Annotated in this window: 41 protein-coding genes and 5 pseudogenes (2 of these 46 cut by a window edge); 22 read left to right on the forward strand and 24 right to left on the reverse strand. The window is 60.5% G+C overall.

Annotated elements, in window-relative coordinates; all coding sequences use genetic code 11:
• Nucleotides 1-103: the beginning of a Rossmann-like and DUF2520 domain-containing protein gene (locus AC6JA3_RS22080; protein WP_497920706.1), read on the reverse strand. The gene continues 812 nt to the left of window position 1, outside the view; only the first 103 of its 915 coding nucleotides appear in the window; it begins with the start codon at nt 101-103; its stop codon lies off the left edge, out of view.
• A 641-nt stretch (nt 104-744) separates the two neighbouring features.
• On the opposite strand from AC6JA3_RS22080, the gene AC6JA3_RS22085 reads away from it, so the two are divergent.
• Entirely contained in the window at nt 745-1,401 is a 657-nt protein-coding gene (locus tag AC6JA3_RS22085; RefSeq protein WP_497920707.1) for a GntR family transcriptional regulator, read from the forward strand.
• A 127-nt stretch (nt 1,402-1,528) separates the two neighbouring features.
• Here AC6JA3_RS22085 and AC6JA3_RS22090 read toward each other — a convergent pair whose 3' ends face one another.
• Nucleotides 1,529-2,647 carry a 3-isopropylmalate dehydrogenase gene (locus tag AC6JA3_RS22090; protein ID WP_497920708.1) on the reverse strand — a complete coding sequence of 373 codons (1,119 nt, stop codon included), beginning with the start codon at nt 2,645-2,647 and terminating at the stop codon, nt 1,529-1,531.
• A 389-nt stretch (nt 2,648-3,036) separates the two neighbouring features.
• Here AC6JA3_RS22090 and AC6JA3_RS22095 point away from each other — a divergent pair, with 389 nt between their 5' ends.
• The 4 genes from AC6JA3_RS22095 (at nt 3,037) to panC (ending at nt 7,300) form a co-directional block, all read left to right on the forward strand.
• Nucleotides 3,037-4,506, forward strand: coding sequence for an aldehyde dehydrogenase family protein (locus tag AC6JA3_RS22095; RefSeq protein ID WP_497920709.1), 1,470 nt, complete (start codon nt 3,037-3,039; stop codon nt 4,504-4,506).
• On the forward strand, nt 4,503-5,285 hold the full coding sequence (locus tag AC6JA3_RS22100; RefSeq protein WP_497920710.1) for an SDR family NAD(P)-dependent oxidoreductase: 783 nt from the start codon (nt 4,503-4,505) through the stop codon (nt 5,283-5,285). Before AC6JA3_RS22095 ends, AC6JA3_RS22100 begins: the two co-directional genes overlap by 4 nt.
• A 62-nt stretch (nt 5,286-5,347) precedes the next feature.
• Nucleotides 5,348-6,121 carry a FadR/GntR family transcriptional regulator gene (locus AC6JA3_RS22105; RefSeq protein ID WP_497920711.1) on the forward strand — a complete coding sequence of 258 codons (774 nt, stop codon included), beginning with the start codon at nt 5,348-5,350 and terminating at the stop codon, nt 6,119-6,121.
• A 264-nt stretch (nt 6,122-6,385) separates the two neighbouring features.
• Nucleotides 6,386-7,300, forward strand: coding sequence for a pantoate--beta-alanine ligase (gene panC, locus AC6JA3_RS22110; protein ID WP_497920712.1), 915 nt, complete (start codon nt 6,386-6,388; stop codon nt 7,298-7,300).
• A gap of 342 nt (nt 7,301-7,642) precedes the next feature.
• On the opposite strand, the gene AC6JA3_RS22115 is transcribed toward panC, so the two are convergent.
• A complete protein-coding gene (locus AC6JA3_RS22115) occupies nt 7,643-7,801 on the reverse strand; it encodes a hypothetical protein (RefSeq protein WP_497920713.1) in 159 nt (52 codons plus the stop codon).
• Nucleotides 7,802-7,816: 15 nt separating this feature from the next.
• On the opposite strand from AC6JA3_RS22115, the gene panD reads away from it, so the two are divergent.
• The 6 genes and pseudogenes from panD to AC6JA3_RS22145 all read left to right on the forward strand — a co-directional run bounded on the left by panD (nt 7,817) and on the right by AC6JA3_RS22145 (nt 16,394).
• On the forward strand, nt 7,817-8,242 hold the full coding sequence (panD, locus tag AC6JA3_RS22120; protein WP_497920714.1) for an aspartate 1-decarboxylase: 426 nt from the start codon (nt 7,817-7,819) through the stop codon (nt 8,240-8,242).
• A gap of 170 nt (nt 8,243-8,412) precedes the next feature.
• Nucleotides 8,413-8,523, forward strand: a pseudogene (locus AC6JA3_RS22125) (proton-translocating transhydrogenase family protein); the annotation flags it as partial.
• 70 nt (nt 8,524-8,593) lie between these two features.
• A pseudogene (pntB, locus tag AC6JA3_RS22130) lies at nt 8,594-9,995 on the forward strand (Re/Si-specific NAD(P)(+) transhydrogenase subunit beta).
• A 558-nt stretch (nt 9,996-10,553) separates the two neighbouring features.
• Complete coding sequence (locus tag AC6JA3_RS22135) at nt 10,554-12,080, forward strand: glycoside hydrolase family 43 protein (RefSeq protein ID WP_497920715.1); 1,527 nt, start codon at nt 10,554-10,556, stop codon at nt 12,078-12,080.
• 319 nt (nt 12,081-12,399) lie between these two features.
• A complete protein-coding gene (locus AC6JA3_RS22140) occupies nt 12,400-13,740 on the forward strand; it encodes an MFS transporter (protein ID WP_497920716.1) in 1,341 nt (446 codons plus the stop codon).
• A 119-nt stretch (nt 13,741-13,859) separates the two neighbouring features.
• Nucleotides 13,860-16,394 carry a glycoside hydrolase family 78 protein gene (locus AC6JA3_RS22145; protein WP_497920717.1) on the forward strand — a complete coding sequence of 845 codons (2,535 nt, stop codon included), beginning with the start codon at nt 13,860-13,862 and terminating at the stop codon, nt 16,392-16,394.
• A gap of 853 nt (nt 16,395-17,247) precedes the next feature.
• Here the strand turns inward: AC6JA3_RS22145 and AC6JA3_RS22150 are convergent.
• From AC6JA3_RS22150 to AC6JA3_RS22170, 5 genes are all read right to left on the reverse strand, one after another.
• Nucleotides 17,248-17,520, reverse strand: coding sequence for a hypothetical protein (locus tag AC6JA3_RS22150; RefSeq protein ID WP_497920718.1), 273 nt, complete (start codon nt 17,518-17,520; stop codon nt 17,248-17,250).
• Between the two features lie 2 nt (nt 17,521-17,522).
• Nucleotides 17,523-18,311 (reverse strand): SDR family NAD(P)-dependent oxidoreductase, encoded by a 789-nt coding sequence (locus tag AC6JA3_RS22155; protein WP_497920719.1) that lies wholly within the window; start codon nt 18,309-18,311, stop codon nt 17,523-17,525.
• Nucleotides 18,312-18,467: 156 nt separating this feature from the next.
• Nucleotides 18,468-20,075, reverse strand: a complete 1,608-nt coding sequence (locus AC6JA3_RS22160; RefSeq protein ID WP_497920720.1) for a GH35 family beta-galactosidase — start codon at nt 20,073-20,075, stop codon at nt 18,468-18,470.
• Nucleotides 20,076-20,246: 171 nt separating this feature from the next.
• Nucleotides 20,247-22,508 carry a glycoside hydrolase family 3 C-terminal domain-containing protein gene (locus AC6JA3_RS22165; RefSeq protein ID WP_497920721.1) on the reverse strand — a complete coding sequence of 754 codons (2,262 nt, stop codon included), beginning with the start codon at nt 22,506-22,508 and terminating at the stop codon, nt 20,247-20,249.
• A gap of 31 nt (nt 22,509-22,539) precedes the next feature.
• Entirely contained in the window at nt 22,540-24,900 is a 2,361-nt protein-coding gene (locus tag AC6JA3_RS22170) for a glycoside hydrolase family 2 TIM barrel-domain containing protein (protein ID WP_497920722.1), read from the reverse strand.
• Between the two features lie 520 nt (nt 24,901-25,420).
• Here AC6JA3_RS22170 and AC6JA3_RS22175 point away from each other — a divergent pair.
• Both AC6JA3_RS22175 and AC6JA3_RS22180 read left to right on the forward strand, forming a co-directional pair.
• Nucleotides 25,421-26,596 (forward strand): family 1 glycosylhydrolase, encoded by a 1,176-nt coding sequence (locus tag AC6JA3_RS22175; protein ID WP_497920723.1) that lies wholly within the window; start codon nt 25,421-25,423, stop codon nt 26,594-26,596.
• Nucleotides 26,597-26,640: 44 nt separating this feature from the next.
• Nucleotides 26,641-29,280 carry a glycoside hydrolase family 3 N-terminal domain-containing protein gene (locus AC6JA3_RS22180; RefSeq protein ID WP_497920724.1) on the forward strand — a complete coding sequence of 880 codons (2,640 nt, stop codon included), beginning with the start codon at nt 26,641-26,643 and terminating at the stop codon, nt 29,278-29,280.
• A gap of 115 nt (nt 29,281-29,395) precedes the next feature.
• Here AC6JA3_RS22180 and AC6JA3_RS22185 read toward each other — a convergent pair whose 3' ends face one another.
• The 4 genes from AC6JA3_RS22185 to AC6JA3_RS22200 all read right to left on the reverse strand — a co-directional run bounded on the left by AC6JA3_RS22185 (nt 29,396) and on the right by AC6JA3_RS22200 (nt 34,530).
• Nucleotides 29,396-30,064, reverse strand: coding sequence for a response regulator (locus AC6JA3_RS22185; protein ID WP_497920725.1), 669 nt, complete (start codon nt 30,062-30,064; stop codon nt 29,396-29,398).
• On the reverse strand, nt 30,061-31,191 hold the full coding sequence (locus AC6JA3_RS22190; RefSeq protein WP_497920726.1) for a sensor histidine kinase: 1,131 nt from the start codon (nt 31,189-31,191) through the stop codon (nt 30,061-30,063). Before AC6JA3_RS22190 ends, AC6JA3_RS22185 begins: the two co-directional genes overlap by 4 nt.
• Nucleotide 31,192: 1 nt before the next feature.
• Complete coding sequence (locus AC6JA3_RS22195) at nt 31,193-33,436, reverse strand: MMPL family transporter (RefSeq protein WP_497920727.1); 2,244 nt, start codon at nt 33,434-33,436, stop codon at nt 31,193-31,195.
• Between the two features lie 131 nt (nt 33,437-33,567).
• Nucleotides 33,568-34,530, reverse strand: coding sequence for a LacI family DNA-binding transcriptional regulator (locus AC6JA3_RS22200; RefSeq protein WP_497920728.1), 963 nt, complete (start codon nt 34,528-34,530; stop codon nt 33,568-33,570).
• 809 nt (nt 34,531-35,339) lie between these two features.
• Between AC6JA3_RS22200 and AC6JA3_RS22205 the strand changes: the two genes are divergently transcribed.
• From AC6JA3_RS22205 to AC6JA3_RS22225, 5 genes are all read left to right on the forward strand, one after another.
• Nucleotides 35,340-36,563 (forward strand): cytochrome P450, encoded by a 1,224-nt coding sequence (locus tag AC6JA3_RS22205; protein ID WP_497920729.1) that lies wholly within the window; start codon nt 35,340-35,342, stop codon nt 36,561-36,563.
• Nucleotides 36,560-36,757: a ferredoxin gene (locus AC6JA3_RS22210; RefSeq protein WP_307090572.1), complete on the forward strand. Its 198-nt coding sequence runs from the start codon at nt 36,560-36,562 to the stop codon at nt 36,755-36,757. Before AC6JA3_RS22205 ends, AC6JA3_RS22210 begins: the two co-directional genes overlap by 4 nt.
• The gene (locus AC6JA3_RS22215; RefSeq protein ID WP_497920730.1) at nt 36,754-37,980 is read left to right on the forward strand and encodes an NAD(P)/FAD-dependent oxidoreductase; all 1,227 of its coding nucleotides are present in this window, start codon (nt 36,754-36,756) and stop codon (nt 37,978-37,980) included. The genes AC6JA3_RS22210 and AC6JA3_RS22215 overlap by 4 nt, the downstream gene beginning before the upstream one ends.
• Nucleotides 37,981-38,424: 444 nt before the next feature.
• Nucleotides 38,425-38,751, forward strand: a complete 327-nt coding sequence (locus tag AC6JA3_RS22220) for an ArsR/SmtB family transcription factor (protein ID WP_497920731.1) — start codon at nt 38,425-38,427, stop codon at nt 38,749-38,751.
• Nucleotides 38,748-39,575, forward strand: coding sequence for a cation diffusion facilitator family transporter (locus AC6JA3_RS22225; protein ID WP_497920732.1), 828 nt, complete (start codon nt 38,748-38,750; stop codon nt 39,573-39,575). Before AC6JA3_RS22220 ends, AC6JA3_RS22225 begins: the two co-directional genes overlap by 4 nt.
• 8 nt (nt 39,576-39,583) lie before the next feature.
• Here AC6JA3_RS22225 and istB read toward each other — a convergent pair.
• The 12 genes and pseudogenes from istB to AC6JA3_RS22285 all read right to left on the reverse strand — a co-directional run bounded on the left by istB (nt 39,584) and on the right by AC6JA3_RS22285 (nt 53,711).
• A pseudogene (gene istB / locus AC6JA3_RS22230) lies at nt 39,584-40,440 on the reverse strand (IS21-like element helper ATPase IstB).
• A pseudogene (locus AC6JA3_RS22235) lies at nt 40,440-41,275 on the reverse strand (Mu transposase domain-containing protein); the annotation flags it as partial. The pseudogenes AC6JA3_RS22235 and istB, both read right to left, overlap by 1 nt.
• A 369-nt stretch (nt 41,276-41,644) precedes the next feature.
• Nucleotides 41,645-42,646 carry a sugar phosphate isomerase/epimerase family protein gene (locus tag AC6JA3_RS22240; protein ID WP_497920733.1) on the reverse strand — a complete coding sequence of 334 codons (1,002 nt, stop codon included), beginning with the start codon at nt 42,644-42,646 and terminating at the stop codon, nt 41,645-41,647.
• Between the two features lies 1 nt (nt 42,647).
• Nucleotides 42,648-43,841 (reverse strand): Gfo/Idh/MocA family protein, encoded by a 1,194-nt coding sequence (locus AC6JA3_RS22245; RefSeq protein ID WP_497920734.1) that lies wholly within the window; start codon nt 43,839-43,841, stop codon nt 42,648-42,650.
• A gap of 30 nt (nt 43,842-43,871) precedes the next feature.
• Nucleotides 43,872-45,008 carry a Gfo/Idh/MocA family protein gene (locus tag AC6JA3_RS22250; protein ID WP_497920819.1) on the reverse strand — a complete coding sequence of 379 codons (1,137 nt, stop codon included), beginning with the start codon at nt 45,006-45,008 and terminating at the stop codon, nt 43,872-43,874.
• Between the two features lie 2 nt (nt 45,009-45,010).
• A complete protein-coding gene (locus AC6JA3_RS22255; RefSeq protein WP_497920735.1) occupies nt 45,011-45,781 on the reverse strand; it encodes a sugar phosphate isomerase/epimerase family protein in 771 nt (256 codons plus the stop codon).
• A 125-nt stretch (nt 45,782-45,906) separates the two neighbouring features.
• Nucleotides 45,907-46,062 (reverse strand): annotated as a pseudogene (locus tag AC6JA3_RS22260) (carbohydrate ABC transporter permease); the annotation flags it as partial.
• A 317-nt stretch (nt 46,063-46,379) separates the two neighbouring features.
• A complete protein-coding gene (locus AC6JA3_RS22265; RefSeq protein WP_497920820.1) occupies nt 46,380-47,894 on the reverse strand; it encodes a GH1 family beta-glucosidase in 1,515 nt (504 codons plus the stop codon).
• A gap of 56 nt (nt 47,895-47,950) precedes the next feature.
• Nucleotides 47,951-50,323, reverse strand: coding sequence for a glycoside hydrolase family 3 N-terminal domain-containing protein (locus tag AC6JA3_RS22270; RefSeq protein WP_497920736.1), 2,373 nt, complete (start codon nt 50,321-50,323; stop codon nt 47,951-47,953).
• A 210-nt stretch (nt 50,324-50,533) separates the two neighbouring features.
• Nucleotides 50,534-51,436: a carbohydrate ABC transporter permease gene (locus AC6JA3_RS22275; RefSeq protein WP_497920737.1), complete on the reverse strand. Its 903-nt coding sequence runs from the start codon at nt 51,434-51,436 to the stop codon at nt 50,534-50,536.
• Nucleotides 51,433-52,368: a carbohydrate ABC transporter permease gene (locus tag AC6JA3_RS22280; RefSeq protein ID WP_497920738.1), complete on the reverse strand. Its 936-nt coding sequence runs from the start codon at nt 52,366-52,368 to the stop codon at nt 51,433-51,435. The genes AC6JA3_RS22275 and AC6JA3_RS22280 overlap by 4 nt, the downstream gene beginning before the upstream one ends.
• Nucleotides 52,369-52,373: 5 nt before the next feature.
• On the reverse strand, nt 52,374-53,711 hold the full coding sequence (locus tag AC6JA3_RS22285; protein ID WP_497920739.1) for an ABC transporter substrate-binding protein: 1,338 nt from the start codon (nt 53,709-53,711) through the stop codon (nt 52,374-52,376).
• A gap of 160 nt (nt 53,712-53,871) precedes the next feature.
• Here AC6JA3_RS22285 and AC6JA3_RS22290 point away from each other — a divergent pair, with 160 nt between their 5' ends.
• The 4 genes from AC6JA3_RS22290 to AC6JA3_RS22305 form a co-directional block, all read left to right on the forward strand.
• Nucleotides 53,872-54,528, forward strand: coding sequence for a TetR/AcrR family transcriptional regulator (locus AC6JA3_RS22290; protein ID WP_497920740.1), 657 nt, complete (start codon nt 53,872-53,874; stop codon nt 54,526-54,528).
• Nucleotides 54,529-54,930: 402 nt separating this feature from the next.
• Nucleotides 54,931-56,775: a glycoside hydrolase family 3 protein gene (locus AC6JA3_RS22295; RefSeq protein ID WP_497920741.1), complete on the forward strand. Its 1,845-nt coding sequence runs from the start codon at nt 54,931-54,933 to the stop codon at nt 56,773-56,775.
• Between the two features lie 176 nt (nt 56,776-56,951).
• Entirely contained in the window at nt 56,952-57,188 is a 237-nt protein-coding gene (locus AC6JA3_RS22300; protein WP_223948826.1) for a hypothetical protein, read from the forward strand.
• Nucleotides 57,189-57,625: 437 nt separating this feature from the next.
• A protein-coding gene (locus tag AC6JA3_RS22305; protein ID WP_497920742.1) for an endo-1,4-beta-xylanase crosses the window boundary here: on the forward strand, nt 57,626-57,671 show its beginning. Its footprint extends 1,145 nt past the window's final position; the window shows 46 of its 1,191 coding nt (coding positions 1-46); the start codon lies at nt 57,626-57,628; the stop codon falls past the right edge of the window.

Below are 57,671 nucleotides of genomic sequence, written 5' to 3' on the forward strand. Positions count from 1 at the left end.
CTGAAACCACTGTGTGGCCACCGCGAACCAACGCCGTGGCGAGAACTATTCCGACTTTGCCAGCCCCAATCAGACCGATTGAATGCTGGTGACGACTACGCACTGGGGTTCACTTCGAACTTGCGCGAGCTTTTCTGGAGGCCCCGCGTTATGGGTCGCATGGTGCTTCGGTCGAGTGCCGGTGTCCAGTCGAGGACCCCGGCGGCAGTGATCGGTGCCACTGTTACCTTCTTTCGTTGCTGGCGGGCGTGGTTCAGCCCCTCAGCCAGCTCATGGCTGTGACAGGGAGCGGTGGGATCAGGGCTGCGGTTCTGCCGGGTATCAACGCTGCGATCCTCATTCTCAGCGGTGCAGCGTTTCGGGTTAGTGTCCTGAAGCTGTGAAGCTCATCAACTCTGGATCCCGAAAACTTTCAAGATGCACATTCTACTGTGCCGTGGTAAACAGGACATGTCAATAGGCGCCGATATCCCCTGCTTTTCATGTAATACTGCATGTGGGGACGTGAAATGCCGGAAATCCCAGAGGTAAGGCCAGTGGGGCGTGGCGTGCACGTTCTAGAAAAAACAGCCTGCCCGGCGGTCGCCGGGCTAGTGGTTGCCAAAGCATCGGTGGCTGGCTTTTCTTGGCTCGACTAAGGTTGTAATTGACGAAAGGTTGTGAGTTGTGGGTGGTTCACAGTCAATACAACGCGGTCATGCTGACGGCCCTGCTGATGCTCCTGCTCGGCGCAAGGTCCCTTTGGTGGACGAGATCACAGTGCTTTTGCGCGAGCGAATCTACTCGCAGCAGTATTCGACAGGGACCTGGTTAAAGCAGGAGGAGCTATCCGAGGAATTGGGCGTAAGCCGGACGCCTCTGCGGGAAGCTCTGCGGCGGCTGGAACAGGAAGGTCTGATTAGATCCGACGCGCGCCGGGGAGTCAGAGTAATTTCAGGAGATGTGCAGACTTTGCTCTCAGCCTACGAGCTGCGAGCTGTAATCGATGGCTTAGCAGCGCGATTAGCTGCAGCGAACGTCTCGGCTGCACGACTACGTGACCTCAGGCAAGTAATCGCTGCGCAGCGCAAGGCTGTCGAGCCATGGAACCCGCGGGGGTATTCAAAGCTCAATGTGGATTTACACGAAATGATCGCGCAAATGACCAACAACGAGTTTGTAATCGCTCAGACCTCCATTATTCGGATGACGGCTCAGGTATTTGCCCCCGTTTCGATGATCGAGCCCAGCAGTGCGCTCCGCGCCATTGATGAGCACACAGCAATTGTCGACGCTATCGAAATGGCGGATGGGGTCGCAGCCGAGCGCCTCGCCAGGGACCATATCGAGAAAACGATCCACCAGCTCCGCAGCGGAGCCCCCCGGGAGTCCGCAGCAGGATATTTACGAGCGCCCGCCTAGCTGACAACACCCTGGGTTGCGGAGTAGGAACCGGACTGACCTGATGGCTAATCCTTTGGATCGGTTCTTACGGATCTGTACAGCAGGCACGCAAAATTTTTTGATCGTGCCTGCTGTGCAGGGTGGGTCAGATCGCGGCCATCGCCGTCATGATGGACGTCTCTTCGATCTGGGAATTTATGTCCGTTTCGTCCGTGATGCGGTCAGCAATCCGATCGCCGATCTGGACGGTCGTGGCCCCCATGCCCGCTCCGGCCAAGGCCGGGAGTTCACCAAGTACCGAGGCTGCTGCGTTCTCCAGAGCCAGCGCTGCCTTGCCTTCGCCCAGAGAGGCCAGACACAGCGCGGCAGAGAGCACAGCAGCCGCGGGGTTCGCCCATCCCTTTCCGGCAATATCAGGGGCGGACCCATGGACGGGTTCAAACATGCTGGGTGCGGTGCCATCCAAATTAAGGTTGGCACTAGCCGCAACGCCGAGGCCTCCTTGGATGGTTGCGCCCAGATCCGAAATGATGTCGCCGAAAAGGTTATCGGTCACGATGACGTCGAATCGCTCGGGGTTCATCGGCATGTGTTGGCACATTGCATCAGCATGGACGTAATCAACTTCGACGTCACTGTATTGGGCAGCGTGCTCGTCGACGATGCTTTGCCACAGTTCGCCGGCGTGGACGAGGACATTCTTCTTGTGGCAGAGCGTCAGCTTACCGCGGCGTGCCTGTGCGAGCCGGAACGCGTAATCGACGACGTCAGAGATGGCCTGGGCCGTGTTAACTGATTCCTGCAATGCTACGGCGTTCCGGGTCCCCGCATGGACTGTTGAACCCCCGCCAACGTACATGCCCTCGGTGTTCTCACGGACGACGACGAAGTCGCAACGCCCCGGGTCGAGATCTTTGATTGGGGTAGGCACTCCGGGGTAGAGGCGAACCGGTCGAAGGTTGACCTGCTGGCGAAGCTCACGGCGCATCCGCAGGATCAAACCCCGTTCGAGGATCCCCGGGGTTACCCGAGGATCTCCCATGGCCCCGAACATTATGGCGTTGTGGGCGCGGAGACTGTCCATCGTCCCTGGGTCGATGAGCGTCCCCGACTCGAGATATGCCTGGGCACCCAGCGGATACTCAGTCGTCTGAAGACCAAAACCGAAGCGGCTGGCCGCTGCGTGGAGCGCTTTGACGGCCTCCTGGTTAACCTCCGGGCCGATGCCGTCGCCATGAATGATGGCCAAGTCATAAGTAGTCAAGAAAATCGCGTCCTAATTCGTGAGGTTGAGAGTCGAGCCAGAGTCTGCCCGCCCCGGGTCGGCATCTTTGTGTTGGAGATCCGCGGGTTGGCCGAGAACAAGAAGGGGTGCAGCAGTCAAGGAAGCAGCGGCTCGAATATTCATGTATCCGCGCACCTATCAACTCTGGATCCAGAGGCTCCAGTATCCCGAGATGCGCGACCTGCGTCAACAGTTCTTGCTATCCGAGCGAGCATTGAAGCGATTTTATGCCGATCGGTGGTGTTCTTTTCGGTACGTAGGCCCGGTTTCAGTCTGTTGCTTGACGTGAAGTGCCAACTAGCGCATTCTAGTAGAAGCCACTGGCCTTACCAGTGGTGGCTAATAAACCCAAAGGAGTGAACCGAACAGTGGGCCTTTTCAACCCCCCTTACCCCAATGGACTTCCTATTGCCGGAGAATGGGTTACCGACGGCGTCGGTACGTCCACCATTTCGTTTCCCTACGACGGTTCTGAGGTGGCGCAAGCTCCGGTCGGCACAACCGACCACGCGAGAAAGGCACTTGATGCCGGCCTCAATGCTCAGCCGGTGGTTGCAGCACTGCCTGCAGCTACCCGCCGTCAGTTGCTGCTGGATGTCGGTCATGCCCTTGAGGAGCGCCGCTCCGAATTCGAGCAGCTCTTGGTTACCGAGACGGGCAAGCCGCTTGTAGATTGCCGAACGGAAGTAAGCCGAACCCTTTTCACCTGGGCCGCGGCCGCCGAGGCCATTTCTGCCCTTCATGGGGAAACGGTCCCGCTCGACATCCAGGCCGGCGGCGAAGGAATGTTCGGATACTGGACACGCAAGCCCATTGGGCTGGTCATCGGTATTGCCGGATTCAACTATCCTCTGCTACTGGCTACCCACAAGATCGCACCTAGCATCGCCGCTGGATGCGCTGTGATCTGCAAGCCGGCACCCAATACACCCCTGTCGACCTTATGGTTGGTCCACCTGATTCGTCAGTCCGCCCAGGACCTGAATGTAACTGTGGACATTGTTCAGATGATCACCGGCGGCCCGGAAGTCGGCAGCATCCTTACCAGCGATCCCCGGATCGGTGCCGTCAGTTTTACCGGTTCTGCAGCTGTCGGACACCAGATTGCGCGGGATTGCGCCCCGCGCAAGGTACTACTCGAGCTGGGATCCAATGCAGCGCTGATTGTGGCACCGGATGCTGATCTGGACGCAGCAGCCGACGCCGTAATCCGGGGCGGCTTCTACGGCAACGGGCAGGCATGCATATCAATCCAACGAATCGTTGCCGATGAAAGTATCATCGCTGATTTTTCCAAACGGGTAGTGGATCGAATGGAAGAGCTTGTAGTTGGTGACCCCAGGAATGAACGAACTCGGGTAGCCAAACTCATCAATGAAGACTCAACCCGGCGGGTCACAGAATGGATTGATGAAGCCGTCAGCAACGGCGCCGAGATCGCCTTCGGAGGCGGTACCAAGGACGGGCTTCTCGAACCCACGGTTCTCGTCGACGTCCCCTCCGGCGTGAAGGCTTGGGATGAGGAAATCTTCGGGCCAGTTGTGTGCATTCGCTCCGCGCCCGACTTTGATGCAGCCATAGACCTCGTCAACAAATCCCGCTACGGGTTGCAAGCGAGCGTTTTCACAGCCTCACTTGCAAGGGCCCACCGGGCAATAGACGGGCTCGACGTGGGCGGGGTGATCGTCAATGAAGTCCCCGGCTACCGGAATGACACGATGCCCTATGGCGGAGTCAAGGACTCAGGAACAGGACGCGAAGGACCCCGCTTCGCGATGGAAGAACTGACCGTAACCCGCATGGCCGTTATTCGCCCTGACAGGAGAATCACAAAGTGAACTACAGCAAGATTTTTCGGCTTGACGGCCGCAAGTCCTTCGTCCTGGGAGCTGGAAGCGGCATCGGCCGTGAATCCTCCCTTGCTTTGGCCGCCCATGGCGCCCACGTTATCTGCGCCGATCGAGACCTAGAGGCGGCTAAGCACACAGCAAAGTTGATCGCGAACGAAGGGGGGCACGCCGAAGCGTACGAACTCGATGTGCTCGATACCGAGGCCGTTTTCGCTGCCGCAGCCGATCACTCGGATGTGGAAACACTGCTCTTCACAGCGGCAACAAACGTCCGCAAGAGGCTCCTCGACTACACCTCAGAGGAGTACGAACGCGTCGTAAACCTCAACGTCCGGTCCAGTTTTGATCTTATCCGCGCCTTTGGCGCCAACATGGTTCACCAGCAGAAGGGGAGTATCATCGGATTCTCTTCAGTGCGCCACTTGGTGGTCGAACCAGGACAGGGTGTATATGCCGCCACTAAGGCAGCAACGGTGCAGCTGCTACGAACAGCGGCTGCAGAGTTCGGCTCGGCCGGCGTACGGGCAAATGCTGTAGCGCCCGGATGTGTTGAAACGCCTCTGACCGATTCCATCAAGGCAAACCCTGAGTGGTACAACGCTTATGCCACGAAGGGGGCGCTGGGTCGTTGGTCTCGGCCGAGCGAACTAACGGGCGCAGTCGTTTACTTGGCTTCTGACGCGGCAAGCTACGTGACGGGAACGGTACTGTATGTTGACGGCGGGTGGACAGCAGTGGACGGCCGGTTTGATCCCCCAATTTCATAGGGCCGAAGCCCCCAGTCCGTGAGATCTGGAACCAAGATGGAAAGAATGGAAGGTGCGGAAGCGTGAACATCGAGCCATCGCAGCCCGGCCGCGCATATCAGGTGATCGCCGGCCGCGTAGAGAGCGCTATCCTGTCAGGCGAGTTGAAACCCGGAGACCGTCTCCCCAGCGAGCGGGAGCTAGTGGAGCAATACGGCGTCAGCCGCCCAACGGTCAGGGAAGCACTCCGGTTGCTTGAAAGCAACCACCTGGTCAAATCGCGGCTGGGCGACCGCCGCGGGCCCGTCGTTCTTCCGGCCAGTTCCCACTCCTTACAAAAATCATTGACGAGGCTAACTTCCGGAGACATTGTCCGGTTTGCTTCTTTGCTGCAATTCCGCATGATCATCGAGAGCGCTGCAGTTGTGCTCGCCGCCACTAATCGAAGCGAGTCGGAGATCCTTGAGCTCGAACGCGCCAACGCGCGCATGCGGGCGAGCATTGAGTTAGGTTATGAGGATTTCAGCGCGGCTGACTTCGATTTTCACCGCATCGTCGCGCGTGCAAGCGGCAACCCTTTGTTGGAGCTTTCCGGAGAGGCCGTCCGTGAATCCGTCCTTAGCCTCATCCAGCAACGCATCATCGATTCCGGGGATAGCCGGGGACAGATGTTGGCTTCTATCCGGCATCATGACGAATTACTGCACGCGATTCGGCAGCGTGATGGCCGCCTCGCATCGTGGCTCACCCGAGATGGCTTGTTTTGGTACTACTACGATTATGTGGAGGAAAAGGAGCGGCCCGGGCTTCGGGCTCTGGCCGATGAAGTTCGTCCGGCAGAGAACGCCGGCAACTAACACGCTGCCCTGTTTTCCCTTGCGTGACTCCTGTCAGGGGATATCGTGAGCCGCGGTATTCTCCTGTTCACTTGCTCAGTCCGCCCGTCAGGAATAGCGAGTGTCACCGTCAAAGACCCCTTCCTGCGGGCATGAGTTTGACGGGTACATCCCGCCCCTGAACCAGATAGTTGCCAGACCTGATTTCCACTGCTGCAGGGATCGCACCCACAGTGCTGAGGTGATGAAGGGAACAGGCGCGACCACTCTAAGGAAATTCCCGAAATGCAACAACACACATCACCTACTGAGGGGCACCTCACCGTTCACGAGAGTTCCTCTTCTCTCGCCGCCGCCGTAGCCCGACTTCGCGCTGCAGGTCGGTCGGTCGCGTTGGTTACGACCATGGGCGCCCTCCACAGCGGTCATCAGGAACTAATACGCCAGGCCGGCCGCGACGGCCAGACTTCCGTGGTGGTGTCGATCTTCGTCAATCCACTGCAGTTCGGACCTCAGGAAGACTTCGCCCGCTACCCCCGTGATCTGGAAGCTGACGTGGCAAAAAGCCGCGAGGCAGGCGCTGATCTCATTTTCGCACCCAGTGTTGACGAGATGTACCCGTCAGGTGGTGCAGGCGCCGTGACCATCGTCCCAGGGCCCCTCGGTGACGAGTTGGAAGGGAGAACCCGGCCGGGACATTTCGCAGGTGTTCTCACCGTTGTGGCCAAGTTCCTAAACATCGTAAGGCCAGACCGAATTTACTTCGGCGAGAAGGACTACCAGCAATTGGTCTTAGTCCGATCGATGTCTTCCGACCTTAATATGGGCGTAGAAGTGGTAGGCGTGCCCACTCGGCGTGACGCCGATGGGTTGGCCTTGTCCTCACGCAATCGCTACCTCACTACTGAGCAGCGCACCGCCGCCCTCACTCTTTCCCAAGCCCTCACAGCGGCAGCAGCAGCGTCAGGGAACGGACCCCGTGCTGCGCTGAAGGCCGCCGAGGAAGCATTGGCTGCGCAGCCAGAGGTAGTTCCTGACTACGTGGAACTACGAACGGCTGGTCTCGCTCTCTACAGCGGCGGTACGGATGCACGACTCCTTATCGCAGCAAGAGTCGGCACTACTCGCCTCATCGACAATGCTGATCTCAGATTCCCTGAGGCTTCACAGGCAGCGGGGGCTCTAAAAGGCCGAAGCTGAGTCGGAGGGCTTCTTAGCTCGTCCAACGTGAAGGACCTCCTTGCGTTGCTCAGAAGCGACTTTAAGTTCCTGCGGCAATGTGTCGATGAGCACCGCGACCATCAACTAATCGCAATGCACGACACCTCGCCGAGGCCTGCAGAACGACCCTGTACACCTATTGCAATTCTGATCCGCGCATTCAGGAGCAAATCCATGGACCTTCACCTGCAACCAGATTGGCACCGCGCTGTCGGGCAGCGTGTCGAAATTTGGAAGAGTGGGAAATTGGTTCGCAGAGGAACCGTCGAGGCGGTGACGCCAGACAATTCTCTTCTGTGGATGTCAGCGGAAGGCGTCTCCTCAAGGCAAATGGTTTTCCGTCATGACGGAAACCAGGTCTTCACGCACTTTCTTCCGTCGCTTTCGTCCGAAAACGACGACTAAAATTTTGAACAAGTCCTGCAAGGCAGCGTTCATGCCTGTTTCGGTGTTGTCCGGCAGCGCGAGCATAAGCCCCATTACTGGAGGTTTCCTATGAAGCGATTAATGTTCAAGTCCAAGATTCACCGGGCCACCGTCACGCACGCCGACCTGCACTATGTCGGCTCGGTCACCGTTGACCTGGATCTACTAGATGCTGCTGACATTCTCCCCGGTGAGCTGGTGGCTGTCGTGGACGTGACCAACGGCGCCCGCTTGGAGACTTACACCATCGCGGGTGAACGAGGCTCGGGCGTAATCGGCATTAACGGCGCGGCGGCGCACCTAATGCAGGAAGACGACATTGTCATCATAATTAGCTACGCCGAAATGACCACCAATGAGGCTAAAGCTTACGAGGCTCTGGTGGTTCACGTAGACCAAAGCAACCAGTTGATTCTGGTGGGCAGCGACCCTGCCGACGGACTCACACCAGGGCTTCTGCGTCCACCGCACGCGCTAAACAACGCCGCACTCTAAAAACAGGCCCTCGGAAGTTCGCATGGTTGTGAACAGCTTTGCCTGGAGCGGCTTTTTGTCAGGTTGGACGCCCCCAACCTGACAGTTGCGACGTGAAGGATGGAGCCTACGATTCCCCGGCCGGTTCGCGGTCGAACGGCTGTTGGCACTTGACATGCGGAGCAGCGCACCAGGTCCTCGCGGCCGTCGCTGTCCTGCTGGCCAGCATCAACATTTTCGGCGGTTTCGCCGTGACCCGTCGCATGCTCGCCATGTTCTCGGCCGGGAAGGCACGTTCATGAGCCGCGCCGCGCCGAAGCAGCAGAAATCATCTCGAGGAGCCTTACTTTGCCTGACGCCGTCTCTGGTCCGTTGACCGTGGAATCCATCGCGGGGGCGGCTTACGTCGTCGCGGCCCTGCTGTTCATCCTCAGCCTGGCCGGGTTGAGCAAGCACGAACGAGCCAAGGCCGGTGTCATCTACGGCATCACCGGCATGGTGATCGCGTTGGCTGCCACGGTCTGGCTGACCCTGCAAGGTTCCTGGGGAACAAACCACGGCCTGACCGGCCTGGCCCTGCTCGTCGCCGCGGTCCTGGTGGGCGGTGCTATCGGGCTCTGGCGCGCCCGGGTGGTAGAGATGACCGGCATGCCCGAGCTCATTGCGCTGCTGCACAGCTTCGTCGGCCTGGCCGCGGTGCTCGTTGGCTGGAACGGCCACCTTCATGCCCCGGACCTGACCGGAGCACTAAAGGACGTCCACCACGCCGAAGTGTTCATCGGCGTCTTCATCGGAGCGGTCACCTTCACCGGCTCCATCGTCGCGTTCCTGAAACTGTCGGCCCGGATGAAGTCCTCACCGCTGATGCTGCCCGGCAAAACGCCATCAACCTCGGCGCCCTCGCCGTGTTCGTTGCCTTGACCGTCTGGTACGTCAATGACTCCCAGCTCTGGCTCCTCGTCGTTGTTACGGTGCTTGCCCTCGGGCTGGGGTGGCACCTGGTGGCCTCAATCGGCGGCGGCGACATGCCCGTCGTCGTGTCCATGCTCAACAGCTACTCCGGCTGGGCCGCGGCCGCAGCAGGCTTCCTGCTGAACAATGACCTGCTCATCATCACCGGTGCACTGGTTGGTTCCTCCGGCGCTTACCTGTCCTACATCATGTGCAAGGCCATGAACCGGTCCTTTATCTCCGTGATCGCCGGCGGCTTCGGCATCGCCGCCCCGCCAGCAAAGGAGACACAGACCAGGACGAGCACCGTGAAATTACGGCCGAGGCAACAGCCGAAATGCTCGCCAACGCCTCGTCCGTAGTGATCACCCCCGGCTACGGCATGGCCGTCGCCCAGGCCCAATACCCCGTGGCCGAACTCGCACACCAATTGCGCGAACGGGGCGTGAACGTCAGGTTCGGAATCCACCCCGTCGCCGGACGCCTTCCTGGGCATATGAACGTCCTCCTTGCCGAAGCCAAGGTCCCCTACGACATCGTTCTGGAAATGGACGAAATCAATGACGACCTCGACAGCACCTCCGTGGTCCTGGTCATCGGCGCCAACGACACCGTCAACCCCGCCGCCGCAGAAGACCCAGGCAGCCCCATCGCCGGAATGCCGGTCCTCAAAGTATGGGAAGCCGAAAATGTCGTCGTGTTCAAACGCTCCATGGCCGCAGGCTACGCCGGAGTCCAAAACCCCCTCTTCTACCGCGACAACTCGCAGATGCTGTTCGGCGACGCCAAACAACGCGTCGAAGACATCCTGAAAGCCTTCTAACGAGAGCAGAGATCGTGAACCCACGCCGGGTTTTCCGAGTGGTACCCGGTCAGGAGGCATTGCCCGCGGGGCTGCCGCATTCGGTTTCCGCGCAGAGGAACTACCCAGCACCCCGACAAAGTGTCGACATCGACGAGGTTTGTGCATCCCCTTGGGTTGGTCTTCATTACCGCCATGAGTTTCTGCTCCACCACCGGCACGAGCTGCTAGTGAGCATTCGTGGGAGTGCGAAGCTCACGCGGAGGGGCGCGCGTGTGGGGTTTCTCAATGAAGACGGAATCTTCACCAGTGGGACGCCCGCGACGGCCCTGATGAGCCCGGTTGGAAGTCTGCGCAGGCCCCATGGGGAAGGACACAACGCGAACTGTAGGCGGACCGCCCACAGTTCTACTTGCCCTGCAGAAGAAAGTGTAGACATCCCCTCAGAAGTGGCAGAAGGGGATCCTTCGGGCAGGGCCAGCCACAAAGGGGTTCCGCAAACTTGATTCGTTTCAATAGTTATTGACACGCGACAATAGAGCTGCTTTTATGTAATTCCCATCACTTCCAGGAGTTCTCATGAGCAGCACGCCAATAATTGCCGGTTTCTACCCGGATCCTTCAATATGCCGGCGCGACAGCATGTACTACATCGCCAACTCCAGCTTCGAGTTTGCGCCAGGAGCTCCGATCCACGGCAGCTCTGACCTGACAACCTGGACGCCGATAACTAACGCACTCAGCAGGCAGAGTCAGCATAATGTTCGTATGGCTCCGCCCAGCACTGGTGTCTATGCCACGACCCTTCGCTATCACGGCAAGTTCTGGCTGGTAACCACGAACGTTCTCGAGTACGGACGGGGACAACTGCTTGTGTCGGCCGACGACCCTGAGGGCCCCTGGTCTGATCCCGTCTATGTCGAGGGAGCTGTAGGCATCGACCCGGATTTGTGTTGGGACGAGGACGGCCTCTGTCACCTGACGTGGGTGTCATCTGTTCCAGGCCTCCAAGGCATAGCGAGCGTACCTGTTGACCCCGAAACCGGAGTCATGCTGTCCGAAGCCAGACTTTTGTGGCAGGGTACTGGTCTGGCCCATCCTGAGGGTCCGCACCTTTACCGTATCAATGGATGGTGGTATCTACTGCTGGCCGAAGGCGGAACTGAGCGGGGACACGTCGCGACTATCGCGCGATCTCGAACCCTGGACGGTGCTTTTGAGCCCTCTCCAAGCAATCCCATCCTGACGCACCGCAGCACGAGTGACCCTGTGCAAAATACGGGGCACGCGGATTTGGTGGAATTGGAGGGTGACACCTGGGCGATGGTCTATCTGGGCGTCCGGCCGCGGGGCCGTAGCCCTATGTTCCATGTCAACGGCCGCGAAACGTTCCTCGCGGGGGTGGAGTGGATCGAGGGGTGGCCCGTTATTGATGAGGAGAGATTCACGCCAACGCCTCTTACGCACTCCTTCGTTGACAATTTCGACTCCCGGAAATTGGATCAGCGGTGGATTTCGCCGAACGTGCATCTGCAGGAGTTCATCTCAAGTCAGACGCCGGCCGGAATTAGGATCGATGCGCCTAAAGAAGGTGAACCTCAAGGCATGCTTCTGGCCAGGGCGCGCGATAGGGAGTGGATTGCAGAAGCGACCATCGACGTCAGTGCCGGTTCCTGCCGGTTCCTTCTCAGAATCGATAGTGCCCATTGGTACGGACTCGTGGTTAATGAAACGAGCGCCGAAGCCGTTGCAGCTATCGGCCCTTCCTTCGCCTCTCTGGGCCACTTGGCCGTAGAGGACAGCCGCAACGTCACTCTTCGGATTACGGTTCGTGAACCGAAAGAAAACCTGCTTTATCCAGCCCATGAACCGGACCTCGTTGAGCTTTCCATCCTGACGGCGGGCGGAGACGAGCAAGTCCTTGCCACGCTGGACGGACGTTACCTGTCAACGGAAGTAGCAGGTGGTTTCACTGGACGAACTTTCGGTATTGAGCCAACGGCTGGAGCGATTGTCGTCAGCGGAATTTCCTATCAGACTTTGGAGAACGCCGATGCCCGCGGGTGCGAGCGTGAACTTCAAGTATCCGGAGCCAATAGGCCTTAACCCCAAAGAGCTACGCCGGCGTTGTGGATCCAGTTGCGACTGCTCGGTGTGCTAAAAACCAGGCAACTCCTTGCCTCACAACATGCGAGCCACAAGGGGAAGTCGAAGAGAAGAGCACCGCCGGAAGAGAGGCCTTTTTCGCGCCTGCTCTTGCCCTGAGGCGCGCACCCCGGATGGGTGCCGCTGTTACAACGTGCCACGTAGGGCGCCCCGAACCAATGGGCCCGCTACGAACCTATTGACACGAGTCAATCACAATGTTCCTATAGTCCGGTGGCGGCAGTTGCCGCCCCCGAATTTGGATGTCAACGGAGCCGTCATGAAAGATCAATCAGAATCCACCAGCCACGTCGTTCCGGGCGCGTTACCCCAGAGCGTCACCGCCGAGGCCTTGGCAGAGCGCCCGGAAACCCGTGATTCGGTCGGAGAAGCGCCTGCTATCCCCAAGGTCGGGGCGTGGTTTACTACCGTTTTCGCGCTGACCTATTTCGGGTTTTTCCTTGTCCTGTTCATGCCTACATTGTTCAGCCTCGCGTACAAAGTGCAGCTGGTAGACCCCGGGACCAAAGAGTCGACTCTTGGTCTCATTATTGGCATCGGCGGCTTCATTAGCCTCGTGACAGGTCCAATTTTTGGTGTCCTGAGCGACGCCACCCGAACACGGTGGGGACGTCGCCGTCCCTACATCCTTGGGGGTTTTGCGCTCTCACTCGTAAGTGCCGTCATCATCGCGCTAGCACCAAACGTCTGGGTCATTATCGTCGGATGGATCATCGCCCAACTCGGCGGCGGCGCAATCAGCGCAGCCCTGAATCCTACCCTCGCCGAACGCGTGCCGGATTACCAGCGCGGCCGGCTGGGTTCCCTTAGCGGCGTGGCAGCATCAGTTGCCGGAGTCCTGGCAACTCTGGCGGGCAGCTTCCTGACGAGCAACCTGTTGCTCCTTTTCCTGGCGCCCGTGGCAGTGTTTGCCGTCGCGGCGGCACTGTGGCTGGTGACCGTGCCTGACGCCCCTGCCCCCAAGGAGGCCCGCATCGGTTCGCTGATGGACGTTTTCCGCCAGCTCGCCTTCAACCCTAAAAAGCACCAGGACTTTGCATGGGTTTGGGTGGGAAAGTTCGCACTCAATATCGGATTCTCCTTCTTCTCGACCTACCAGTTCTACTTCCTCTTGGACCGCATGGGCTTCACTCCTGAGACCGCAGGCCAGCAGATGGCAGCGGTCGGCGGCCTCAGCCTTCTCGGGACGCTCCTGTTCACCCTCGGCGGCGGCTACTTGTCTGATCGGTTGCGGCGCCGCAAGCCCTTTATCTACCTGTCCTCGGCAATGATCGCCGCTGGTTCCATCACGATTGCCATCTCCCCGGACTTCCTCACCTACATCGTTGGCGGTGTAGTGCTGTCAGCAGGTGTCGGAGCCTTCAACTCGGTAGACCTGGCACTCGCCGCAGACGTTGTTCCGAAGGGGAACGAGAACGGCAAATGGATGGGCATCTACTTCCTCTCGGGAAGCCTCGCCAGCACTGTAGGCCCCGTCATGGCACCCCTGGTCCTCGCCATCGGCGGTACGGGTGCTAACTACACCGCGCTGTTCATCGTTGGCGGCCTTTTCAGCCTCGGCGCTGCTATCACCGCTGCCCGGGTGCGTGGGGCGAGATAACAACCCATCGAGGCGCGGACGTCGGTCCGCGCCTCCTTCAATGACCATTCCCGGCACCGAGGACAAACGTTTCTTACTGGGCCACCTAAACACACAGCCAAGCAGGAGAAAGGCTCTTGATGACTAGCATCGTTACGGAACCTCCCGGTACCGACCGCGACGAACAAGGCGACGCAAAAATACGCGAATGGCACGGGACCTTTGTCGGCCCGGCGAAAGCCTCGGACGCTGATGATCCCGCAGCTTACTTCCGGAGGGAATTCGAGCTTGCAGAACGTCCCAATCGCGCTACCTTACGTGTAACGGCACTCGGTATCGTGGTCCCGTACGTCAACGGAACAAGGGTGGGGGACGAAGTTCTCGCACCAGGGTGGACCTCGTATCGGCACCGCCTGGCTGTGAGCACCTACGACGTAACTTCGCTTGTTGTCCCGGGCGCCAACGCGTTCGGCGCCGTTGTCGGTGAGGGCTGGGCGGTAGGGGCTCTGACATGGGACAATCTGCGCCACAACTACTCGGACCGGCCGGCGCTCTTTGCTCAACTGGAACTTGAATATCCTGACCGGACGGAAGTCATAGCAACTGACGACAAATTCCGGGTGGGATCCGGAGGGGTTCGTGCAAACGGTATCTATGCGGGCGAGACTTACGACGCCCGAATGGAACCCGAGGGCTGGACACACGCCGGCTTCGAGGATGTCGAGTGGGCAGCGGTCGAGCTAGTCGACTGGCCCCTGTCCTCCCTGGTGGTTGCTGATTTCCCACCCATCAGGCGCATTGAAGAACTCGCACCTGTGGAACTCCGCGTCACCGACGCCGGGAAAACAGTCGTTGATTTTGGTCAGAACATCTCAGGATGGGTGCGAATCAAAGTCTCTGGCGAGGCCGGCACAGTGATCACGATCCGCCATGCTGAGGTCCTGACCCCGTCCGGAGAACTGGAGCGGGAGACGAACCGTACTGCTGAGGCGACCGATCGATACAGTCTTAGCGGTGAAGGCGAGGAAGTGTGGGAGCCGCAGTACACGTTCCACGGCTTTCGATATGCAGAGGTCGAAGGATGGCCCGGTGAGCTGGAGGCGGACGCACTTCAGGCCGTCGTTGTTCACAGCGACATGCCACGCACCGGCTGGTTCGAGACTTCCGACGAACTCGTTACCAAACTTCACCAAAATACGGTCTGGTCGATGCGCGACAATTTTGTTGGCGTCCCGACGGATTGCCCGCAAAGAGATGAACGAATGGGCTGGACCGGTGATCTGAACGCCTTTTCATCGACCGCAACCTACCTGTATGACGTGCGGGGGGTGCTGGGGTCTTGGCTCGCAGATCTGGCCGTCGAGCAGAAGGCAACCGGTGACGTTCCATGGACCGTACCTGACGTTATGACCAGCCCTTCGGCACCCACAGCCCTCTGGAGCGACGTAGCCGTGAGTCTTCCGTGGGAGCTATACCAGGAGTACGGCGACGCGGAAATCCTACGCAGCAGCTACGAATCGATGACCAGCCTCATCCGCCAGATCGGTTCGCTGCTGGACGAGCAGGGGCTATGGACTGCGGGTTTCCAGTTTGGCGACTGGCTGGATCCCGACGCACCTGCCACCAATGCGGCGGGAGGGAAGACAGATCGGTATCTGGTAGCTTCGGCCTACTTGGTGAAAACCACCAGAGAAATCACAGAAACTGCGGCAGTACTTGGCTATCGGCAGGACGAAGCCGAATTCCGTGCTTTGCACGAACGCGTCCTCAACGCATTCCGCCGCGAATACGTCACACCGGCCGGCCGTGTTGTCAATGAATCTGCAACCGCCTACGCCTTGGTCATCATGTTTGGCCTCCTCGACGAAGACCAAAAGCAGGTGGCCGGCAACCGCCTGGCAGAAATCGTCAAGAAGGCCAAGTACCGCATATCTACCGGTTTTGCGGGAACACCCCTCGTCACAGACGCCCTGAGCAGCACAGGACACCTGTCGGCCGCCTACCGGCTGCTGCTGGAAAAGGAATGCCCCTCATTCCTCTACCCGGTCACCATGGGTGCGACCACCATCTGGGAACGCTGGGACGCGATCCGTCCCGACGGTACTCTGAACTCGACCGGAATGACCTCCCTGAACCATTACGCGCTTGGTGCCGTGGCCAGTTGGCTGCACCGCGTCGTGGGTGGCCTGGAACGCCTGTCGCCCGGGTGGGAACACATCCGTGTTGCTCCGCAACCCGGAGGAGGACTGACATGGGCCAGAACAGCCCATGAAACCACGCGGGGCCGCGCCGAAGTCATGTGGCAGGTCGAATCCGATGTAGTGACGGTGGAAGCGCAAATACCGGCAGGTGCGACAGCAACAGTCATTCTTCCCCTGCATCCGGAAAATGCCGTGGAAGACGTAAGTTCGGGCAACCACAAATGGCAGTACCAGGCTGCTGAGCCGTACGGCCAGCGCCCGTCGTTCACTCTAGATTCACCGCTGATGAAAGTGGCCGAGAATCCGGAGGTCTGGGATGCCGTGCTTCGGGCAATCACCAAGCACCTTCCCCACTTCCCCGTTGAAACGACAGAGTTGGACTGCAGGCCAGAGTCCGTGAACACCATTCTCGAAAGTATGCCGGGAGCCCCAGCAGGTCTCAGGGGTGATCTTCAAGCGGCACTGGCAGGCTGAGTCATCAAAGCGGCCACCGCCGAACCATCACTGGTTCGACGGTGGCCGCTTCGGCGTTACGAAGATCATGAAGCCAAGCCTGGCTGTCACTGACTGCCTCCGATATCCGGTGCTCTGCGGTGGCGTTGGCGCAGGCCAGTGACGTAAGTGACCACTCTTTTCGCGCAATCCCTGCAGCCGAACTCTCGGGTCCAATCTTTTGCCAGCCAAGGAGGGACTTGTGCCGGGTCTCGTAAGCCGAAATATGAGAATCACCTTTGAGAACGCGGTCCTCCTCGAACTGCTATTCCAACATAGGAAGCAGGAAGCAGGAAGCAGGAAGCAAGAAGCCAGCGGCCCAACACATTGCCTGAAGATCCTGGCGACCGTTGCAGGGACAGACGCCTTAGCCGATGACCCTGTTGCGGTGGGCAACTTCGATTTCTCATGGAGTACCAACGCCTGCTCGCAGGCAGCAGCGGCTAAGGCAGATTGCCCGTGTTTTATTGCCTTGGCGGCGTTCGGGATGAAGAAGGGTTCGGGATGTCTCGACCGAGCAGTGGGAGGAGGACGCTCACAACAAAGCCGAAGCTGAAGGCTATTAGCCGCCGAGTGAGAAGGCAGCCTGAAAGCGCCCGCCTGCAGCTCCCAGGTTGCCACCTCTCGGTGACGTTCGAAAAGTGAGCCATTGTGACGGCGGCGGAGTTCAGCGAAATGGCTCACTTTTCGACCATCGCTGACACCATCACTGCCGAGGGGCCCGGTGTCGAGGCGAGCGTTTCATGGTCTTAGTCCCCGGACCGGCGCCACAAAACGACCGACCCCTTCGCAGGGAGAACGGTCCTCTCATGCCCTTATTAGCCGGTGACCGCCATCAGTTGCCAGTAGCGGCGGTCACTGGATGGTCGTCCCGCAGCGCTGCTTCCATGATCTGCGGGACCGGGATGACCTTCACGTAGCGCCGGTCAACCTTCTCAATCGCCTTGCGATGCAGGATGCCGTTGTGCTTAAGCCAGAGAATTCCGCGATCCGCGGTGACTGTATCTACGGTTCCCTGATCCACAAGCCGGTCTTTATCCCAAACCTCCGCCACCAGGCCTGCGAGGACGGTCCAGTCGTCAACTGGCTGCCAGCTTGAGTCCGACACCCTCACAAAACCGACTTCATTTGGCGCCCGATGAACGCGGTCGCAATACGGGATGACATCCGGGAGGCTGCGTCGAGTATTTTGGCATCCGTGCCGACCAGCACTCGGAAGCTGCCCCGCTCCAGGCCTTGGATGATCTTGGCCGCAGTTGCTTCGGGTGTGGTGGAAGGTGCTTTTCTGCCTTTGGGGTCGATCGCTTTGACCCCTGAATTTCCGCTGATGTCAGTGCTGATGTTTCCGGGGAAAACAGTCGTAACTGCAACAGCCGTGCCGCTCAATTCCTGGTAAAGACCCTCACTGAACTGCTTAACAGCAGCCTTTGTCGCTCCATAGAATGTTTGGCCGGCGAATGGGAGCAAGGCTGAGAGGCTGGATACGTTAAGGATGGCCGCTGCGGGACGACGCCGTAAGGCCGGCAGGAATGTCTTGCACATGTTCACGGTGCCCCAGAGATTTACGTTCATCACACGCTCAAAGTCTTCAAATGACAAGTCAGCCACAGGCACAAAGCGATGAATGATGCCCGCTACATTGATGAGCCCGTCGACGTGGCCGTGGAGGCTGGTGACGTCTTCGAGAAGCGCTGCGACGGCCTGACGGTCAGTCACGTTTACCACGTGGGTGCTTAGTGTGCCTGTTCTGGTTGCCAAGGCCTGTGTTCCTTCAAGCGCATCGGCGTTCAGGTCGACGGCGGCAACGGTTGCTCCCTTTCGGAGGAGCCCCAGCACTACTTGGCGGCCGATGCCGTTGCCGCCACCTGTCACTACGAACGTTTTGCCGCGAACCTGCATTTCAATGGCCTTTCTGTCGAAATGAATTAATGCTTTGGGTGCCCTGTCAGGACATTGGTCTCTGATACACGTCTCAGGGCCTGTGACCGGGGGCCGGACGTGTCGCCGGCGATTTCAGGGCGCGCCTGTCCGACGTTCCCCTTGCAGGGCGGGAGGTCAGTAGGTGTAGAGGGTGAACCTAGCAATTCCCGCTTCAGAGAGTCTGGTGGGGATGGCTCTGTCCGACATCGGAGGTGTGCCCACGAACGGGAAAGGAACCAGGGTCCCCGACGCAGTCTCATCACCGTTGATACGGCGGGTGACTATCAGTTCACCTGCCTCCAGCCGATACTCGGCTGCCGACAGGAAGGAAACTGAGGCTCCTTCGCCCGCAAAGGGCGTGACCCAAAAACCGCGACCGATGACGAAAGCCCCATCACCGTCCTCAATGACCAACCCGTAGGCAGGGTATGTGGGGGGTGCCGGGCTCCAGTCGGACTGGGTGTTAATCTGAAGCGCCGTTTGGCCGAACTGGAAAGAGGCTGACGGAGTCGCGTCGTTAAGCACGAAGCCTTGCATCCGGGCTTGAGGGTTCGTACGAATAATGGCAGCCGCCGCCGAGAGCAGGTAATAGGCGTCTTTGAGGCTCGCGCTGCTATCCGCGTCCGGGTCAATGTCGTCGACACCAAACGGGGATACCCCTAGTGCACGGTGGCCGCCGACTGCGGAGAACATTTGTGCGATGCCGACTATATCGGCTCGCAATTCGGGTATGAACAGCCGGCCTTTCCTGGCGGAGAATGCACTGAAGACAGGCTCGGCGTCATCTACGTACATATCAGGGGCAAGAAAATCCAGAGCTGGCGCCAGCGAATCCCAGATCGGGGCAACCGGGGCGACCGGTCCCCCACTCGGGTACTCACCGGGGCGCTTGCCGCCCGCGAGTGCGACTGGCCCGTCCAGGACGCTGTCGGCATCCAGCCAGGCATTTACGAACAATGGAACTCTGTGGTTTTGAGCTCCCGCGGAGGCGACAGCATCAACGTAGGAAGCATATGCAGTTGCCATGAAGGCCTCGTCCACGCGGTCTCCTTCACCGAACACCTCCTTCCAGGTGCCTTCGGTTCGGGATCCGTTTTCTTGCCAGTTTTGATGGACCGGAATGCCGGAATCAGCCGAGACGGCTTCGACCACTGCAGCGGGTACGCGCCCTTCAAAAGCCGCTTGCGCTGCTGGCGAGTAGTCCCGGGATGCTCCGAGGAGTCCGACTTCGTTCTCGACCTGGACCATCAGGACGGTGCCGTCATGGTCGGTGTCAGAGAGCCGCTGCATAAGCGCGGCAAAGGCCCGGGAGTCAGCGGCCTTCGCCTCGAACGAGAATGGGGAAACGTGCTCGATGCGGCGTCCGTCAGCCAGTTCAGCCCGGGGGAAGCGCCTCACGTCCTTCTTGACCCAGTGCGGTGCATAGGTAGAGGCGGCGTTCTTCCACGAACCAAACCACAGAGGAATCAGCCGCAGCTCGTATTCGTGCGCTGTGGCAATCATTGCGTCGATGAGGGTGTAGTCGAATTTGCCCTCTTCCGGTTCGAAAAGATCCCAGGCCACCGGGGCAAGTACGGTGTTGGCACCAAGAAGTTTAACGGTTGCGAAAGAACTCGCGATCGCTTCAAGGGTGCTTGAACTGGAGTTGTGCACTTCGGCGCCGACGATCAGGAACGGCTGGCCGTCAACTGCCAGGTAGGGGCCTGTCCACTGGTCTACGACGGTGTTTAGAATTTGATCCACGTTGGTTTCTTCCACTAATAGGCTCCATCGGCGAAGCCGAGCCTGATACGGATTTTTGGCGTTAGGTCCTACCTGAAGTGAGAACGGTCTTGGCCAGTGCGATTGGATGCCTGTTCGGGATCGCCCCTGATAACTTTCGACTGGGCTTTTCCATTCCTGGTTCTAGGGATTTCAGGCCGGGCGGCTGTCGCGCATCAAGTGCGCCAGGGTTTTCTCCGGTACCGGCATCCCGGAAATGTTGATGAACTGGGTCATGGTCATCGACGACAGCATGGCCAGGTGTTCGGCAGAGACTTCGGCCGAATTGAATCCGAGTGCTTCCATGACGCGGTTGCCCACTTGGGGGTGTTCAAACCATTCGCCCATGGGGGTGTCCATGGTGAGCTCGGTGACGATAACGTCGCCGGTCAGCGTGAGGCTCTCGTCATGCAGGATGGTGTGGGCATCAGTGCCAATTTGAATCCGGTATTCACCTGGGGCGACAACCCAGCGACCATATTGGATGTCCCAGTAGGCGAAGGCCCGTCGTGGAAGGTCGACTGTGACAGTCTTCGTTTCGCCGGGTTCAAGGTGCACCTTATCGAACCCCCGCAGTTCCCGTGCCGGACGTCGAACGGGGCTGGCTTGGGTTGCGACATAGACCTGAACCACGTGCTTGCCGGGCCGGTCTCCGATATTGCGTACATCGACGTTGACTGTGACGTCTTCGCTTGATGTCACTGTCACCCGGGGGGCTGACGTGGAAAAAGACGTGTACGAAAGGCCGTGACCGAACGGGTATCGGATAGCTGTGTCGAAGGTGGTGAAATAGCGGTAGCCGACCATTACACCTTCGCCGTACCGGACGTGCCCGCGTTCGCCCGGGAAGTTCAGGCTACTGGGGTGGTCCTGCAGCCGCAGCGGGATGCTTTCCGCCAGGTGCCCGGAAGGGTTTGTGCGGCCAAAGAGGATGTCCGCAATTGCGTGCCCTCCTCCCTGTCCCAGCAGGAAGCCTTCGAGGATGGCATGGACATCGTCATGCCACCCCTCCAGAGACACTACGCCGCCGTTTGATAGGACGACCACGGTACGGGGTGCGACGGCAGCTACCGCAGCGATCAACTCGGATTGGGTCGCGGGCAGATCGAGGTTTTCCCGGTCCATTCCCTCAGACTCAGACGCTTCGTCGAGGCCTGCAAAGATCACCGCGATATCGCAGCGGCGGGCCGTATCAAGGGCCTCCTGCCGCAGCGTCGCGTCTTCATCACCGCCGATCGCGAAACCCTGTGCATAAATCACCGTCACCTCCTGCTCTCCCGCGAGGGCACGTATAGCCCCGAGAGGCTGGTCCAGGTGGGTGGCATTGACATGCGCGCTGCCTCCGCCCTGGTAACGTAGCTTGGCAGCGAATTCGCCGATGACTGCGAGGCGGGTGCCGGCTTTCAGTGGCAGGGTTTGAGCCTCATTTTTGAGCAAGACCGCGCAGTCGGCTGCAAGCTCTCGAGCAATGCGATGTTGAGCGGTGTAGTCGATATCTGTCGTTGATTCGGGAACGTACTGGGTCAGTGCGGCAATCCTGGCGACGCTCTCGTCGAGCTCATGTTCGTCCAACTCGCCCGAGCGCACCGCTGTACGAAGATCGTGGTCATGCGCGGCGCTACCGCCTGGCATTTCGAGGTCCAATCCTGCCCGAAGGCTTGCCACCCGGTCCGTTACAGCGTTCCAGTCGGATACAACGACTCCGGAAAAGCCCCACTCATTACGAAGCACCTCGGTAAGCAGCCAGGGGTTTGCCGATGCAAACTGTCCGTTGACCTTGTTATAGGCCGCCATGACGGTCGCTGGTTGCGCCTCTGTGACAACCCGTTCGAAAGCCGGTAGATAGATCTCCCGAAGCGTTCGCTCATCAACGTCCGCGCTGATCGTCTGCCGGTTCGTCTCTTGGTTGTTCGCTGCAAAGTGCTTGACCGAGACTCCCGGGCCTTCGGACTGGAGGGCCTTAACGAAGGCGGAGCCCAGTACCCCGGTGAGGTGAGGATCCTCCGAATAGTATTCGAAGTTTCGTCCGCACAACGGGGATCGTTTTATGTTGATTCCCGGACCAAGGACAATGTGTACGCCTTGGGCGAGGGCCTCTTTCCCGATGGCGGAGCCCAAACGCGCCGCTATGCCCGGGTCCCAGCTGGAGCCGATCGCGACGCCGGGAGGGAAACACGTGGCTGGGTCGCTTTCGAACATTGCGAGGTGGTCGTGGCGTCCTGACTGGTGGCGCAACCCGTAGGTTCCATCGGCCAGGGTCACTGCAGGAAGGCCCAGTTCGTCGATGGGTTCGGTTTCCCAGAAATTCTGCCCGGACAGCAGGGAGGCCTTTCGGTCGGCAGGCATGCCGGCTATTTCAGTCATGGCACTGGTATCAACAGTGGCACCGGTCTGGGCTTGTGTTTGATCGGTCATTGACAGAGCTTTCAGAGGTCGAGGTTATGGGTTAGCTGGTGAGCGCGCCTGCGGCGAGGTCGGCAGATTCTTCCAAGGAACCGGTCACGATCGCTTCAACAACCAGATCGGCGGCACCCAAGGTTTGTGATTGGGCACTTACTGTGATGAGTCCTGGCTTTCCGGTGGGACGGATGACGGCCAAGGCCCGTCCGCGGAATGTCGTGCGGGTGTTGCCCGTGAAGGCCTCTTCGGAGGCGGGCTCTGCAGTTCCGAAACCAATGAGTTCTCCGGGCCCGGTAACGTCCAGAACCACCCGTTCATCCGCGAGCATCTCCACCACTCCACTGCCGTCGGTGATAGCAATGTCGGCGAAGAGAAGATCCGCACCGTCCGCGATGACCGTGCCGGCGCTGCTCGTGACGCGTAGTCCAAGTTCTCCACTGGCGCTTCTAAGCTCTGTGCGCGACACCTCGCAATTATTGCGGTACCCAATCGCGGTTAGATTCCCCGGTTCGTAGGGAACAGTGAATTTGGCAAGATATCCCCGCTTTCGCCCTGCACGTCTGCGGGCTATGCGCCGGCCGTTGAGGAACAAGGCGACGTGGTCATCTGCGGAGTACACTTCAACTTCTGCCTTGCGTCCTTCGCATCCTCGCCAGGACCAGCTTTCTACGGCGTCGGTAGTGCGCCATGCTGATCTCACCATGGCAACGCCACTGCGGTCTACGGGCCGTACGCCGATGGCAGGAGCGTCCAGGCGCCCCCATGCTGCCTGGGCGAGCCGCAGCGTGATGTCCGGTTGCCCGATAAGGTCGAACATTCCAGGACCTGCAACTAGGTATGGGAAGGGTTTAGCTAAGCCGGCGCGTTTTCCGGGCACCCACACGGCTACTCCGGCCTCCCCCAGATACTCCCAACCCGCCCAGACAAAGTCGCCGATGACCGCGGGGTTTTCCTCTACGAGGTGCCAGGCACGTGCAACATCGCCGGGCAGGGTTTCGGAACCAAGGATGACCCGCTCCGGGTACCGGCGCACGTCCCCTTTGTAGCGGCCCAGGCCATAGTTGTAACCAGCCACATCCACGGCCGCGAAAGCGTCTCGGGTAGCCCTGTCCGCACGGGGAAGCCGTGAGACCAGATCCATCATGCGGCCAATCTGGTTGATCATCACATTCGCCTCGGTAGACCCCGCCATGGAGGATTCGCCCTCAACCGGAGGTGAATCTTTATAGGGGGACTTATCCATGGACACCAGGGTGCTCAGGAAAAGGTTGGTAGCCAGTGTCACCGGCCGGTCATGATCAATGGAGTGGAGGTATTCCGTAATCTCGCGGGTAAGCGCCACGCCTTCGGCCGTGGCAGTCTCAGGGATCTCATTGCCGGCGGCGTACATGATCACGGAGGGGCGATTGCGGTCCTTCTCGACCATACGGTCCGCGTCCTCCCGCCAGGTTTCCCGAAAACGCCATGAGGCATCGTGCTTGGTTTTCGGAACTACCCAATAGTCGGCCAGCTCATCGAGCACATACATTCCCAGTTCGTCGCATGCATCCAGCAGGTGCCTGGACATGGGATTGTGTGCGCTGCGGATTGCATTGAAGCCTGCAGCCTTGAGCAGCCGGACGCGGCGGTACTCTGCTGCTCTGTGGGTTGCGGCTCCCAGGACCCCGTTGTCGTGATGGATGCACGCACCACGCAGCAGGACAGTTGTGCCGTTGATCCGCAGCCCGTAATGGGTGTCAACGGAAATTGTCCGCAGACCCACCATTTCGCGTCGTTCATCAACGACCGAGCCATCCAGTTCGAGGCGCGCGGCGAGTTCGTAGAGGTGCGGCGTTTCCGCCGACCAAACGTGCGGGTTGTCGATGCGCAGGACCACAGCACCGGTGCTCCCGCCAGCGGCACCGGCGGCAACGACTTTTCCTCCGCGCGAAAGCTCGATAGCCACCTGGGTCTCGCGCGCGTCGGCGTTCACCAGCCCGTACTTGACCTCCACAATTGCCGCTTCATTTGAGGTCGCTTTCGTCCGCAACTGCAGACCGTCCGCAGCGAAATGGACCGCTGGCCGAAAGACAAGTGACACGGCACGGTACAGGCCTGACCCCGGGTACCATCTGCTGGCAGGTTGGGCAGAGTTGTCGACGTCGACAAGGATCTCATTATCCTGGCCCCACAGAACATGATCGGTTATCGACAGTTCGAATTCCGTATAACCGCTTCTAAGCGTCCCGACAGGTGTGCCGTTCACCGAGACAGTGGAATCGCCCTGAACGCCCTCAAACCGCAACGCAAGGTTAGTCGCCGGGTCCACGCCGGCGCGCCAGGTTGTCCTGTAGGCGTACCGGCCGCCCGGATAGTAGGCAACTTCAGCGCCTCCTTCTGCATCAGCCCGGCGCTGTTCGTGAATCATGGCATCGTGAGGAAGCCGAACTAAGGACCAGCTGTCGGAGGCTCGGACGCAAAACTCCCAAACGTCCAGGTTCAACATCTCTGTAACACGCGACGCCAGGGTCATCTTTGTCCTTCCGGTTGCGGGGCACTGAAATTCCGCAGACTTGCTATTGATCCAGACCAGCGAAACACACCAATTGACGCGTGTCAATGGCCGTGTTTGGTATATTGACGCGCGTCAAAAGGGGCAGTACCCTCGCTATGAATAGGGGCAGTACCCTCGCTATGAATGACACAAAGGTCCGCGTTTTCCAGAACGCGTCAGTCACCGGATGCCAATGGAGCCATTATGACCACCAAGCTTCTTTCCCTGGTCCGAAGAACGGGCACCCCAGGGACCGTCGGCGGATCGCCGCTGATTCTCCGGATCCGCCCTCAGTAGCGGATGCCTTCCCTGTCTCGGAGTGCAGCAAGACGCATGCCTGCATACCTCGCGCTTCGGGCGAATACAGAACAGTCCTACCGGCAAGGAGCCAACCATGTCACGCAGTTTCCCCGACGGTTTCCTCTGGGGGGCAGCGACAGCTGCCCACCAGGTGGAAGGCAACAACATTAATAACGACTTCTGGAAGCTCGAACTCGACGCAGCCGAGCACGGTGTGGAATTCAGCGGTGACGCACTCGACAGCTATCACCGGTATGAAGAGGACATGCGACTCCTGGCTGGGGCGGGGTTCAACACTTACCGCTTCAGCCTTGAATGGTCCCGCATCGAACCCAGCCCAGGCAAGTTTTCCCAAGCCGAACTGGCCCACTACCGGCGGATGATCGAGGCGTGCCAGCGTCTCGGACTTCAACCCGTGGTGACCCTGCACCATTTCACACATCCCCTGTGGTTCGACGAGCAACGATGGTTGGCCGATGACGCCGTAGACCTCTTCACCCGCTATGTTGAGCAGGCCTGCACCATCCTTGAGGGCGTCGAGTGGGTATGCACCATCAATGAGCCAAACGTTGTTGCCATCAACCATGGCATGCAGCGCCGTCTGGCCGTCGCTGGCGAGGTGTATGACCCGGAAGAGAACTACCTCCCGGACCCGGAAATCGGCCGCGTACTAATCCGCGCACACCAGGCCGCGGCCAAGATCGTTCGCACCAGAACCACCGCCAAAGTCGGTTGGACGGTCGCGAACCAGGCTTTCACGGTGACGCCCGGGGCTGAGGACAAGCACACGGAGATCCAGTACATCTTCGAGGACATGTACTTGGAAGCGGCAAGGGGTGATGACTTCATCGGCGTTCAGTCATACACAAGTCAGCCTATCGACGCCGACGGAATCGTTCCCCACCCGCCGCACCCCGACAACACCATTGTGGGTTGGGCATATCGGCCGGATGCGCTTGGGATCGCGGTACGGCACACCCGTGAGGTCCTGCCGGATATACCCATCGTGATCACCGAAAATGGCATTGCCACAGCAGACGATGAACGCCGGATCGCCTACATCAATGACGCTCTGAACCACCTTCGGGACTGCATGGACGAGGGTGCGAACGTACTCGGATACATCCACTGGAGCCTGCTCGATAACTTCGAGTGGGGCCGCTGGGCGCCGACTTTTGGTCTCGTTGCAGTGAATCGGGAGACTTTCGAACGCATTCCCAAGCCGAGCCTTCATGTCCTGGGCGCCCTCGCGACGGCGAACGCACTGTGACCACCACAGCGAACAGAACCCTCACCAATGAAAGCGAACGTCTTATGACTTCCGAAGTTCACCCCTATCAAAATCCGTCACTGCCCATCGAGGAACGGGTGCAGGATCTGCTGGGCCGGATGACGCTCGAGGAAAAGGCGGCCCAGACTGCGTCCCCCTTTGGATCAGCCGTTGATGTCCACAACCCGCCCCCGACCGGATGGGGCAGTGCGACAGCGGCCCTTTCGACGCTGGGCCTTCCACCCCGAGAAGCCGCAGAAAAAGGCAACGAACTTCAGCGAAAGCACATAGAGGATACCCGTCTGGGCATCCCGGTCCTGCTGGCCGAGGAAGCGCTCATCGGACTGAAAGTGCGGGACGCAACTACCTACCCCGACGCCATCGCCCAAGCCGCCACCTGGGAGCCCGAACTGGTCGAAGAAATGGCCCGGGCCATTGGCGCGCAAATGACGCGGATCGGAGTGCGGCAGGCTCTTTCCCCGTTGGCTGACGTGGCACGCGACCCGCGGTGGGGACGTGTGGAGGAGACCTACGGCGAAGAGCCCTACCTCGTAGGATCCATGGCAACCTCTTTTGTCCGCGGGCTGCAGGATACCGACCACCATGCGCCCGTCATCGCGACACTGAAACACTTTATCGGTTACGGTGCCAGCGACGGCGGGCGGAATACCGACCCGGCGCAAATCGGCCAAAACGAGCTCAGGGAAGTCCATGGGGTGCCCTTCGAAATGGCGATCGGCGCCGGCGGGGCCAAGGGCGTCATGCCCGCCTACAATACACTCGACGGTGTTCCGGTAACTGGTTCCAAAAAGTACCTGCAGGACCTGCTGCGCCGTGACTACGGATTCGAAGGCCTTGTGACCTCCGACCTCAATGCAGTGTCCCAGCTCTACACCAAGCACGGCACCGCCGCGGACAGCAGCGAGGCCTTTGCCCAGGCTCTGCGGGCCGGCGTTGACCTGGACCTGGACAACGCCGTCAACTCCGAGCGGATCGTTGAAGCTGTCAGGAACGGGGTGCTGGCTGAGGCCGATTTGGACCGGGCAGTTTCCAACGTCCTTCGAGCGAAATTCGGGCTCGGTCTATTCGAGCAGCCCTACACGAACCTGGATGAGGTTCCCGAAACCCTGGATTCACCGAACGAACGGACATTAGCCCGTACCCTGGCCGAAAAAGCCGTCGTCCTGCTACAGAATAAGCCCGTTGACGGAGCTGATCCCCTGCTGCCTCTCGACGGGAAGGTACGCACAATAGCGGTGATCGGTCCCAACGCTGACCGCCCGATGGGCCAGCTCGGAAACTACAGCTATCAGGTGCTCGACAGCATGACGAAGCGCTTCGCCCTGGCCGCTGACCCCCAGGCGCGCCTCGAGAACGCAGAGGCAGCGACGGCCGGCGCGGACGAGGCAAAACTGCTGGTCGAATCGGTTCCCGTGGTTACCTTCCTTGAAGGCATTAAGCGTCGCGCCGGCAACGACATCACGGTTCTCTACGAACGGGGATGCCCCGTCGCCGCAGAAGACAGAACCGGGTTCGACGCTGCAGCCGCCGCAGCACAGGCAGCAGATGTGGCCGTAGTCGTGGTCGGGGACCAGGCAGGTATTGGTTCCTATGGCACCGTCGGTGAGGGAATCGACAGCACGGATTGCACTCTGCCCGGAGTGCAGCGTGAACTGGTGGAGGCGATTGCGGCAACGGGTACCCCGACCGTCGTAGTACTCAGCCACGGACGCCCCTACGCACTGAAGTGGATGACGGAAGCCGTGCCGGCAATTATTTCCTCCTTCTTTGGCGGTGAAGAAGCTGGCAACGCGCTGGCCTCGGTGATCTTCGGTGACGTGAACCCCGCCGGACGGCTGCCGATGTCCATGCTGCAGTCCGCTGCCTCAGCGCCGCTCCCCTACTGGCGAACACTGCAGCCAAGCTCTTACTTCAATGGGGAGACAACCGCAGTGTTCCCCTTCGGACATGGGCTCAGCTACACCCAGTTCGCCTACCCGGATCTGGTGGCGGAGGCGCACGAAGCAGCAACCGATTCAACAATCCGTCTGACGTTTACCGTCACCAACACCGGAGAGCGCGCCGGCGAGGAAGTCGTCCAGGTGTATGGGCGGGATGTGATCGGCAGCACCGCCCGGCGCGGGCGGGTCCTGGTCGCTTTCCGGAGGATCTCCCTGGACCGGGGAGCGGCCGCAAAAATTGCCGTGAGCGTCCCGGCAAGCATGTTCGCGCTGTGGGATGCTGAACGGGGCTGGGTTGTGGAGCCGGGCCTCATCCGCTTCTACATAGGAGGCTCGTCAGCCAACACGCCCCTGCAGACCAAGGTAACGCTGACTGGCGGGGACCACCTTCCGGGACCGAACCGCCAGCTTTTCAGCACCGTGTTGGTGGAGACCGGGTCGTACGAGGACTTTGCCGCCCAGATCACGGCAGCGAAGAATGTGGACACCCTTGACGTTGCCCCCGTGACGGCCGAAAGCACGATTCGCGACTGGCTCGACCACCCTGTGGGCGGCGAGCTGCTGCGGGCAATGATGGGCGGGGCAAGCGAAGAAATGCTCGCCCCTGCAATGGGAATGACCCTCGCCCAGATGGCCTATTACAGCCAAGGGCAGCTACCAGAATCAGTAGTCGATGATTTGGTGGCGAAAGTTCAGAACGCTGGGACGCGGGTCGCCATCTAGCAGGCCTATAACAAGTGGGAGCCGGTCCTAAAGGACCGGCTCCCACTTGCTTCCACTGCGATCCCTGAGACAGGACAGCGGTGGCAGATCTCCTGCCTGCCCGCACCCCGAGAGGCTATACCTGGGCTATTCCGGATTTAAACGCCAGCGCGACAAGCTGTCCACGATCCCTTGCCCCCAACTTTGTCATAGCCCGGTTGAGATGCGTTTTGACCGTTAACGGGGAAATGTGGAGTTCGCGGGCAATGGCAGGGTTGTCCATGCCGGTGGCAGCGGCAGCCACCATGTCCCGTTCCCTGGGCGTTAGTTGGCCGACGAGCCGAAGCAGCTGCGGATCGGGCGCGGCCGGTGGCCGTTGAGCTGTGGCGGAGATGTGGCGGATGGCTGCGGACGCCGCAGTTGTCGACAGGGTCGTTTGCCCCGCGGCGGCGTTCAGGACAGCCGCGACCAGTTCGTCAGGGCTTGCGCCCTTACTCAGGAATCCTGATGCGCCGGCTTCAAGGGCTCCGATGACGTCCCTGTCGCCGTCGAACGTTGTGAGGACGAGAATTTTGACTTCCACGAGGGTCTCATCGCTTCGTATGGCACGGGTTGCTGCCATGCCATCGAGAACAGGCATTCGCAGGTCCATGAGGACCAGATCGGGCTTCAGCTGCCGGGTCATGCGGACAGCTTCACGTCCATCCGAAGCTTCGCCCACAATCGTGATTCCCGAGTTCTCCAGGATGCCGCGCAGGCCCGCCCTGATCATGGATTGATCATCAACGATGAGTACCGCCGTCATTCCCTCTCCTTCGTCTTGATGGCTGGCAAAGTTACTCTCAGTAGGAAGGTACCGTTTTCATCCCGGGTATACAGGTTGCCGCCTGCGGACTCGGCTCGTTCCCGCATGCCTATCAGGCCATAGCCGCCCTGACGGTCACGACCGGGCCTGTAGGTGTTCGAAATGGTGAGGATAACGGATCCATCCTGCGCGTCGAGTACAAGGGATGCCCGCCCGTCTCCGTGCCGGTGGGCGTTGGTAAGTGCTTCCTGGACCGCACGGTACAGCGCGGCCTCCCCCGCTGGAGAGACACCAGGCAGCGGTTCGATGGTGGCATCGATTGCAAGGCCCAGCTCCCGTGAGTTCTCCAGCAGGGCCGGGATGCCTTCAACGCTAGGGATGGGTCCGGCATCATCCCGATGACCGGCGGAACGGAGAATGAGGAGTATGTCCTGGAGTTCCCTTAGCACGTTTCTGCTTGCTGCCCGCACCTGTTCGAGTGATTCTTTCGCCCGCTCTCGGTCCTGGTCCAGAGCCTTTTCAGCGGCGCCTGAATGGACGTTGATAATGGCGATATTGTGTGCCACGGCGTCGTGCAGATCCCTGGCGATTCTGATTCGTTCTTCGCCGAGTCTGCGGTGGATTTCGCTGTCCTTCGCCGCGGCCGAAGCAGCGACCTTATCCCGGAGAGCAGAAATTGCTTCGTTGTGGGATCGCAGAGCGTATCCGGCTGAAGCGGCAGCTGCCGTCCATACAGGCAAGCTTAACGACACCACGTCAAATGGTTCGAGCCCCAAGAAGACCAGACCGCCGACATAAAGGGTGCAGGCGTGTAAAACCGGAAGAGCAACCGAGGCCGCACCGGAATGGCGCAGCGTCAGCGAGAAAATACAGACCTGGGCTATGACCCAGACAGGTATTGCTGCTCCGGGAACGCCTGCCACCAAGGCACTGGCAATGATTGCCGCGCCAGCGGCGGAGGTCGGGAACTTCCGACGCCAGGCGGCAGCGATGAGCATTGCTGCGACCAGGACGACGCCTTCATAGGTTCCGGCCGTTGCTCCTCTCATGAGTTCCGACAGGAAGGCGAGGACGGCAGCAGCATCGAGCGCAACCTCCCACCGAGAACCCGGCTGGGTGAGAGTCATGTCAGCGGTGTCCGATGGGGAATGGCTCGGCGTCGGCTGCGTCCTGTTCAGCATTATCGGTACCCCTGGCTTCCTGATGTGCCACAGTATTGAGGTGGTGGCCCTCGACATCAAGTGCGGGCAGGCGTGCCGCCCACGATTTGGGCATCCACCACGCGGAGCGGCCCAAGAGCGCAAGCGCGGCGGGAACAATAACCATCCGCACGATGAAGGCATCGGCAACGACACCCACGGCCAACGCAAGGGCTATCGAACCGACTAGGGAAGAATGACTCAAGGCAAACCCTCCAAAGACCGCCGCCATTATGCCTGCGGCGGCGACCACCACGCCGGCGGAGGTTTTGAAACCGTGAAGAATTGCCTGTTTGGGATGGATTCCCTGCCCGTATGCCTCCTGGATCCGCGTTACAAGAAACACCTGATAATCCATGGCAAGACCAAACAGGATGCCGGTCAAGATAATCGGCAGCAGGCTGAGCAGAGGATTTCCTTGCGGAGCCTGGATCACGTCCCCCAGCCACCCCCACTGGAACACTGCGGTGGTCGCTCCCAGTCCCGCACCCAAAGACAGAAGGAACCCAGCCGTGGCAACAACGGGAACAAGCACGGAACGGAACAGGATGACCAGCAGGATCAGGGAAAGGCCGACAATCAGGGCAACATAAAGTCCTAGGGCCTGCCTGAGCTGCGCGTCCGCATCCAAACCCAGTGCGGTGGCTCCGGTGACGTACAGGTTGGCTCCGGGAAGGTTATGTGCTTCGGCGCGGATGTCCCGCACCAACTGCATGGTCCGGTCGTCGAGGGGACCGGATTTGGAAATCACGGACACTATCGCCGCGTCTCCGCTGCTGGCCACGCCTGCGGGCACCGCCAGCGCCACATTGTCGATCCCTGCCAGGAACTCCTGAACTTCGGGGATTCTTTCCTGCAGCCCGCCTCCAGGGGTTTCAACGAGGACCACAAGGGGATCCTGTGAGCCCTGCCCAAATTTGTCGCTGACGGTCTGGTAGGCAGCCCGTTGCGTTGATTCCGGATCTTCGCCGCCAGGTACTGAAAGGGTTGTTTTCATCGACAGCAACGGCAAGGCGATCAGCATGAGCAGCAGGGTGCCGCCAACCACTGAAACAAGAGGCCGGGTCACAACGAACTGCGCCCAACGGGAGAGGAATCCCGGCACCCGTGTAGGGACACGTGCCGGCTCGGCAGCGGAAAGTTGCCGCCGGTCCCGCTTGGACAGAGCCCGAAGACCCATGAATGACATCAAAGCAGGTAGCAACGTCAGTGACATCAGCACCGCCACACCGACTGCAACGGCCGCGGCCAGTCCCATTTCTCCGATGAACGGAATGCCAACAACCGTAAGTCCGGCCAGGGCAATGATGACCGTCGCCCCCGCGAACACAACTGAAGAACCTGCCGTGCCAGTGGCTCTGCCAATGGCCGCGTCGACCGTACGGCCCTCGCGCAGCTCCGCACGGAATCGGGCAAGAATGAAGAGGCTGTAATCGATGCCGACAGCGAGGCCAAGCATCACAGCCAAGATCGGCGTGACACTGCCAATCGGACTGATAGACGAATACGCAAGGATTCCGAGAATCCCGGTTGCGACGCCGATCAATGCGCTCAGCATGTTCGCGCCCGCCGCGACAAGGGAGCCAAAGGTTAAGACCAGGACAAGAAAAGCAATGCCTGCCCCGACGGCTTCAGACGGTCCCAGGATCTCAGGAATACCCGAGGCAAGGGACCCGCCCACCTCGGCTGTCAGCCCTTGCCCGCGGACCGCTTCCGCAACTTCGGTGACGTTTTTTTGCACAGTCTCACGCTCAGAGTCCTCTAACCCTTCAAGGGATACCTGGATGACCGCTGTCGTGCCGTCGGCAGAAAGGAACGGACGCGCCGGATCCCGTGGGTCCAGGACTTGGCTGACGTTGGGAAGGGAACGCAGCTGCTCGATTCCCCTAGTCAGGGAATCCGCCGGCCCAGGGGCTGTCAGCCCGCTCCCGGCAGGCGACTGCACCACAAGCTGCAGTCCGCCAGACCCCGCGGGTGTGGACGGAAAATGCTCCTCCAGCAGGCCCATGGCCTTGCTGGATTCGGTGCCCGGCACGTCGAAGGCACCGTCGCTAAATTTCATCCCGCCCAATGCAACGACCGAAACCACAGCCAGAAGACCCAGCCAAACAGTAATGGCAGCGATACGATGACGGCCCGCCAGCCTCCCAATCCGGGCAAGAAATGCAGCCATGCGAAAGTCCTAACAATATTGATGGAAAGGGTGTGTCTTGAAAGCCCTTCACCAATGATCTGAGGACAGCAGCTTATGGACATCCGTCGAACGCAGGTGCGTTGGTACTGCATTGGCAGTAGGAATTAGTCCTACCGCCGGGTGGTGTCTCTTTGGATGACTGTGAAACCACGCGCGTACTCATCGGTTGCTTCAGGCGGGATCCGCAGCTCCTGGCCGGAGACGATGTGGCTGACCAGTTCGCGTACGTTTAGCTCCAAGTCCATGCTGATGGACGTAATTGTCGGAGTCGAAGCTCGGGCGATCACAGAGTTGTCGACCCCGATAATTCCCATCTCCGCGGGAATGCTGATCCTTTCTCGAAGAGCGGCTCCCAAAATCGCCAAGGCCACCTCATCGTTGTAACACGCTAAACCAACCCGTCCCGCCGGAAGGCTGCGCACTGCTTTCAAGGCGTCGTTGCTGGTAAGGCCAATCTCCAAGGTAGGTAGAACTTCCATAGCGTGGAGGCTGCCATATTCGAGCACTCCCTTCTCGCGTTCCGGAGCGCTGTATTGCTCCCGTTTCGATCGCGGGCGGACAACAGCAATGCGCTTGTAGTCCTGGCCTAGAAGATGCTCAGCCTGAAGGCGGCCGATAATTACGTCTGCCGCAGCCTGGAAAGCCTGGGATTGTCCAATCACGTAAATACCCTGTTTTTCGAGCCGCTCAATGTCTTCAGGGCGGAGCGGAGCCATAGTTACGATCGAGTGAGGACGCAGCCCAAGGACCGCGTCCTGAAGGGTATCTTCTGATGACGAAAGCCGAAGCAGGTTCGTCAGGCCTTCCTTCGCCAACCCTTCTGTCAGGAGATCCACGAATTCGCGAACGGTCGGCCCGAAAGTGATATCCGGTATGAGCGTGATGACGATGTCGCTTTTACCACGGACCAGTGTTCGTCCAGCCAACGACGGGCGGTAACCCATAGCCGCCGCTGTTTCTCTAACCTTTGCGACCGTTTCTTCGGAAAAAAGGTGAGCACGGCCGTTGAGAATCTGACTCACCGTAGACCTGGAGACCCCTGCACGAAGAGCAACGTCAGCACTGCCTGTCATTACAGCTTCCTTCTCTCCCCTGCGCCAGGACCTTCTGGCGGCCTGATTGACACGCTTCAACGACATGCCCAGCCTACCGCAGTCCCCCCAAGATTCAACTATTGACGCGTGCCAATGAGAGTGTTTAGCTGGATAAAGGCCTGCTCGGCCATCCCCCCAATACGCACATAACCGAGTCCGTCGGCTGCTTTGCCGCGGCAAACTGGAGGGCCCGATGCCTCACCTCTATCCCCAGGTCCTGGACGTACAGGTCAAGGACGCGAAGACGAAAGACACAGCTATCAGCACCGCCGTTCAGGAACTCATCCCAGAAGCGATTAGGAGCCGCACAGGTATCTCAGTTACCCGGTGCAGCATCATTGATTTTCAGATTGCGGTCGACCTGTCCGTACCATGCGGTGAAATCCACGAAAGAGTCAGAAGCTGAGAGCCGATGAAAACCGGGCTCCAGACGAAGGACCCGGAGCTGAGACCACCACTGAGAGCGAACGGACGGACGCTGACGGTTTCCTCCTCTTTTGGCAGTCAGACCGTACAGGACTGTGGTCCGCCTCTCATGAATCTACTGGCCGGATTCATGAACGGCCGCACGGTCGCAGGTACTGGGACCCTTCGGCCGCGGGTGGCTAAGAGTCACCGGCTGGAATGCCGACAGGCACAGAACGAAGGTACTGCGGATGCAGTATCTGAAATACCACAGCGGCGGGCTTACTTCCTGCGGCTTGGGCGAGAGGCTGTAACTATCCCAACCGCAGGTGAAACCGAACAGCACCAACGTCGTCACCCCGCAGATACAGGAGCCGATTCCTTTGACATCAACAATTCAGCAGCCGCCACCGGCATCCGCACCGCTTCCGACCAACCGGTGCCCATTTGATCCCGACCCGAGGTACGAAGGTATCCGCACCTCGGACCCCGTACTGCGCGTCAACACTCCTGCGGGCTTCGATGTGTGGCTCGTCAGCGGCTATGAGGATGCGCGTACAGTCCTGGGCGACGCCGAGACCTTCAGCAATGTAGACGCCAGTTCATCCCACCTGATGGGCGACAAAGACAACCTTGGCGCACCCCCGCCACCGGGCGTCATGCTCAGGCATGACGGTGATTCCCACTCCCGGCTCCGCCTCCGCCTGGCCCGGGAGTTCATGGTCAAGCGGGTAGCGCGTCTTGAGCCATTCATCAGGGACCTCGTCGCTACGCACATCGACCGCATCGGACAGCGGAAAGGCCCGCTCGACCTCTACCGCGAGTTCGCACTGCCGGTCCCCGCTTTAGTGATCAGCGAGATCCTGGGAGTGCCCGAGGGGCAACGATCCGAATTTGAGCACGCTACGGCCTCTCAAGTCGATTTGAGCCTGTCTCTCGAGGAACGCCAGACGGCAGCCATCCAGAGCGCGGGCTTCTTCGCGAACCTCATCCACTCGAAACTGGAGAATCCCGGTGACGACCTGCTCAGCCGACTCATCCTGGAACCCACCGAGCGCCCCATGGATGCCGCAGAGCTCCAAGGGATAGCGCTCCTGCTTTTGGCCGCAGGTCATGACACCACGGCAAACATGATCACTCTTGGCACCTACGCCCTCCTGCAGCACCCGGACCAAGCTGCAAAGCTACAAAATCCGGCTGTCATGGAAACAGGCGTCGATGAGCTGATCCGGTATCTCACCATTGTGCACAACGGTGTCCTGCGCAAAGCGGTCAAAGACACCACCATTGCCGGACAAACAATCCGTGCGGGCGAACACGTGGCCGTGGTCCTTGAATCGGCCAACAGGGATAACCGGTTTATCTCTGATGGTGACCAGCTGGACCTTGAAAGGCGCTCTGCCCATCTCGGCTTTGGGTACGGACCACATCAGTGCCTGGGACAGCATCTTGCACGCCTTGAACTGCGCATTGCACTCCCCGAGCTGTTCCGCCGGCTATCGGGCCTGAGGGTAGAGACCCCGGAAACGGACATCCCTTTCAAGAACGACATGCTCGTATACGGAATCAAAAAGCTGATGATCAACTGGAATGAGGTAATTTCATGAACTTCGACATCAACGTAAGCAAGTGTGTTGGAGCCGGCGTGTGCGCCATCGCGGCACCCGAAATCTTCGACCAAAATGAGGACGACGGCATTGTCGTCGTCCTCAACGCGCACCCACCCGCCGAACAGGAATCGAAGCTGCGGGACGCAGCGGTACGTTGCCCGGCAGCTGTCATCACCCTGTCCAAGCAATGAGTCGTACCGGTCACCCCACCCCCAGGACCGTGATTGTGGGCGCCTCGGCAGCCGGAGTGAGCGCAGCCGAAGCCCTGCGCACGCGGGGACACGATGGCGACATTGTGCTCGTGGGCGCGGAAAACCACGAACCATATGACCGGCCGCCCCTGTCCAAGCAGGCGCTGCATGATCCAGTCTCAGTGGGAGCACTGAGCCTGCGGCCGCCCAACCACCTCCAGAACCTCGGCATTGACTTACGCCGCGGAGTTGCTGCGGTCCACCTCGACAGCCGGCACCGGAAAGTGCTTCTTGAAGACGGCACAGACCTTGAATTCGAACGTCTCATCATTGCCACGGGAGTCAACGCCAAACATCTTCCGGCAGCCAACAACATCTCCGGTGTCCACACGCTGAGGACAGTCGATGACGCACTCCACCTTCAGGGAGCCCTCTCAGCAGCGTCACGTCTCGTTGTTATCGGAGGAGGCTTCCTCGGAACTGAAATCGCAGCAGCGGCAATACAACGAGGAGTTGAAGTTGTTCTGGCAACCAAGGCCCCAACACTTCTGGAGAACGCACTCGGCAGTGAAGTGGGACAACAACTGACCTCCCTGCATCAAAAGCACGGCATCCGCCTTCGCGCGGGCAACGCGGCGAGCGTGCAGTCCCTACGAACGAACGGACATAGAGTCACAGGCGTACATTTCGCATCCGGCGGGACGGAAAACGCTGACCTGGTTGTTGTGGCGATTGGGTCGAAGCCAGCAGTGGACTGGCTCCGAGCCAGCAGTCTAACCCTGTCCGACGGTGTTGTTTGCGCAGCTGACTGCTCAGCCGGCGACGGAATATATGCAGTAGGGGACGTCGCCAGGTGGTACAACCCACTCTTCGATCTTTCAATGCGCATAGAGCACCGAACCAACGCTGTTGAGCAGGCCCTCCACGTCGCTGATCGAATCCTCGCAGGAGACAGACTTCCCTACACAACCGTCCCGTACTTCTGGTCGGATCAGTACAAAGTCAAACTTCAGGCCCACGGCTACCTCCGCGACCACGACGAAGTGCAGATTCTTCAAGGAAGCATCGAGGAGGGGAAGGTAATCGCGATTTACCGCAAAGGGGAAAGGCTAGCCGGCGTGTTGGGAGCCGGCGCAGCGAAAGCCGTCCGGCAGTGGCGCGCGCACATCGAATCCCGCACCAGTTGGGCTCAGGCGCTCGAACTAGCGCAATCGAATTCGTAAGATTACCCGACCACAAACTTTGGTAACCAGAGCCAGGAATGTCCCGACTTGCTTAGGAGTTGGTTGATGTCAGTGTTCAGCCAGCTTTGCTCCATGTTCGCCGCAGAGTGCACAACGCCATGGCGGGTTATGCCGGGAAATGTCACACCTACCGGTGCAGCCGGAGCCTGCGGGTGGACTGAGATACAGTCGATCACCAAGGAAACTGCCGCGGCTACTGCTTCGGGGGTCGCCGCGTGCGGAGTCGGTACGGTCACCGAGGAGTTTCGCCTTGATTCTTGTCTACCAGCCCTCCTTTGATACCCGTGACTCCAATGTCAACTGGTTGTGTCAACTATTCTTGGCCCCGGGCTGACGGGTATCTCTGGCCCCACCGGATGGGTCAGTGCGCGCGGTCTTTAATACACAATTGCGTGAATACATCCGTAGCTGTACTTTTGTTTCATGGAAACCCTCACTCACGCCCCGGTGCTGGCACGCTTCGGCTGCGCGGTCTCCGACCCAACCAGGGCCAGGATCCTTCTGGCCCTGGCTGAGGAACCGGCCTACCCGTCCGACCTTGCCGATTCCCTGGGAGTCTCGCGGCAGAGCATGTCCAACCACCTGACATGCCTGCGCGGCTGCGGGCTGGTGGTCGCCGTTCCGGAGGGCCGGCGGAGCCGGTATGAGCTCGCTGACGCCCGGCTGAGCCATGCGATCACGGACCTGCTGGGCGTGGTGTTGGCCGTGGACCCGGCCTGCTGCGCCCCGGACGGGGAGTGCCTGGCATGACCACGCCCCTCCAGCTGGCGCCGGGCAATGCCCGCCGCACCATCCTGAGCCGCCGGATCCGGCTGTTTGCGGCCGCGACCATCACCTATAACGTCATCGAAGCCGCGGTAGCCCTCTGGGCCGGGGGCGTCGCCGATTCCTCCGCGCTGATTGGTTTCGGCCTGGATTCGGTGATCGAGGTCGCCTCCGCCCTCGCGTTGTCCTGGCAGTTTTCCGCCAAGGATCCTGAACGGCGCGAGCACCTGACGCTGCGGATCATCGCGCTGTCTTTCTTTGCCCTGGCCGTGTTCGTCGCGGTGGACTCCTTCCGGTCCCTGGCCGGCGGGGGTGAAGCGCAGCACTCCACCCCGGGTATCGTGATCGCTGCCTTGAGCCTGGCCATCATGCCGGTCCTGTCCTGGGCCCAGCGCCGTGACGGTACCGAGCTTGGTTCCAGGACCGCGGTGGCGGATTCCAAACAGACCTTGCTGTGCACATATCTATCCGCTGTTCTGCTGGTAGGCCTGTTGCTCAACAGCACCTTGGGTTGGTGGTGGGCCGACGCCGGCGCCGCCTTGGTGATCGCCGTGATCGCCGTCCGCGAAGGTGTCAACGCTTGGAAAGGCGACGTCTGCTGCACTATTCCCCACAACCCCGCTGCTGATGCCGAGCTAGAGGCCGACGACTGCTGCGCCACGCCTCCAGCAGCACCTCTGACGGCCTTGGAAATATCCGCCACGGACGCGCACCCGGGAACGATCGGTGCCTGCTGTGCGGACTGCGGCCCGGCGAAAGACGCTCCCGGGGCGCCAATGTCTCTGACCCTGGTGCATCGCCAAGACTAAGCCGGGCTTCAAGTCAGGAAAGACTCCGTCCCGGCGTTCCCGAAGGCTGACCAGCGGGTTTGTTGGTTGAGGGTGTGGGCGAGGCGGTAGGAGTCGGTGCCAGTTTCGATGATGGCGCCGTTGAAGGTCAGCCTGTCCACAATCGCTGCGCACAACCTCGGGTCGGTGAACGTCTTGTCCAGCCAGGGAACGATTCGTTGCTCGCTATCGCGATGGAGTTCTTCTCTTCGCGTTCGGTGAGGACTTGAAAGAGGAGTTCGGCGCCGCGGCGGTCCAGTTCCAGATAGCCAAGCTCATCAATACACAGGAGATCAACGCGGCCATAGCGGGCGATGGTCTTGGCCAGGACTTTCTCGTCGGCAGCCTCCACAAGCTCGTTTACCAACCGGGTGGCCAGAGTGTATTTGACCCGGTAGCCCTGTTCCGCGGCCGCAGTGCCGAGGCCAATGAGTAGGTGGGATTTCCCGGTTCCGGAGTCCCCGATCAGGCACAGGGGTGCGCCTTTGCGGATCCATTCACCCGTCGCGAGGGTGTGAATGGTGGCGGGATTGATGTTCGGGTTCGCGTCGAAATCAAAATCCCCTAGCCATTTGTCTCGGGGGAAGTTCGCGGCTTTGACCCGGCGGATCGAGGAGCGCCGGTCCCGGTCATCACACTCGGCCAACAGCAGTTCGGCCAGGAAACCCTGGTAGGAGAGCTGTTCCTTCCCAGCCACGGCGAGGGCTTCATTCAGGACCGACCGGACGGTGGGCAGGCGCAGCTGGCGGCAGGCCTGGTCCACGGCCGCGACCGCGGCCTGCTCGGTCAGGCCGCGGCGCCGGCGCAGGGGCGGAGTTATAGTTGCGGCAGGCGCGGTGGGGGTCATCAGATGTTCTCCTTCGGCCCGGTTCCTGCGGGGTGTTCGGCGCGTTTGGCCAGCAACTCGTCATACGCTCTGACCGACGGCACGGGCCGAGTATCCCGGGGCAGCCCTGCGATGACGGCCGCCGGGTCCATTAGTCGGCGCTGGGTCAGGCTGACAACTCTTTGCACTTTCGCTTCAGCATGAGCACCGCGATGACGGTCCGATCCGGACCCACTCTGGGCCGAATCGCTGGTGTGTCTGCGGGCTTCGACGGCGACAACATCTGCGCTAACCGCCCCTACGTCCAGCGCCGCGGTGATTCCTGCTTCGATGTCTCCTCCATCCATGGAACGGTGGAGCAGCAGGACATCGATGAGTTCACGCGTCCCTTCGGCGTCGCCGTTGACCCGGCGCGAGGCAGCCCAGAAGGCTTCATGGGCGCTGGTGAACGCCCCGGACTCCCGCGCCCTGGCCAAAGCCGTGGAGCCCGGCAAAGCGCCGGGCTTGGTCTTGAGGACCTCCAGTAATGGTCCAGCTGGACCGACTGCGCGCCCTTGGCAATGATCCGGTGATGCCGGGCCGCCACCGCGCGACCGTCGAACACCACAAGTTCCGACGCCCGCAGGGACACCCGGACTCTTCTGCCGATGAACCTTGCCGGAACTGAGTACTTCACCATCCGCACCGTAATCATCAAGGACCTGTCCACTCTTGGGTTCAGCACCAGTCCGGGATCGAACTCTTCGGCCGGCAACGGTGCCAGGAACGGGCGCTCGGCGGTGAAGTCCTGGCCGATGGTGTGGATCCGATCATTGATCCGCCGCTGATCGTCTTGGACCTCCCACAAAGCCTGCCTCACCGTCCTCCGGTGCACCCCGTGCCGGGCCGCCAGCGCACGAACCGATAAACCCTCCACTCGGGCATCGCGTCGGATCCGCGCGAACAACTCCACCCAGACCAGCCTTCCGCCACATCCATCCAGTGATGAATCCAACGTTGAAGGTGGGGCCACATATAACCGTCACAAGACGCCCGGCGAGTCAGAAGTGGGCCAGAAATAACCGTCCTACCGGGGCCATCCAACCCTGTCACAGCCAGTCAACGCCGATAAATGCAATGTTCATGTGCTCTGTACCTAAGAAGTCTGAAAACCGTGCGCTAGCGTATCGCCGGGGACGGCCGTTGCGGCCCCGGCAACCTTTCTGCCGAGATCGGTTGCCCCCCACTAGTCCTGGGTGCTGAAGGCGGCGTCGAAGGATGTTTGTGAGGCGGGGAAGTCGTATTTTTTGAGGGCGGTGAGGGCTTCGGGGGCGCCGTGGAGGCGGTCCATGCCGGCGTCTTCCCATTCGATGCTGATGGGGCCGTTGTAGCCGATGGCGGTGAGGGCGCGGAAGGAGGATTCCCAGGGGACGTCGCCGCGTCCGGCGGAGACGAAGTCCCAGCCTCGGCGGGGGTCGCCCCAGGGCAGGTGGGAGCCCATGACGGTGTTGCGGCCGGTGGGGCGGAGCTTGGTGTCTTTGCAGTCGACGTGGTAGATCCGGTCTTTGAAGTCCCAGATGAAGGAGACGGGGTCGATGCCTTGCCACATGAAGTGGGAGGGGTCCCAGTTCAGTCCGAACGCTGGCCGGTGGTTGATGGCTTCGAGGGTGCGGACGGTGGTCCAGTAGTCGTAGGCGATTTCGGAGGGGTGGACTTCGTGGGCGAAGCGGACGCCGTTTTCGTCGAAGACGTCCAGGATGGGGTTCCAGCGGTCGGCGAAGTCCTGGTAGCCGGCGTCGATGACTTTTTCGGGGACGGGTGGGAACATGGCGACGTATTGCCAGATGGAGGAGCCAGTGAATCCGACGACGGTGTCCACGCCGAGTGCGCGGGCGAGGCGGGCGGTGTGTTTCATTTCTTCGGCGGCGCGTTGGCGGACGCCTTCGGGGTTGCCGTCGCCCCACACACGCGAGCCGACGATGGCTTCGTGGCGGAAGTCGATGGGGTCATCGCAGACGGCTTGGCCTTTGAGGTGGTTGGAGATGGCCCAGACTTTGAGGTTGTGTTTTTCCAGGATGGCGAGTTTGGACTCGACGTAGCCGGGTTCGTCCCAGCGCCAGGCGTCCAGGTGGTCACCGGAGAAGGCGATTTCCAGGCCGTCATAGCCCCAGCCCGCGGCAAGCTTGGCGACTTCCTCGAAGGGGAGGTCGGCCCACTGGCCGGTGAAAAGGGTGTACGGGCGGGGCATGTCAGGCTCCTTCAGTAGCGAGGGACGGGGCATCGACGGCGGTGATGGTGCTTTTGTTGTTTGCTGACTGTTCGACGGCGGTCAGGACGCGTTGAATTTGGAGGCCGTCTTCGAACGACGGCGAGGGCTGGCTTCCATCCCGAACGGCGGTGAGGAAGTCGCGGATTTGGTGGGTGAACGTGTGTTCCCAGCCGATGATGTGCCCTTGCGGCCACCACGCTTGGAGATAGGGATGCTCGGGTTCGTTAACCAGGATCCGCCGGAAACCCTGCTCCCGGACCGGAACAGTGGCGTCCAGGAAAGAGAGTTCGTTGAGGTTCTCCAAATCAAAAATCAGGGATCCTTCGGTTCCATAGATCTCGATCTGCAAGGAGTTTTTCTGGCCGGTCGCGACCCTGGATGCCTCGACCGAAGCACCCATGTCCCCGGTGAGCCAGAACGTTCCCCACACCGCGTCGTCGACCGTGACATCTTCCAGGCCATCCACTCCGGGACGCTGCGTGACAAAGGTCTTCAGGACACCGGATGCTTCCAGAACGGTTTGCCCGGTGAGGTATTGGATCTGGTCGATGGCGTGGGAGGCGATGTCGCCGAGGGCGCCGGAGCCGGCGGTTTCCTTGCGGAGCCGCCAGGTCATGGGCGATTCGGCGTCCGAGAGCCAGTCCTGCAGGTAGGCGGCGCGGATGTGCCGGACGGTGCCGAGACGGCCTTCGGCGATCAATTCCCGTGCCAGGGCCAGGGCGGGGACGCGGCGGTAGTTGAACCCGATCAAGGACTGCACTCCGCGTTTGCGGGCTTTGGCGGCGGCCGCGGTCATGAGTTCGGCCTCGGCCAGGGAGTTGGCCAGGGGCTTCTCCACCAGCACGTGCTTGCCCGCTTCCAACGCAGCGATGGCAATTTCGGCGTGCATCCAGCCCGGGGCGCAGATGTCGATGATGTGGATGTCGTCGCGTTCAATGACCGAACGCCAATCCGTGGCGGACTCGGCCCAGCCGTATTTTGCGGCGGCCTCGGCCACTTGGGTGGCGTCCCGGCCAACGAGGACTTTCTGCTCGAAGGCCGGGACGTCGAAGAAACTGGCCACGTTCCGCCACGCATTCGAGTGGGCCTTCCCCATGAAGGCGTAGCCGATGGCGGCTACGCCGAGAGGCTGGTTGGAAGGCGTGTGGTCGGATGGGTGGGCGGGGGTGGTCATGGTTCGTTTCCTCGCTGGGTTCGCTGGGATTTAGAGGGTGGCGGTTTCCGGTGCCCAGTCCTCGGGCAGGGCAGCCGAGGTGGGGGCGTTGCTGGTGACATCGACGAAGGTCCCGGATTCGACGGACTCGGCGATCGAGACCATGCTGTCGAGCACGTGGTAGGCGAGGTCACCGGTAGCCCGGTGCGCGGTACCGGCGCGGAGGGCGCGGGCCATGTCCAGAACGCCCAGGCCACGGCCGTTGGCCGGACCGGTCGCGGAAATGATTTCGGGTTCTTCCGCCCCGGGTCGCCAGAGTTTGAGGTCGCCGTCGAAATAGTTCGGGTCCGGCAGCGACAGTGTCGCCTCGGTGCCGGTGATCTCCACGAACCCCATCCGCAGGCGCGGGGACTCGAAGGAGAACACGCTGTGGGAGGACTGGCCGCCTTCGAACTGCGCCATGGCCGAGACGTGGGTGGGGACCTCGACGGCGAATTCCTCCCCGGCCTTCGGACCGGAACCAATGACCCTGGTCTTCTTGGCGGCGGACCCGACGGCGGCGACCTTGCGGATGGAGCCGAAAGTCTGGATCAGGGCGGTCAGGTAGTACGGCCCCATGTCGAACAACGGTCCGGCGCCGTGGGCGAACAAGAATGCCGGGTTCGGGTGCCAGGATTCCGGGCCGGGGGTCTGGAACGTGGTCATCCCCGTCAACGGGGTGCCGATGTCACCGCGCTCGATGATCCGCCGGGCGGTCTGCAAACCGGCGCCCAGGAACGTGTCCGGGGCGGTGCCCAGGCGGATGCCCGCGGCGTCGGCTGCTTTGAGCAGGCCCAGGCCTGATTCGCGGTCCAGGGAGAAGGGCTTCTCGGTCCAGACATGCTTGCCGGCGTTCACGGCGGCCGTGGCGACCTCGACGTGCGCTGCCGGGATGGTCAGGTTCACGATGATCTCGACGTCCGGGTGGTTCAGTGCCAGCTCCGGGGCACCGAACTCGGGGATCCCGTATTCCTCGGCGCGTGCCTTCGCTGCCTCTTCGAAGAGGTCGGCGATGACCAGAACCTTCAGGTCCGGAAAAACCGTGAGGTTGTCCAGGTACGCCTTGCTGATGTTGCCTGCTCCGATGACGCCGACGCCCACCGGCCCCCGAAGGGAAGACGAGGTGGACGGACTGGATGCTGCGGGGATGCTCACGCGTTGGCTCCTTTGGTAGCGCCCGTACCGGCGCTGGTCGTGTTGCTGTTCAGGAAGGCCAGGCTCTGCGCGATGCCGACGAAAATGTCGCTGGAGTAGTCATCGAATTCCACCACGCCAACTTCGAGGGATTGTGCCGCGGCGATCACCTCCAGGACCGGGACGTTGCCCTGCCCTGCTGCTTTTTGTGCCTTGTTGTCCTTGTTTATGGGACCGTCTTTGATGTGGATGAACTTCACCCTATCGCCGAGCTTTGTGAGGATATCCACGGGGTCGTGGCCGCCCACGGCCACCCAGTAGGTATCCACCTCCAGGATTACCGCGGGGTCGAGGTGCTCGGCGAGGTATTCCAGCGCCGTTCGCCCGTCAACAATGGACTCGAGTTCCCACTCATGGTTGTGATAACCCACGCGAATGCCATACTCGGCGCCTTTCTTCGCAGCGGCGTTGAGCTTGGCCGCAGTGGACTGGATGGTTTCGGCGTTCTGCCATTGGTCCGCTGGCTGGTAGGGGTCAATGACGGTGCTGATGCCCAGTTCCTTCGCCGCGGTAAAGATTTCATCCTGGTCCTGGGACAGCAGCGGCGCATGGCCGGAGGGCGCCGTGAGGCCGTTGTCCTTCATCGCGGCGCCGAGATCCTTGGCCGTAGCGACGAAGTTGTAGGGCTCAACCTGGGTGAAACCGATCTCCGCAACCTTCCTGAGAGTTGCGGGGAGGTCTTCGGAGATGGCATCCCGGAGGGTGTAGAGCTGAATTGAATAGGACATTGTTCTTCCTTTTGCGGGTGGTTCTGAAACATCGGGGTTAGCTGTTGTTTTGGCGGCGAACCCCGGAAGCCTGCTTCGGCTGTTACGGGGCGTTCTTTCAGTCTTTTGATGTGCGGATTGCTGCCTCATCCCTTGACGGCTCCCTGCATAACGCAAGCGACGAGTTGCTTGCCGCGGATGAAGAACAGCACCAGCAACGGCACGACCGAGATGAGCACGCCGAACATGATGAGGGCGATGTCTTTGAAGAACCCGGTCTGCAGGAGTTGCAATGCGACAGCTCCAGCACGACCTGTAGGCCCATGCCGTTGCCGCCTCCCGTGACGACGAAGACCGTGTCGGTAACGTGCATGTTGTTCTCCTTTGAAGCAGGTGGGGTCCAGCAACTTCAGGAAGAGGCGCCCGGAGCTTGCGGTTCCATCCGCCGGCGGGGATTTCGCGGTTGTGGCCAGGGGCATCCAGACGCCGTCAACATTGAGTCGGCCGAGCACGGTGTCGCGTCAGGTGAAATCCCAAACGCGCGGCCTCGGTTGAATCTGTGCCCAGGAGGACACGCCACATGCGGGTGTAATCCCCGCGCTAGACGATCTCGTCGTTTCTAATCCTTACTCAGGTTGGCCACGAGGGCGTCCTCTGTGTGAGTAGTAGGCGCCCGGCTCTGATCGGGCCTGCTGTCGAGTGAGAACTCGCGCAGGGTTGGGATGGTTTTTGATGCGCAGAGTTGAGAGAACCAGTGGGAGCTGAGTTTCGGGGTCCGCTGGAGGGTGTCGTAATCGACGTGAATAATGCCGAATCGCGGTCCGTATCCGGCGGCCCACTCGAAGTTGTCCAGGAGTGACCAGACCAGGTAGCCAACAACGTTGGCCCCGCGGTGGCGGGCGCGGTCAGTTGCCGTGACGTGTTCGATGAGGAAGCGGGTACGGTCAAAATCTAGGACAACGTTGTTGCCGTTCAACGAGGTGACGGTGTCGGGAAAAGCTGCTCCGTTTTCCATCACCATGATCGGCAAACCAGGATGTTCAGCAGAAAGTGCCACGAGGTGGTCTTCGAGGCCTTGGGGTTCAATCCCCCAGTCCATCCCGGTCCGCTCGAGGTCTCCTCGTCGAAGGAACTCAATTCTTTCCGAGCCCGGGAAGGCGGTGCCGCCGTCTTTTTCGGTTTCCGGGTCATAGGCGGGGTTCAGGCGTACATGCATGACTTCGTAATAGTTCACGCCCAGGAGATCGATCGGTTGATGACTGGTTTCCAAATCCCCGGGAAGGACGAAACTCCAGTCCGTGAATTTCCGTGTGTCGGCGAGAAGGTCGGCAGGGTACTGCCCGTTCAGCATGGGCCCGGTGAAGACGCGGTTCGCCACCGCGTCGAACTGGCGCGCAGCTTCTGCGTCTTCCGGGGTTTCAGCGGCCACGCGGAAGATGTTCAGTGCCACAGAGATTTGCGCGTCGTTCCGGGTGATGGTTCGCCGGAGCGCTTTGACGGCAAGTCCATGCGAAAGGTTGAGGTGGTGCGCTGCGATGAGCGCATCTTCATGGCTTGTTCCACCGGGTGCAAATGCTCCACTGCCGTATCCGGAGAAGGAGTTGTTCCAAGGCTCGTTGTGGGTCGACCAGATATAGACGCGGTCACCGAGAGCAGCGCCTATGATCTCTGCGTACTTTTCGAAGGCGAAGGCGGTCTTGCGTCCGCGCCAGCCGCCGTACTTGTCTTCCAGCGCTTGTGGAAGGTCCCAGTGGTTGAGCGTTACGACCGGTTGGATTCCGCGCGCCAGCAGACTGTCAACGAGGCGTGAATAGAACTGTAGGCCCTCAGCGTTCACCTCGCCCTCACCGGTCGGCATGACGCGCGACCACGAGATCGAAAACCGGTAAGCGGTTAGGTTCAGGGCCTCCATCAACCCGAGATCCTCCTCGACACGGTGGTAGTGGTCGGCGGCGACGTCTCCCGTGGCGCCCCCTTCGGTCTTCCCTGGAGTGTGGCTAAAGGTGTCCCAAATGGAGGGGCCCCGTCCCCCTTCGGTTGCGCCGCCCTCAATCTGGTAGGCGGCGGTCGCGGCGCCAAGAATGAAGGAGGGCGGCAAATCGATGTGTCCGGTATCGAGGAGACCGTGGTACATGGTCAGTCCTTTCGCGTCGGTCGCGTGACCGCGTTGGTTCCGCTGCAGCGGCTGGTTCATGGCAAATCCGCGGTGAGGGTCAGAGACTTTGATTCAGTCAGGTATGCCCTGCTGTCCGTCACGTCCGCAGTTCCGCCGGTAACGTCCAGCAGAGTGCGCAGTGGGCGGTCGTCCGAAGACGCGCCGACTGAAATGGACATTGGGCCTGGCTCAACGATCCACCTGCCTTCAAGCGAGAGGTAGGCCAGGAGCGCCAGCTGCAGGGTGAAGACCAGTGTTGCTTCCTGGCTAGGCTCCAGCGTGATGCGCTGGAAGCCGGCAAGTTGAAGCGCAGGTCGTGAGATTCCGAGTGCTTCGTCCTCGACGTACAGCTGGACCACTTCGGTGCCGGTGCGGTTGCCGCTGTTGATCACCGTGACCGTCACTTCGACCTCTCCGTCCGTGGCGACTGATGGCGTGCTGAGGGCCAGTGCTGAGTACGTGAAGCGGGTGTAGGTGAGACCGTGCCCGAACGGAAACAGTGGTGTGGCGGCCTCATCGACATATCCGCCATGGTCGTCGCCTTCGCGGCGGCGGTAGCCGCTGCCGAATCGTTGGCTGGAGTGGATTGGTACCTGACCGCTTGATCGGGGCATGGTGTACGGGAGTCGTCCTTGCGGCTCGCTGGCGCCGGTGAGAACGTCCGTGACGGCGCGGGGGCCGAATTCGGAGCCATAGTATCCGAGTACGAGCGCGTTCAGTTTTGGTTCGATGACGCCCAGCGCGAGGGGCCTGCCTGAGAAGAGTACGCCCACCATCGGTGTGTCCAGGGTATGGAGCGCATCGACGAGTTTGCGCTGTGATTCAGGAAGTCGCAGATCGGAGGTGTCTGCGCCTTCGCCTTCGGTGCGCTCGGCGAAGAACCAGCGGGCCAGTCCGCCGAGCGCCAGGATGATGACATCTGCGCCGCGCGCCGCGTCAACCGCGGCCGGGATTTTGTCGATGCCGCCGTCAACGTCGCAACCTTCGGAAACCACTACCGTCGCATTCGGCAGTGCGGTCCGCAGGGCCTCGCTGAGCGACGCGGCGTCGTACTGGACTCGTGCGTATTCGTCCTCGCCCATTGACAGGAGATCGCCGATCTCGCCTTCAACGTAGGAGTTATCGGGCTGGAACGTACCTTCATCCACTCCGACCATGGAGCTGGCCACTCCACTGCGCAGAGCGCGGGTCAGGGCGATGAATGCGGGAAACGTATATGGTGCAAATGCGGTACCCACCGCATCGGCGTGAGGACCAATGATGGCTATGCGTTGTGCATTGCCGAGGGGCAGGACACCGTCGTTCTTTAACAGTGTGACCGACTCGTGCGCCAGCCGCGACGAGAGCTCGCGGCCCTCCTTGGCAATTGACATCACCGTGACCTGATCGGTGGACACATACGGATTCTCGAACAGGCCGAGCTCGAACTTGTGAGTGAGGACCCGCAAGACCGCCTCATCTACAAGTGCCTCACTGATCTCCCCGTCCTGGATGGCGGAGATAAGGGCTTCCCCGTACCCGAAGGGAGCCGGTAACTCTACGTCAATGCCAGCGCGAAGTCCCAGCACCGCTGCTTCGCGCGCATTGCTGGCGGCCCGGTGGTGGACGACCAGGTTCTCGATTGATCCCCAGTCGGAGACCACTGTCCCGTCGAAGCCCAGTTCGTCCCGCAACAGGTGGCGGAATATCCGCGGGTCAGCGGCAGCGGGCACGCCATCCCAATCGGAGAGGGAATTCATGACCGAATCCAGGCCGGCCAGTGTGATGGCGGCAGCGAACGGACGCGCATAAACCTCCCGGAGCTCTCGCTCGCCTAGGGTCACGGACGCCATGTTTAGCCCTGCGTCACTCATCGCGTAACCAAGGAAATGCTTGCCAGTGGCAATCACCCCATCCTTCAGCGACGCTCCACGCAGGTTGCGGATGAACGAGACCCCAAAAGCGCTCACGAGGTAGGGATCCTCGCCATACGTCTCGTGTACTCGCCCCCACCTTGCATCTCTTGCAACGTCAAGGACCGGCGAAAGCGCGTGGTGGAAACCAACCGAGCGCATCTGCCGGCGTGTCAGGGCGGCCATCTCACCGACCCCTTCTGGATCCCACGTCGCCGCAAGGCCGATCCCTGTGGGGAACGAGGTAAATGACGGTGCGTTGACACCATTCAGTGCCTCAACGTGCATGATGGCGGGAATCCCCAGACGGGTATTCTCTACCAGGTATCGCTGAACCTCATTATTGAGCCGCGCGACCTCGGCAGCAGTCCGCGGGAATCCCCCCATATGGGGTTCCACGTACCCGATCCCATCACCGAGCTTGGTGGCGGCGATTCCGGGGCGAATGCCATCTGCGTCGAACAGCATCGTCGGCACCAGAGAGGTGAGTTGTGCAACCTTCTCCGAGATTGTCATTCGTTTGATCAGATCAACGGCCCGAGAGCGCGCTTCCTCCACGTATTGCTCCTAAAGTTTCTTGCTGTGTGGCTCACCGAGGTGGCCTCTCGCTTGGACGTTGATCAGCCCGAGGCATCTACTGGTGTGGTGTGGTGTGGCGGCCGGGCCGGTTGCCAACGTCGGGGAGGAGTCGCTACCGGCCGCCGACGTATCTACTTGGCCCGGACTTCAGCCCTTGACTCCGGAGGAGACGGTGGAGCGGATGAAGTAGCGCTGGGCGAAGAAGAAGATCGACAGCACGGGCAGGATGTACAGCACGGCAGCAGCGGCCTGCACGGTGGGAATGGTGTTCCCGTTAGGGTCCTGGTACCACGCGGTAATGGCCACCGCGAGGGTCGTGTGGTCCGTGTCCAACAACAGTGCGGGTCCAATGTAATCGCCCCAGGTCCACGTGAACGACAAAAGGAAGGAGGTAATCAGCACCGGGCGGGAGAGGGGAAGGAAGATCTGGACGAATATTCTCAGCCAGCCGGCACCATCCATAATTGCCGCGTCTTCAAGTTCGCGCGGGAGCGACGAGAAGAACTGGCGGAAGAGGAACACCATATACGGTGATGCGGCCAGCCCCCACAAAATCCAGGGCCAGTAGGTGTTCACCAGCCCGATTTGCGAGAAGAGAACGTACGTTGGCAGCAGCGTCAGAATCTGCGGGATCATCATGGTTGAGAGCAGAACCAGGAACAGGGCCTTTTTTCCGGGGGCCCTTAGCCGGGCGAAACCGAAGCCGACCGTAGCGCTCGATATGGTTATCAGCACCGAATACGTTGTCGCGAGGAATAAAGAGTTGGCCGTGTAGGCCACAAAGTCCATTTGGGTAACGGCCTCGACGAAGTTGTTCCATTGCGCCTTATCAGGCAGGACCTGGATCGGAAACGAGGCCCATTCAGCGGGTGTCTTCAGCGCCGCAAGTATCAGCCACAGGAATGGGCCGATAAAGAACACCGACAGGAGCAGGATCAAAATGTAGAGGATCGCCGGGGGCTGCTTGTCCTTCCGGACCTTTTCGGCTTTCCGGATATGTTTGGCCTCGGGTGCCAGCCCGGCGGGTGTTTCACGCTCAGTCGTGGTCATCGGGTTGCTCCTTCTTTCTCGGCTTCCGTGTCGACTTCGTAGTACACCCATGACTGGCTCGAGCGCAGGAAGAGCAACGTCAGACCGAGGATGATGAGGAAGAACACCCACAGCATTGCCGATCCGTAGCCGAAACGGTTGCTGAGGAAGAACTCCTTGTAGACCTGCACCATGTACAGGTTGTTGCTGTCCGGCACCCCACTGACCTTCGAGATACCGGCCGAGCTGGTCAGGAGCAGGGGCTGGATGAAGACCTGCAACGCCGCGATCACGCCCGTGATCACCTGGAAGAAGAGGATGGGCGAAATCATCGGTACTGTAACGTGCCGGAAGACAGACCATCGTCCCGCGCCGTCGATGGTGGCCGCTTCCTCGAGCTCGGCCGGAACGCCCTGAAGAGCGGCGAGCATGATTATCATGCCTGCGCCCAGACCCCAGAGCATCAGGATCACCAGAGCGTAGAAGGCGGTGGGGTCCAGAAGCCACGCGATCGGCTGGATGCCGACGACCCCCAGGATGGCGTTGAGGATTCCTGAATCCCTGTTGAAGACAAGCTTCCACATGATTGCCATGGCGACAACCGGGACGACTGAGGGCAGAAAGAACAGAGTCCTCCACAGTCCCAATGCCCTCAGCCGCCGGTTGATGATCATCGCCAGGCCAAGAGATCCGCCGATGGTCAGCGGGACAACGATGGCAGTGAACAGCAGCGTCCTCAGCAGCGCCATCCACGCCGCGCCGTCACTGAACAGTTCAACGTAGTTATCCAGGCCAACCCACTTGAAGCGCGGAGAGCTGCCGTCGAAGTTGGTAAGGCTCACAAGCAGCCCGAACACCATGGGCAACGCCGTCAGCAGCACGAAACCTATTACCCAAGGCCCGACGAATGCGTAGAACGCTTTCTTGGGGTAGCGGGACCACTTGCGTGCCATAACTGTTAGCCGATCTGCTTCTTGCCCTGCGCGAGGGCTTTGTTCAAGTCATCAGTGAGCGCCGAGCATGCCTGGTCTACGCTCAGTTCACCCTTGATTGATTTCTCAAGGTACGTCTTGATCGTGGCGTTCAAGAGATCTGTCGAGATGTAAGGCGAGTCGGGCAAGGGCTTCGCATACTGCAGTTCATTCTGCGCGACCTGGTACGCCTGCTTCTGGAATGGAAGATCCTGCGGCAACTTATCGCTCAGCGACTTCAGCCCCGGAAGGCCCCAACCACTCGCGGCACGCTCCTTGGCCGGCGTGCCGGCCATGTAATACTCCATGAGCTTGAAAGCTGCATCCTTGTTCTTCGCCTTCTCCGGGATCCACCAACCCTGCCCGGAGAACGTCGGCGCGACACGGGTGTCTCCCATTACAGGTGAAGGAGCCATTCGGACAGTCTTCAGCGCATCGGGGGCGGCGAAGTTGCCGCCATACCAATAGCCATCCTGACTGATCGCCATGCGCTGCGCGGCGAAGGTCGAGTAGTCAGAGCCGTCCGGAAGCGGGTTCAGGGACGTCGGGCCCACCCCTGATTTCCCGAAATCGACGTACCACTGGAAGGCGCGCTTGGCGGCGGCCGAGGTGAAGTCGATCTTGGTCAGGTCTTCGTTGTATAGCTGCCCACCTTGCTGCATTACCATCGCCGACATGGGCTGGGAGAGGGACCAGTCCCATTCGACGCCCAGTCCGAAGGTCCTCGTTGTTGCGCCCTCGGTGACAGTGAGCTTTTTGGCGATTTCCAGGAGGTTGTCGTAGCTGGTTGCCTCGGTGTCACTCAGGTAGGGGACGCCGGCTTTGTCGAAAAGGGCGGTGTTGTACCAGAGTGTCGAGTCCTGGCTCCAGTCTTTGACGACGCCGTAGAGGGGACCTTCGCCGCTCTTGGTGCCGTTCCAGCGGAAGCTGTTGTTGACGGGCTGAAGGTCGTCTTCCTTCAGCACATCACTCTTCTTCAGGTATGGGGTGAGGTCCGTAGCCAATCCCCGCGCGTTGAAGTTGGCGCTGCCGACGGCGGCGCCAACAGTAATGTCGGGCGGGTTGCCCGAAGCAAGCATGGTGTTCAGCCGGGTCGCATCGAACAGAACCTGGTTGATCTTGATGCCAGGGTTGTTCTTCTCGAACTCGGCAACCTGTTCCGCGCTGAGATCCTTGGCTCCGACCATGACGGTTAAAGTGGTCTCCCCCGACGGGCTGCTGGCGCCACCGCCGCCGGCGGTGCACCCGGCAAGTAGGGCCGTTGCTGCAATGAATGAGCCCGCGACAAAGGTACGCCGCTTGAGTGTTGCTGCTGGTGTAGGCATGTCTACCTCCTTGTGACATGGGGCGCCCCGGAACTGGGTCGCCGTGGTGATCGTGATCATCATTACACGAAAACGAAACAGTTGCTACAATTTTATTCAAGCAGTTTCAAAGGGCCGGTGTTGCCCAAGGCGCCGGGCTATAGTTAGTAAGGTCACTAGCATGAGTGAACAGAAGAGCCCCGGCACCCGGGGTCCGTACGCAAAATCGGCGCAGCGATCGAGTGACATCCTCGATGCCGCCGCTACTGTGTTCGCAACACACGGCTACCACGGCGGCTCATTGCGGGACATCGCGCGCTCCCTCGACCTCAGCCTGACCAGCATCGTCCACCACTTCGGGTCCAAGTACGAGCTTCTCGAGGCCGTACTCGAGCGGGCCGACAGGACCACTCCCGGCAACGAAGAGTTCGACTTCGACGCCGCTTGCGCCGAACGCGGGGTCGCGTCCGCCACACTGGAGCGGGTGGAGTCAAGCATCGAGCGGCCCGAACTGCTGCGCCTCTTCGCCATCCTGGCAGCGGAATCCTCCACCCCCACGCATCCCGCGCATGACTGGTTCGTCGCCCGCTACCGGCGCAAAACGGAAGAACTTTCGGCCGCCTTCACCTACGACCAGGCCGCAGGCCGAATCAGCCCAACCCGAGACCCCCACACCCTGAGCCGCCTGCTCATAGGTACCTGGGACGGCATACAGCTGCAATGGCTGATCGACCCGACCGCCGACATGACCAGGTCCATGAGGGCATTCTTTGAATGGGCCCTTCCGGAATCGGCGAAGGATCTCCCTGGCGTTCCGGACCGATCTGCCGCCCGGTAATCTGCCCGATCCTTCTTCCCCCGCTCCGTGCCGCGTGGTTAGTGCGGCCTTAGCGGAACCATAACTCCGATAAATGTAGCAGTCGTTCAAATTTCGTCGTAAGGTGGGCGCTGTCGCTTGTGCTGTCGCGACGACATCGTGACCCCTCAACGAGGAGATCCTTCCATGAGCCGGCCGGAACCGGGCAGCGTGCGTGTGGATCGCCTGCACGGCTCGCAGGGGTAGTGGTGAGTTCGCTGCGGGACGGGTAGTGAAGTCCATTTCCACGATCGCTACGGCAAAGACACTGCCGGACGTGCCCTCGCCTTCTCACTAAAAGCGAAATAACTCGCTCCGATCTCGGGGTTCGGCGCGTCTTCGCCGAAACGAAAAATAAAACCGCCCATCCAGGAGAGGATCCACATGACCCACCTAAATCTGGCAACAACACCTGACGGAATCCAGTACCGCGACCTGAACGGGAACGGGATCATGGACCCCTTTGAGGACCCGCGGAGAACACCCGAAGAGCGCACCGAAGACCTTCTCAACCGGCTCTCGTTAGACGAAAAAATCGGCCTCATGTTTCAGACCGTCATCGAATCAGGACCAGGCGGCTCCTTGCTGGAGACAGCCGGGCACATCAGCAAATCACCAACCTCGGTCGTGGTTCTGGCGAAGAACATGACCCACTTCAATGTCCACGGACTCGACGACGCACGCGAAGCCGCCCGGTGGAACAACGCCCTGCAAAAACTCGCAGCTCAAACGCCTCACGGAATTCCCGTCACAATCTCCACGGACCCTCGCCACGCATTCGCCGAAAACGTCGGCGTCGGATTTTCCGCAGGCCCGTTTTCGCAATGGCCGGAAGGGCTGGGCGTGGCTGCGATCGATGAACCTGAAACCACCCGCCATTTCGCCGAGGTCGCCCGTGCCGAATACACTGCGGTCGGAATCCGTGCTGCGCTTCACCCGCAAATCGACTTAGCCACCGAACCCCGATGGGGGCGGCAACTGCAAACTTTCGGTTCCCGCCTCGATCGGGTCATAGCCCATACGGCCGCCTACCTGGACGGCTTCCAAGGCGCCACGCTCGGTCCCGGCAGCGTGTCCTGCACGACTAAACACTTCCCGGGCGGGGGACCGCAAAAGGACGGCGAGGACGCCCACTTCCCCTACGGCCGCGAACAGGTGTACCCGGGCGGCCGATTCGAAGACCATCTAGCACCTTTTAGGACTGCCATCGAGCATGACACCGCGGCCATCATGCCGTACTACGGGATGCCGGTGGGTCTTGAAATAAACGGGCAACCGGTGGAAGAAGTAGGTTTCGGCTACAACCGCCAGATACTTCAGGAACTCCTGCGCGAGGACCTCGGCTTTGAAGGTGTCATTGTGACGGACTGGGAACTGGTCAACGACAACGTTATTGGCGACCAGGTCCTACCTGCCCGGGCCTGGGGAGTAGAACACCTCGACGCCCGGGGCCGCATGTTGAAAATCCTTGAAGCAGGAGCGGACCAGTTCGGCGGCGAAGAATGCGTCGAAATCCTCCGCAGCCTGGTCGATGAAGGTCTCGTCGCGGAATCCCGGATCGACGCTTCGGCTCGACGACTGCTGTTGGTGAAGTTCCGGCTTGGGCTTTTCGACAACCCCTTCGTCGACGAAGATACAGCGGCCCGCGTCGTTGGCAGCCCGCAACACCGTGCCGCGGGCGAGCTGGCGCAATCACGCTCCGTTTGTGTCCTCGAGAACAAGCTCCACGGAACTGAACCGACCCTTCCCGTTGCGCCGGGCCAACGTCTCTACATAGAGGGAATCGATCCCGCCATAGCCGGCACGCTCGGAACCATCGTCCCCACGCCGGAGGAAGCAGATCTAGCAATTATCAGAATCGCCGCACCATTCGACGCCAGAGACGACCTTTTCCTCGAATCATTCTTTCACCAGGGAGGGCTCGAATTCCGGCCCGGCCTCATCTACCGACTGAACGCGATATCCTCCCGCATACCCCTGATCGTGGATGTCGCCCTTGACCGCGGCGCCATCCTTACCCCGATCTCAACGATCACATCCGCGCTCACGGCCAGTTTTGGAGTATCCGATTCTGCACTATCGCGGGTCCTCAGTGGCGAAATCACACCAGTCGGACGGCTGCCAATCGCACTGCCAATGGCAATGAATGACGTCCAGACCGTCGCTCCGGACACTGGCCTCGCAGCCGATAAATGTCTTTACCCGGCCGGACACAAAGCACTTCTGTAAACGGCTCCCTCGGGGCACCCACCCGTTCATCCCGACGCCCCACCAGTCCAAGGGCTCTTGACCCCGGCTCCCCTGCAAACCGCTGGATGCTGCATCGAGCTTGGCATGCGTCCGCCGTAGCGCCCCTCGCCTCGCTTCGCCTCGCACCGCCGCAATCGGTGCGGTGAAAGGAACACATGGAAATCACGACCGGAGAGCTGGAACAGCCCGGCATGCTGGAGGTACAGGTCAAGGACGCCTCTGAGGTGGATAACGCTCTGGAAGAGGCGATATCCGTCGTGCAGAAGGCCGCACGCAAGCACCGGATAGGGATCCTCGTGACACGGATCGAGACGGGCAGATATATCGTGCGTGCTCATCCCGCTGTCCCCTTCGGGTTGATCCGCCAGCGACACGACGACGCCAGTAGATAGACCCCAAGGCAATCGGCATACCAGGAAAGCACGTCCGGAACACGACTGCACCGACCCCGACGACACGGACAATGGCGGGTTCACAGGTTCCGCGCTGAACCTCGGGAGGCAGATCAGGGGCCTCTTCCTCCGGATCGGGCCCCCTGACCCCCGCGCCCTGCGCAAGAACCCCACGCATGTCTTCAGCGCTTCAAATCAACGTGCGCAGGCAAGCAAACAAAGGAAATTGTTGCACTCGTCACAATTTCGGGTTACCTTTTCACCACCGAAGCAGAACTCGGTGCCGCCGCCTTACCCGGCCGCGGCGGAATGGCACGGCTGTCCCCACCCGGGGTCAGAAACCATCCCAGCGCACCGGAAGCTGGCTCGTATTTCGAGCAGTCACCTTGCGGCCGAACGCGCTGTTGGCAGTCACTTACTCGAAGGAATTCGCCCCAATGAAGACGCGAAAAACTCTAGCCATGCTCGCCACGGTCAGTCTTG

The sequence above is a fragment of the Arthrobacter sp. TmtSoilC79 genome (genome assembly GCF_059739405.1).

Excerpts from the sequence above, each read along its gene's own strand:
- AC6JA3_RS22165 (WP_497920721.1), bottom strand. The coding sequence starts at position 22,508 with ATGACCGATCAAACACAAGCCCAGACCGGTGCCACTGTTGATACCAGT.
- AC6JA3_RS22155 (WP_497920719.1), bottom strand. The coding sequence starts at position 18,311 with ATGCAGGTTCGCGGCAAAACGTTCGTAGTGACAGGTGGCGGCAACGGC.
- AC6JA3_RS22190 (WP_497920726.1), bottom strand. The coding sequence starts at position 31,191 with ATGACTCTCACCCAGCCGGGTTCTCGGTGGGAGGTTGCGCTCGATGCT.
- AC6JA3_RS22225 (WP_497920732.1), top strand. The coding sequence starts at position 38,748 with ATGACCACGCCCCTCCAGCTGGCGCCGGGCAATGCCCGCCGCACCATC.
- AC6JA3_RS22245 (WP_497920734.1), bottom strand. The coding sequence starts at position 43,841 with ATGACCACCCCCGCCCACCCATCCGACCACACGCCTTCCAACCAGCCT.
- AC6JA3_RS22220 (WP_497920731.1), top strand. The coding sequence starts at position 38,425 with ATGGAAACCCTCACTCACGCCCCGGTGCTGGCACGCTTCGGCTGCGCG.
- AC6JA3_RS22200 (WP_497920728.1), bottom strand. The coding sequence starts at position 34,530 with ATGACAGGCAGTGCTGACGTTGCTCTTCGTGCAGGGGTCTCCAGGTCT.
- AC6JA3_RS22140 (WP_497920716.1), top strand. The coding sequence starts at position 12,400 with ATGAAAGATCAATCAGAATCCACCAGCCACGTCGTTCCGGGCGCGTTA.
- AC6JA3_RS22175 (WP_497920723.1), top strand. The coding sequence starts at position 25,421 with ATGTCACGCAGTTTCCCCGACGGTTTCCTCTGGGGGGCAGCGACAGCT.
- AC6JA3_RS22290 (WP_497920740.1), top strand. The coding sequence starts at position 53,872 with ATGAGTGAACAGAAGAGCCCCGGCACCCGGGGTCCGTACGCAAAATCG.
- AC6JA3_RS22115 (WP_497920713.1), bottom strand. The coding sequence starts at position 7,801 with ATGGGGCTTATGCTCGCGCTGCCGGACAACACCGAAACAGGCATGAAC.
- AC6JA3_RS22185 (WP_497920725.1), bottom strand. The coding sequence starts at position 30,064 with ATGACGGCGGTACTCATCGTTGATGATCAATCCATGATCAGGGCGGGC.
- AC6JA3_RS22270 (WP_497920736.1), bottom strand. The coding sequence starts at position 50,323 with ATGACAATCTCGGAGAAGGTTGCACAACTCACCTCTCTGGTGCCGACG.
- panD (WP_497920714.1), top strand. The coding sequence starts at position 7,817 with ATGAAGCGATTAATGTTCAAGTCCAAGATTCACCGGGCCACCGTCACG.
- AC6JA3_RS22280 (WP_497920738.1), bottom strand. The coding sequence starts at position 52,368 with ATGGCACGCAAGTGGTCCCGCTACCCCAAGAAAGCGTTCTACGCATTC.
- AC6JA3_RS22300 (WP_223948826.1), top strand. The coding sequence starts at position 56,952 with ATGGAAATCACGACCGGAGAGCTGGAACAGCCCGGCATGCTGGAGGTA.
- AC6JA3_RS22170 (WP_497920722.1), bottom strand. The coding sequence starts at position 24,900 with ATGATTCACGAACAGCGCCGGGCTGATGCAGAAGGAGGCGCTGAAGTT.
- AC6JA3_RS22285 (WP_497920739.1), bottom strand. The coding sequence starts at position 53,711 with ATGCCTACACCAGCAGCAACACTCAAGCGGCGTACCTTTGTCGCGGGC.
- AC6JA3_RS22180 (WP_497920724.1), top strand. The coding sequence starts at position 26,641 with ATGACTTCCGAAGTTCACCCCTATCAAAATCCGTCACTGCCCATCGAG.
- AC6JA3_RS22295 (WP_497920741.1), top strand. The coding sequence starts at position 54,931 with ATGACCCACCTAAATCTGGCAACAACACCTGACGGAATCCAGTACCGC.
- AC6JA3_RS22210 (WP_307090572.1), top strand. The coding sequence starts at position 36,560 with ATGAACTTCGACATCAACGTAAGCAAGTGTGTTGGAGCCGGCGTGTGC.
- AC6JA3_RS22275 (WP_497920737.1), bottom strand. The coding sequence starts at position 51,436 with ATGACCACGACTGAGCGTGAAACACCCGCCGGGCTGGCACCCGAGGCC.
- AC6JA3_RS22240 (WP_497920733.1), bottom strand. The coding sequence starts at position 42,646 with ATGCCCCGCCCGTACACCCTTTTCACCGGCCAGTGGGCCGACCTCCCC.
- panC (WP_497920712.1), top strand. The coding sequence starts at position 6,386 with ATGCAACAACACACATCACCTACTGAGGGGCACCTCACCGTTCACGAG.
- AC6JA3_RS22215 (WP_497920730.1), top strand. The coding sequence starts at position 36,754 with ATGAGTCGTACCGGTCACCCCACCCCCAGGACCGTGATTGTGGGCGCC.
- AC6JA3_RS22195 (WP_497920727.1), bottom strand. The coding sequence starts at position 33,436 with ATGGCTGCATTTCTTGCCCGGATTGGGAGGCTGGCGGGCCGTCATCGT.
- AC6JA3_RS22135 (WP_497920715.1), top strand. The coding sequence starts at position 10,554 with ATGAGCAGCACGCCAATAATTGCCGGTTTCTACCCGGATCCTTCAATA.
- AC6JA3_RS22255 (WP_497920735.1), bottom strand. The coding sequence starts at position 45,781 with ATGTCCTATTCAATTCAGCTCTACACCCTCCGGGATGCCATCTCCGAA.
- AC6JA3_RS22145 (WP_497920717.1), top strand. The coding sequence starts at position 13,860 with ATGACTAGCATCGTTACGGAACCTCCCGGTACCGACCGCGACGAACAA.
- AC6JA3_RS22265 (WP_497920820.1), bottom strand. The coding sequence starts at position 47,894 with ATGTACCACGGTCTCCTCGATACCGGACACATCGATTTGCCGCCCTCC.